The sequence below is a fragment of the Streptomyces sp. V3I7 genome, assembly GCF_030817495.1.
In the GTDB taxonomy this organism is placed as follows: Bacteria; Actinomycetota; Actinomycetes; order Streptomycetales; family Streptomycetaceae; genus Streptomyces.
On sequence record NZ_JAUSZK010000001.1, the window covers coordinates 6,412,321 to 6,469,991 of the forward strand.

Below are 57,671 nucleotides of genomic sequence, written 5' to 3' on the forward strand. Positions count from 1 at the left end.
GCGGAGCACTTACTGTCCTGCGTATGGGATCACAGGGCGGGCAGGAGCCGATGCGGGGGACAGGGGCGGCCGGGGCTGGGGCAGCGGCCGGTGGGGCGGGTGGCGGCGGAACCAGTGAGTCCATGGTCACCGTCATCGTCGCGGCGGCCGCCAACCTGGGCGTGGCGCTGGCGAAGGCCGTCGCGGGCGTCCTCAGCGGTTCGAGCGCGATGCTCGCCGAGGCCGGTCACTCGGTGGCGGACACCGTCACGGAGCTGCTCCTGCTGACCTCGCTGAAGCGCAGTGAGAAGCCCGCCGACGAGGACCACCCCTTCGGCTACGGCCCCGCGCGGTACGTCTGGGCGCTCCTCGCCTCCGTCGCCACCTTCGTGGGCGGCGGCGTGTTCGCCCTGTACGACGGCATCCACTCGCTGACCCACGGCGAGAAGCCCGGCAACCCGACGATCTCCTACATCGTGCTCGCCGTCGCCTTCGTGCTGGAGAGCATCTCCCTGCGCACCGGCCTCAAGCAGGCCGCCGGCCAGGCGCAGCGCCGCCGCCTGCCCATCCTGCGCCACCTGCGCCACACGCCCGACACCGCCGTCAAGGCCGTCGTGATGGAGGACTCGGCCGCCCTCGTCGGCCTGGTGCTCGCCGCGCTCGGCCTCTTCCTCACCCAGCTCTCCGGATCCGGCATCTGGGACGGCATCGCCTCGATCCTCATCGGCGTGCTGCTCGTCTTCGTCGCCTGGGAACTGGGCCGCTCCAACACCGAGTTCCTCATCGGCCGCGCCCTGGCGAAGCCGCTGCGGGACGCGGTACGGCATGAACTGCTGTCCGTGGGCCCCATCGAAGAGGTCCAGGAACTGACGACGCTCGTGCAGGGCCCGCACGAGGTTCTGGTCGCCGCGAAGGTCGGCTTCCGTGACGTCTCGACCGCCGAGCAGATCGAGTACGCCTGCGAGGACGCCGAGAACCGCCTGCGCGCCCTGCTCCCGTCCATCAAACGCGTCTACCTGGACCCCACGCCCGGGCGGGGAACCCGCCGCGAGCGTGGCACGACCAGCTGACGTCCGGCTCAGCCGGCGGGGCGTCGGCGGCCTCGGCCACCGGTGCCCGCGGCTCCGCCCTTGGCGCCGCCTGCTGCCGCCCGTCGGCCGGATCGGGCAGGAGCCGCGGCGTTGCCGGATGCGGATGCGGATGCGGCACCGGTCGTCGACCGGCGTTCCGAGCCGCGTCCGCCCGTGCCGACCGCACCGGCGCTGGTCCCGCCGGATCCCGACCTACGGGCAGTACCGCGCCCGCTCGTCGCGGAGGTGCCGCGTCCGCCGGTCGCGGAGGTGCCGCGTCCGCCGGTCGTGGCGGTGCCGCCAGAGGCGGTCGCCTTGGCCGTGCCCCGGCTCTGCTTGCCCGTGGCGGCGGTACCCGTCGCCGTTTGCGCCCCGCCGCCGCTTCGGCGCGGACGGCCGGACCGCCCGCCGGGCTTGGTCCCGGGCTTCCGCTCCGCGCGGGTGGCCGTCGGCGTCGCGGGCTGGGGGACCTCGATGGTGACGGGCACGCCGGACGGCTCGCGGGCCCCGGTGAGGGTGGCCAGTTCCGCGTCGGTGGACGTGACGCGGGCGGTCTTCGGGCGGATGCCCGCGTCCGACATCAGCCGGGTGATGTCCCGCTTCTGGTCGGGCAGCACGAGCGTGACCACGCTGCCGGAGCCGCCGGCACGGGCCGTGCGGCCGCCCCGGTGGAGGTAGTCCTTGTGGTCGGTAGGGGGATCGACGTTGACCACCAGGTCGAGGTCGTCGATGTGTATGCCCCGGGCCGCGACGTTCGTCGCCACCAGCGCGGTGACCTGACCGGTCTTGAACTGTTCCAGGGTGCGGGTCCGCTGGGGCTGGCTGCGGCCTCCGTGCAGTGCGCCCGCACGGACGCCGACGGCCAGGAGCCGCTTGGTGAGCCGGTCGGCGGACCGCTTGGTGTCGAGGAAGAGGATGACCCGGCCGTCGCGGGCCGCGATGCGCGTGGTGACGGCCTTCTTGTCGGTCTCGTCCAGGACGTGGAGCACGTGGTGCTCCATCGTGGTCACCGCTCCCGCGGACGGATCCACGGAGTGCACCACGGGATCGGTCAGGAACCGCTGGACCAGGCGGTCGATGTTGGCGTCCAGGGTGGCCGAGAAGAGCATGCGCTGACCGTCGGGCCGTACCCGCTGGATCAGCTTGGTGATCTGCGGCAGGAAGCCCATGTCGGTCATCTGGTCGGCCTCGTCCAGGACCGTGATGCGTACGTCGTCGAGGACGCAGTCACCGCGCTCCACGAGGTCGTTGAGCCGGCCCGGGCACGCCACGAGCACCTCGACGCCGCGCCGCAGCGTCGCCGCCTGCTTGGTGATGGACAGCCCGCCGACCACGGTGGCCAGCCGGAGGTTCACCGCCGTCGCGTAGGGAGTCAGCGCGTCCGTCACCTGCTGGGCGAGTTCGCGCGTGGGCACGAGCACGAGGGCCAGCGGCGCCCTGGACTCGGCGCGCAGTCCGGCCGTACGGGCCAGCAGCGCGAGTCCGAACGCGAGGGTCTTGCCGGAGCCGGTGCGCCCCCGCCCCAGCAGGTCGCGGCCCGCGAGCGAGTTGGGCAGCGTGGCGGCCTGGATGGGGAAGGGCGCGGTCACGCCCTGCGCGGTGAGGGTCTTCAGCAGTCCCGCGGGCATGTCCAGCGCGGCGAAGTCCTCGACGGCGGGCAGAGCGGGGGTCGTGCTTTCCGGCAGCCGGAACTCCCGGGGCGAGGATGCGGGGGACGGGGCCGACGACGTACGCCGGGGTGACTTCTGGGGCCTGCGGGGCATGCGGTGTTCTGCCTTCCTGGAAACCGCGCAGACCGGGGTCCGCACCATGACGGTGCGGACCCCGGTCTGCGGATACGCGTCCGGTGATCAGGCGGGGACGATGTTCTCCGCCTGCGGGCCCTTCTGGCCCGGCGTGACGTCGAAGGAGACCCGCTGGCCCTCCTGGAGCTCACGGAAGCCCTGGGTGGCGATGTTCGAGTAGTGGGCGAACACGTCCGGGCCGCCGCCGTCCTGCTGGATGAAGCCGAAACCCTTTTCGGCGTTGAACCACTTCACGGTTCCCTGAGCCATGATCTTCTCCTTCTGTAGGCAGAGGCCCCATCCGGAGATCCCGGAAAACAAATAATGCGCCTGAGGACATTCCCGTCAGGCGCACATAGGTTCATGGGTACCACAACTGCAACACCGAGACCGTAGCACAGTTCGGCGGTCACGGTGGACGGAACCCGGTCGGACGCGGTCGGCCGCGGCCGGTGCGGTCGGCATCGGCGGCGCGGATCCCGCCGTCCCGCCCGTCGCGACGTACGCGGCCCACACGGCCTCACACCCCGTCACCGCCGGCGCGAGCCGTCAACTCCCCTCTGTGGCCGCCGACTTCGACCGCGGGGGCGCGCAAGTCGCAGGGGCGGAACGTTGCGGCGTGCCATGCGCCGCGCGGTGTTCCGCTCCTCACGAGAGCGAATGGTCCGACCTGTGGCGGGCGTCCACGGGTGTGTGACGCCGGTGGTCCGCCGCGCGAGAGGTGCTCCGTGAACCCGCCGGCAGGCCGGGCGACTTCACCGTCCGGCCGGCTTCGGCGCGTTTGCGACCGGAATCAGGGCGACGAAAAAGATTGTCGCGACGCATGGATACTACCGCCGGTTACACCGCGGACCCGATCCCGCCGTTTATGGTCCTCTGTCCCCCGGGCCCGTCACCGGATTTTCGGCGCAACTCCTCCGTGGCGCCCGCCAAGCGGAGATCCATTCACGGTCGGAGGGGCCTTGGAAAGCGCCGCCGGCGAGGTGGCATTTCGACACGTTCAAACAGGGTCCAACCGGGCAGCGGCCATTGAAGTTGGCACGAACCGTTGACGGAGTCGTCACAGCGGCTACACAATCCTCCCCGGTGGACGCGGGTAGCGGTGCCCCACCGTCGATATGCGCACGATCCTGCGAGGGGACATATGCAAATGATCGACAGTGCACCACTGACCGGGATAAGACCCCGCTTGCGCAACGACGTGGTTTTCCTTCGCGTCGACACCGGCATATATCTGAGAAGCTCCGAGACATCGTGTGTCCTCAAAGGCGCCGGCGCATATGAGTGGATGTCCGTCCTCGGTCCGCGAATGACGGGTGAGCACACCGTCGCGGAATTATGCGAGGGCCTGGACGACAACCGCCGCAAAACCGCCGTCGGACTGATGCGCACCCTGCTCGCCCGCGGGTTCGCCCGCGCCGTCCCCCGCCCCGACACGGGGATGCTGCCGGCCGCCGTACTGGACCGGTACGCGCCGCAGATCAACTTCGTCGAACACTTCATGCACGCGGACGAGCGGACGCCGCAGGAGCTGTTCGCCCGGTTCCGCGCCTCCCGCGTTCTCCTCAGCGGCCCGCCCGGAGGCGTCGCCGAGGCGGCCGTCCGTGGCCTGCTGCGCAACGGGCTCGCCGAGATATCCCTGGACGACACCGCGTGGGGCGACGCGTTCGAGGCCGAGGCGGCCCGGCTCTCCGGCGCGGGCGTCCCGGCACGCGTCGTCGTGCTGCCCTCGCCCCCCGCCGAACTGGCCGACTTCGACGTCGTCGTGGCGGTCGCCGACGGCTCGGGCAGCGGCACGCTAGGCGAGTTGACCCACCGACTACGTCAACTCGCCGACGGTCCACGGCTGATCCCCGTCGTGGCCGACGCCCACCGCATGGTCGTGGGGCCGGTGTCCGGCCCCGCCGAGCAGCCGTGCTGGGTGTGCGCCCAACTGCGGCTGTCCGCCAACACCGACCCGGGGCTCATGGCCGACTTCTGGCGGGGACTTGCCGTCGGCCCGACCGGGTCCGAGGCGCCGAGCGGCAGCGCGGTGGCACAGTCCATGGTCGGCAACGCGCTCGCCTTCGAGGTCTTCCGGCTGCGCACCGGCCAGTTGCAGCCGGACGACGAACGCCACGCCGTCGTACAGGACTTGACGACCCTCGAATCCCGCCGCGAACGGGTCCTGCCCCACCCCGGATGCCCCATGCGGCACACACGAGCGCTCCCCGACACGTCCGTGCGCCCGCCCGCCGACGACAGCGACGCCTACGGCCGCGCGGCCGTCCTGGTCTCCCCGGAGTTCGGCGTGCTGTCCGGCTGGACCGACGACGCGATCCGGCAGATCCCGCTCAAGACGGGCCGCGTACGGCTCGGCCCGGCCGGCTCCCTGGCCGACGGACCGCGCGAGATCGCCGGGTTCGACATCGACACGGTCCTCGTCGCCCGTACGCGCTCGGTGCAGGCGGCGGTGAGCTGCTACGTCGGCCGGCTCGGCCCCGTCGGACCGCCGGACGGAACACCCGCGGACGACGCCGAGACCGTCGCCGCCGAGCGACTCGACCTCTTCAGCGGCCTGCCTGAAGAGCAGGCGGCCGAACGGCAGTTGACCGCCGTGTCCCTGCACGACGGAACCCGCTGGCGGGTCCCCGCGGCCGCCGTCCACCCGCTCTCCCCGGCCAACTCCCGCCTGGCGTACGAGCCGAGCCCCGCCGGCGCGGCGGCCGGGTGGACGACCGAGGACGTACAGGAACGCGGGCTGTGCTCGGCGCTCGCGTACCGCGGACTCCTCCGCGCGATCCGCGGCGAGGCCCCCGCCGTCCCGCTCGGCGAGGAATGGCTGGCCGGCGACGACGAGACCGCCTTCGCACTCGGCAGCCTCAGGCCCGTCGGACGGCGCGCCCGCGTCTACGCGCTGCCCGGCGCCGCACCGAGCTGCGCCGTCCTCGCCGTCGTCGAGGACGCCGACGGCACCGACGGCACCACGGTCGACTGGGCGACCGGCTCGGCCCTCTCGGTCCGCGCCGCCGTACGCCAGGCCGTGCGGGACGCCGTCGGCCTCGCGGTCGGCCGGCACTACGAAGGCGCGCCCCTGGACCCCGGGGATCCGCTGCTGGCGGACTTCGACCCCCGGGCCCTCGCCGAGGGCGACGCCAAGACCGAATGGTCCTTCGGCCAGCCGGACATGCCGATGTCCGAGGCGCTGGAGCGACTGGACGCGGAGGGCACGCGCGCGCTGTTCGTCGACACCACGACGATCGACCTGCACGCGGTCCACGGCATGGTCACAGGAACGATCCTGCTCGCTGGTAAGTAGCGGGGCAGCGAGCTGGTCCGCGCCCCCGAGGCGCGTCACGGTTCTCGGAACACCCGTTCCGGGTGCACATCCCACCACGATGGGAGGATCACCATGTCCGCTGAGCTCAAGGACGAACTGAGCGTTCTGGAGAGCGCGACGTTCGAGATCGAGGAGATGACGGACGAGTCCGTCGAGCTGGCCTGGTCCAGCTCGTCCTGCTCCTGCTCCAGCTGCTGCTCCTGCTCCACCAGCAGCTGCTGCTCCTGCTCCACCAGCACGAGCTGACAGCCGGCCAAGAGTGAGAGACCGGGTCGGTGGACTCCTGCCACCGGCCCGGTCGTCAGGCCGGCACGTGCGGTTGCCCGGCGGACCCGTCGCCCGCGAGACGGACGGTCCCGCCGTACGACGGGGAGCCGCACACCCCCCTCTTCGAAGCGACTGGGCGGACGGATGAATGTGGTGTCGAACGCGGTGACCACCGCGGCGGTCCTGGACGAGCCCCGGGAGACCGAGGCCGTCCGCGGCTATCTGGCCGGACGTGCCGGTACCGGCGTCACGGTCGACGTCGGCGAGCTCGGCCTGCCGGCGCCCGCCGCGCCGAGCGGGGCGGGAACGGCCGAGGGACTCGTCTACCCGGTACGCCTGTACGGCCAGGCCGTGCTGCTGGGCCCCCTGCACCGCGCCGACGGCACCAGCCGGCCCTGCGGCCGCTGCCTGGAACGCCGCTGGCTGGCGCTGCGCCCCGTCGAGGAGCGCAAGCCCATCGAGGAAGGCGCCGACAGATGGGCGGCCGCTGCCTCCTCACTCACCCCCTTCGCCCTGGAACAGATCGCCCAGCTCGTCTACGCCGAGACGACGGACGCCCAACTCGCCCCAGGTGCACGGGGGATCGGCCGGATCGTCGAACTGCGGACCGGCGACCTCACGGTCAGCCGCCACGACCTGATCGCCGACTCCGAGTGCGAGCACTGCGCCACTCCGGTCCCCGACACCGCCGAGGCGGCGGCGCTGCCGCTGAACCCCCGGCCCAAGCCGGACCCGACCACCTACCGCGGCGCGTCCGCCGCCGACCTGACGCTGCCCACCGGCGGACTGGTGGGCGAGGTCTGCGGGGCGCTCGCGAGTGCCGCCCGCCGCGTCTACCAGTGCAGCGCGACCCTCCCCGTCAGCGGCTACTTCCGGGTGCGCAGCAAGTACGACTACCACGAGATGTGGTGGAGCGGTCAGTCACAGAGCTCGGCGAGCAGCGAGCGCTACGGCATGCTGGAGGGCCTGGAGCGCTACGCGGGCCAGTTCCCGCGCGCCAAGGACCCGAAGACGTACGGCAGTTACCGCGAGCTCGCGCCGGACGCCCTCGACCCGGCGTCGATGGGCGCGTACCGCCCGGAGTTCTACGCCGGGCACCACGACTACTACCAGCCCTACCACCCGGACGCCCCGACCCACTGGGTGTGGGGCTACTCCTTCGGCGAGCAGCGGCCGTTGCTCGTGCCCGAGCAGTTCGTCTTCTACCTCGACCGGCGCCCGGACCGGAAGTTCGTCCAGGAGTGCTCCAACGGCTGTGCCAGCGGCAGCAGTACCGAGGAGGCGCTGCTGCACGGCATGCTCGAACTCATCGAGCGCGACGCCTTCCTGCTGTGCTGGTACGGCTCCGCGAAGCTCCCCGAGATCGACCAGGCGACCGTCGTCGACGAGGAGGTCCAGTTCGTCCTCGACCGGGTCGCCCGACTCGGTTACCGGATGCGGCTGTTCGACATGCGCGTCGACCTTCCCGTACCCGCCGTGATGGCGGTCGCCGAGCGGCTGGACGGCGGACTGGGCCGGCTGTGCTTCGCTGCCGGCGCGAGCCTCGACCCGGTGGAGGCGGTGCGCGCGGCCATCGCCGAGACCGCCTCGTACATCCCGGGCATGGACGAACGCGTGGAGGCGAAGCTCCCCGACCTGCGCGCGATGGTCACCGACTACGACCGCGTCCACGAACTCACCCACCACGCCCTGCTCTACGGTCTCCCGGAGATGGCGTCGGTCTGCGACTTCCTGCTGGACGCGGCCCCGCCCCGGTCGATGGACGAGCTGTACGGGCCGTGGCTCGCGCAGCGCCCCGAGACCCTCGACCTGGCGGACGACGCGCGCTTCGTGATGGAGCGCCTGCGCGAGGTGGGCAGCGACGTCGTCGCCGTGGACCAGACCTGCCCCGAGCAGGACGGCACCGGCATCCGCACGCTGAGCGTCCTGGCACCGGGACTGGTGCCGATCGACTTCGGCTGGGAGCGCCAACGTGCCCTGGAACACCCCCGGTTGAAGGCCTACCTCGACGGCGCGCTCGCCGAGATCCACTCCCGTGCGGCAGGGTTCGGACCCACCGGGCTCAACCGCCGCCCGCACCCGTTCCCGTGAGCCGCCCGCCGTCCCCGTCGATCCCGGCCGAAGGAGAAGACCCCGTGTCCGACAACCGCACGCAGGTCGTCAGCGACTATGTGGAGTCGGTGTTCCGGCGCGGCCGGGAGCCGATGGAGCCGATCGGATTCACCCCCGACTGGGCGGACCAGCCCTCCCGGCACAAGACCTACCTGGGCGTACGGCGCTTCCCCCTGCCCCCGGGGGCCGATCTGATGTCGGCGGGCGTGGCCGACGTCCTCTTCGGCGAACCCCCCGCCGGACACGGACCTCCGTGGACCCTCGACTCGCTCGCCGCGCTGCTGCGCCTGTCGTACGGCGTCCTCGACCGCCGACTGCGGGTGAGCTGGAACCAGGACAGCCACGTCCGGGTGCTCTACCCGGAGGCGCTGTGGGGGAGGGGCACCGCCTCCGGGGGCGGGATGTACCCGCTGGAGGTGTACTGGGTGGCGGGACCGGGCGGCCCGCTCACCCCCGGCGTCTACCACTACTCCACCGCCCACCACGGCTTCGAGCGGCTGCTCGCCGGTGACCTCACCGACGAGGTGCGCGCGGCGTGCGGAAGGGAAGCCGGTGACGCCGACGGCTACCTCGTCGTCACCGTCCGCTTCTGGAAGAACTCCTTCAAGTACAACAGCTTCTGCTACCACGTCGTCACCCAGGACTCCGGTGCCCTGCTGGGGAGTTGGGAGCTGATCGCGCGAGGGCTCGGCAGGCGGCTGACGCGCGTGCTGTGGTTCGACGACGAGCGGCTGAACGGCCTCCTCGGGCTCGACACCGCCGAGGAGTGCGCGCTGGCCGTGGTCCCGCTGCCGTGCGCCGCGCCCGCCGAGCCCAGCGCCGACCCAGACCCCGTTCACTGCGACGGCAGCACCACCGGCCTGATCGACCGGCCGAGCTTCGAGCGGTCCGCCCGCCCGCGCACCTTCGAGCAGATCGAGCAGGTGCACCAAGCCGTCCTCGCGGACCGGCGCGCCCGCCCGGACACCGAGGTCGCGGGGAGTCTCGTACCCGTGCCGCCCGCCACCGGCGAGGACATCGAACTGCCCGAGCCGCTCACCGACCGCCTGGCACCGGACCTCGCCGCCACGATCCGCTCCCGGCGGACCAGCTTCGGCTCGTTCACCCGCTCCCGCCCGCTCGGCCTCGACGAGCTCGGCACCGTCCTGGCCGGCACCGCCTCGGCGCACCGCTACGTCGCCGACGTGGTGCCGGGCGACGTCGGGCTGACGGGACTGTACGTCCTCGCCAACCGGGTCACCGGGCTGCCGAGCGGCACGTACCGCTACGACGGCACAGGCCACCGGCTGCGCGTGGTACGGGAGATGCCGCTCGCCGAGAAGCTCCAACGCGCCTACTACCTCAGCAACTACAACCTCGAGCAGGTCGGCGCCGTCCTGGCGATCTCGGGGCGCTGGCGCAGCACCCTCGACGCCTACGGCAGCCGCGGCTACCGGGTGCTCAACTCCGAGGTGGGCGCCGTGGCGCAGACGGCCTACACGGCCGCCGCCGCGCTCGGCGTCGGCTGCGGGGCCGTCCTCGGCTTCGACAACATCGCCATCGACGAGTGGGCCGGCCTCGACGACGGCGACGAGCGCACCTTCCTCTTCGTGCTGCTCGGGCACGAACGCGCGGACAGCGCGGACTTCGACTACCGGCTGGTCTGAGAGGGCTGATCCGTGAACTCCAGCGCGATGCCATCGACGATGCCGGTCACGGCGTCGGCCGCGACGACCCCCACCGAGCACGCGAGGTGGAACCTCGTACCCAGGTTCATGCTGCGCGTGGCCGGGCTCCCCTTCGAGACCGCCGCCGCGCTGGTCTCACCGGCGAGCGCCGCCTGGGCGGACGGCGTGCTCGACGCGCGGCTGCGGCTGCGCGCGCGGGGCGCGGCGCTGGCCGACGCCCTCCAGGAACGCGTGGCCCACCACCTCGACGACCCGGCCGCGAGCCGGACGCTGATCAATCTGCGCCGTGACGTCTTCAACGCCCGCGCACCTCGCGGCCTCGCGGCCGCTGAGCCGCTGCTGCCGCCCGCCGAACTCGCCGAACTGCGCGGCTGGTTCGCCCAGCGGCAGCAGCTCGACGCGCTGCTGCGCACCGGCTCCGGCATCCTGGCCGACGACATCGCCTCCGGGCGCCGGGAGTTGCGTGGCGCGGCGACGGAGACGGACCTGCGTCACGGCATCCAGCTCTCCTCCCCGTCGCTCGACGAGTACCTCGACGGCTATCTGCACCGCGCCGACGGCCCGCTCAGCAAGAAGGAGCGGCGGATCGAGCGGTCGCTGCTGGAGTACCTGCTGCGCACCGCCTGCAAGACCAGCCCGTTCAGCACCCTGACGGCCGTCTCCGCGGGCGAGTTCACCGAAGCCGGCGGCCTTCCGCTCACCGCGTCCGTCAAGGGCTGGGACAAGCGCGGCAGCACCCGGCTGAACATCGCGGTCCTCGCCCGGCTCTCCGAACTGCTGACCGCGGATCCCGAGGTCCGCCGCGATCTGCCGGTCCGGGCCACCAGCGGGATGCAGGTGCACGGCGACCGCGTCCGCTATCTGCGCAAGCTGCGTGGCGCCGACGGCAACGCGGACGCGGCGGTCACCCTGGACGCCGTCCACGAGAGCCTGTTCTACCTGCCCAGCGGCGTCGCCCTCGCCGACGTGCTCACCCTGTTCGGCGACGACGGCACGACGACCCTGCGCTTCGGCGACGCCGTACGGCGGCTGCGCGCGCTGGACGACAGGCGCCCCGAGCCCGAAGTGGAGCGCTATCTCGCCCAGTTGCTCCGGCTCGGCCTGCTCGTCGTCCCCGACCTGCACCTCGACATCCACGACCCCGACCCGGTCGCCACCTACCGCCGCGGACTGCGGCGCCTGGGCGCGGACTGGGCCGACGACCTCGCCGCGCTCGTGGACCGCATGGGCGCGGACGTCGCCCGCTTCGCCGGAGCCGGACTGCCCCGCCGGCGTGAACTGCTGTCGCGGATCAAGGAGTCGGTGGCCGACACCCACCGCCGCCTCGGCCGCGACGACATCCCCGTCCTACGCACCCTCGTCTACGAGGACACCACCCTGCCGGGCCTCAAGGCGACCGGCGACGCCGACACCTGGGACCGGCACATCACCCCCGGGCTGGAGCAACTCACCCGGATCCTCCCGGCGTTCGACGGAAACGCCGTCCGCAGACTCGTCACCAAGGGATTCTTCCGGGCGCGCTACGGCACCGGCGGCCGCTGCGACGACTTCCTCTCCTTCGCCCACCAGTTCAACCAGGACTTCTACGACAACTACAACCAGCGCCTGATGCGCCACCAGCGCTTCGACGGCACCGAGTTCCGCACCTACGACAACTGGTTCCGCCAGGACGAGATCGCCGGCATCGACCGCGCCCGGCGCACGGTGGCCCAGGAGATGCGGCTCCGGTACGAGAGCGCCGCCGAGAGAGGCGGCGACCTGGAACTGGACGAGGACTTCCTTACCGCCGTGGAACGGGAGTTGCCGCGAGCGGAGGACCTGCGCTCGCTGTCGTTCTTCCTCCAGGTCGCCGAGAACGGCACCGAGGACCCGCTCGTCGTCGTCAACCGGATCTACTCCGGACTCACCCTGCTCTTCTCCCGGTTCGCCCACTGCCTCGACGACGGACTCACCGCCTCCCTGCGCCGCTCGCTGGCCGACGCCGTCCCCGAGGGAGCCGTCTTCGCCGAGCTCAAGGGCGGCTACGACGCGACCAACCTCAACCTGCACCCGTTCGTCACCCCGTACGAGATCGTCTGCCCCGGCGAGACCAGCTTCCGCCCGGCCCGGGAACGGATCCCGGTGGAGGATCTGATCGTCGAGCACGACCCGGCGGGCGACCGGCTGCGCCTGCGCTCCCGGCGGCTCGGCGTCGAGGTGATCCCCGTCTACCTCGGCTTCCTGCTGCCGATGGCGCTGCCCGAGCTGCAGCAGGTGCTGCTGAACTTCTCCTGCACCACCATGGTCCAGCTCGACCTGTGGGAGGGCACCGGCGTCCAGGAGGCCGCCGGCGGCGCGCTGCCCCGCGTACGGCTCGGCAACGTCGTGCTCCAGCGCCGCTCCTGGAGGTTCACCCCCGACCAGCTCCCGCCGGCGGTGGCCCGGCAGAGCGACGAGGAGTGGTTCCTGGCCTGGCGGGAGTGGCAGCGGGCCGCCGGACTGCCGCGCCATGTGTTCGCAAGCCTCGGCGGCGAACACAAGCCGCAGTACGTCGACTTCGACTCGTACATGTGCGTCCGGCTGCTGGAGACCGCGGTCCGCAAGAGTGACGCGGCGGTAGTGCTCACCGAGATGCTGCCCGGCCCCGACGACCTGTGGCTGAGAGACGGTCCGCACCGGTACGTCACCGAACTCACGGTCCAGCTCGACGGCGTCAACGGAACGGATACGGAGCGGTGATGGACGGCATGAACGGCAAACGAGACACGCACGACGGTGGCTGCGTCGAGGCGGATCCGGGCGACGACGACCACTGGATCAGCCTGCACGTCTTCTACGCCGCGAACGCCAACCCGGTGCTCGTGCACTGCGTGCGGCCGCTCGTGGCCCACTTGAGCGAACAGGGCCTGCTGCGCTCCTGGTTCTTCATCCGCTACTGGCTGGATGGCCCGCACATCCGGGTGCGCCTGCTGCCCGCCGACGCCTCGGCGGCCGCCGAGGTCGAACGCACCGCCCGGCAGGCCCTTCAGGACTACCTGCGCGTGCGCCCCGCCCTCTACGAGGAGGACCGCAACGCCAGCGGCGACCTGTACAAGAACATGTTCCTCGCCGAGTACAGCGAGGAGCGGTGGGACGAACTCTACGGCGCCGAAGGGGAGATGCCCTTCAGGGACAACAACAGCGTCGCCGCCCTCGCCTACGAACGTGAACTGGACCGCTACGGAGGCCCCGCCGGCATGGAACTGGCCGAGTGGCACTTCCGGCACTCCAGCGAGACGGTGATCACGCTGCTGGAGACCACCAACGTCCACGTCCGCACCGTCCTGCTCGGCCAGGCCGCCCAGTTGACGGCCGGACTCTGCTTCACCCTGCTGCCCGACGAGGAGGCGGTGACCCGCTTCCTCCAGCGCTACCGCACCATGTGGGAGACGTCGTACCAGGAGCCCAGCGACGCCCAGCACGAGCGCTTCGACCGCAGCTACGCCCGCATGAAGGACCGCCTGGTCCCGCGCCTGAGGCACGTGCGCGACAGCGCCCGCGGCGATACGGCCGCCTCACCCACCCCGCTGGAGCGGTCCTGGCTCGCCCACTGCGCCGAACTGCGCGACCGCGTCCTGAAGTCGGCCGACGACGGACTCCTGTGCTTCCGCGACGGCGCCGTACCGGAGCCGCAGGACGCCCTCGCCATCGTGCTCAGCTCCTACGTCCACATGACCAACAACCGCCTCGGCGTGAGCATCCTCGACGAGATCTACCTCTCCTACGTCCTGTGCAAGGCGCTGACCGACCTGGCCCCACAAGAGGCGCTGCGGTGACCGGGACGGCCAACGGGGCCGACACGTCGTACGACCGGCCCCGCCTGCGGCCCGACGTCGTCCTCGGTCCCGCCCTGCGCTCCGGCCCGAAGACCGTGCACCACGTCAAGGACGCGCGCACCGGCTGCTACTACCGCGTCGGCCCCCGCGAGTACTTCGTCATGGGCCTGATGGACGGCAGCCACACCCTCGACGACATCGGCCGCAAGTACACCGACACCTACGAGCGCCGGCTCGGCCCCGCGCACTGGCAGCAGATGTTCACCATGCTCGGCCGCTACCAGCTCCTCGACGGCCACACCGACGACGCCGTCCTCGACAAGCTCCGGCAGGCGCACGAGTCCCAACAGGCCGCGCGGCAGGGCCTGTTGCGCCGCCGCTGGGTGATCCTGCGCCCCGACCGCCTGTGCGCCGCCCTCGCCGCACGACTCGCGTTCGCCTTCCACCCCGCCTTCCTCGTCCCGGCGTTCCTCCTGCTCGCCGCCGTCCAGGTCTTCGTCTGGACGCACCTCGGTACCCTCAGCCAGGAGGCGACGCACCAGCGGTCCTGGGCGATCACCCTGCCCCTGTCGATGACGCTGCTCTGGGGCATCACCGTGCTGCACGAACTCGCCCACGGCGTGACCTGCCGCCACTTCGGCGGCACCGTCACCGAGATCGGACTGAGCTGGCGCTTCCCGATGCTCACCCCCTACTGCCGCACCGACGACATCATGCTGTTCCACCGGCGCAGGGCCCGCGTGGGCACCGCCTTCGCCGGCGTCTTCGTCAGCCTGCTCGCCCTCGTCCCGGTGCTGGCCTGGTGGTATCTCGCCGGCGACGGCGGGATCGGCAGGCCGCCCGCGGCCGGACTCCTGCTGTTCGGCAGCGGCGCGGCCGTGATCAACCTGCTGCCGGTCCTGCGCTCGGACGGATACATGATGCTCACCCACGCGCTGGACATCGCCGACCTGCGCCGCGAGTCCTACCGCTTCTGGCGCCTGCGCCTGCGCCGCCGCGACCCCGCCGCCCGCGAACGGCTCGACGCCTACCCGCCCCGCGACGCCCGCGCCTACGCGCTCTACGGCGTCACCTCGCTGCTCCTGCTCCTGCTCGCCTACGGCGGACTGATGTGGGTCTGGTTCAGCACCCTGCGGCGCTGGGTAGGGCCGGTGTGGGCGGTGGTGATCCTCGCCGCGGAGACCGCCCTGGTGGCGGCCATCCTGTCCCTGGCCGCACGCGGCCGCGACGCAGAACGGCGGACCGCCGATGCCTGAACGCACCGACACGAGCGAACGCACCGACACGAGCAGCACCGACAACAGCGACGACTTGGTGATCCGCACCAGCGGACTCACCAAGAAGTACGCACCCGACACCGGCGTCTTCGACCTCGCCCTGCGGGTGCGCCGCGGCGAGGTCTACGGCTTCCTCGGCCCCAACGGCTCCGGCAAGAGCACCACCATGCGCATGCTGGTCGGACTCATCCGCCCCACCTCCGGCACCGCCACCGTCCTCGGCCACCCGGCCGGGACCCGCCCCAGCCTGCGCGGAGTCGGCGCCCTCATCGAGGCCCCGGCCCTCTACCCGCACCTCTCCGGGCGGGACAACCTGCGCGTCCTCGCCGGATACGCCTGCGTACCCGCCGCCCGCGTCGGCGAGACGCTGGCGGAGGTGGGCCTGACCGCCAAGGCCGACGTCGCCTTCCGCGCGTACTCCCTCGGCATGAAACAGCGCCTCGCCGTCGCCGCCGCCCTGCTCAAGGACCCCGAACTGCTCATCCTCGACGAGCCGACCAACGGCCTCGACCCCGAGGGCATGGCGAGCATGCGCGACCTCATCGACAGCCTGCGCCGCGCCCACCGCACCGTCCTGCTCTCCAGCCACCTCCTGTCCGAGGTGGAGCACCTCTGCGACCGCGTGGGGGTGATCCGCCGGGGCCGGCTGATCGCCGAGGGCACCGTCGCCGAGCTGCGCCGCAACGTCGGCGAGAGCGGACTGGCGCTGAGCGTGGACGCGCCCGAGCGCGCCGCCGAGCTCCTGCGGACGCTGCCGGAGGTCCGCTCGGCGACGGTCGTCGACGGACAGCTGCGCGTGGGCGCCGACCCGCGCGAGGCCGCCGCCGTCAACCGGTATCTCGTGGTGAACGGCGTCCAGGTCAGCGAACTGCGCAGGAACGTCCTCTCCCTGGAGGACGTGTTCCTCGACCTGGTCGAGGACGAACGGCCGGCCGGGACGGAACCCGTGGAGGTGATGGGCGGTTGAACGGCGTCCTTCAGGCAGAGCTGCTGGCGACCCGCAAGCGTCCCGGCGTGTGGATCGTCGGCGGGGCCTGGGCCGGGCTCGCGGTGGCGTTCGGCATGGTGGTGCCGTACATCGTCTGGCTGGCCGTCAGGAACCACCCGACCGGCTCCTCCGGCGACCCCGAGAAGCTGATCAGCGGCCTGCTCCCGGACAGGTTCCTGTCCGGCACCGTGGACCTGTACCCGATGTTCGGCAGCGCCCTGATGCTGATCCTCGGCGCGGTCCTCGTCGGCGGCGAGTACCGCTGGGAGACCTGGGGCACCCTGCTGGTCCAGGGCCCCGGCCGCGGCAGCGCCGTCCTCGGCAAGGCCGCCGCGACCGCGGTGGCTGTCCTGTGCATCACCGTGCTCGTGCTCGCCGCGAGCGCCGGGGCGAGCGCCCTCGTCGCCGCGGTCACCGGCCGGTCCGCGCCCTGGCCGGACGCGGCGACCCTGCTCGGCGGCGTCGGCGCCGTCTGGCTGATCAGCATGGCCGCGGCCAGTGTCGGCATCCTCCTGTCGATCCTGCTGCGCGGTACCGGACCCGCCATCGGCGTCGGCCTGCTGTGGCTGCTCGCCGTGGAGAACCTGGTCACCGGGCTCGCGGGCACCCTGCCCGCGCTGAAGGGCGTCCAGCGGCTGCTGATCGGCCCGAGCGCGGGCTCCCTCGCCACGGCCCTCGACCCGTCGGGCAAGCCCAACGCCTCGGTCCCCGGGGTCGTTTCGGTCTCCGGCCCGCTGACGGCGAGCCTGGTGCTCGCGGCGTACGTCGTGGTGTGCCTCGCGGTGTCCTCCGCGCTCGTCTCGCGCCGCGACGTGAGCTGAGGGTCCGGCCGGCAGGGCACGCGTAACACTCCTGGCGCGCGCCGCGATGTGCGCACCGTCGGTCCGGACCGGGCCGACGCCACACCACCAGGAGGTCACATGCCGGCCGCGACGCGGACCCTGCCGCCCCTCGGCGACCAAGCGGACCGACTGATCGAACTCGGCGTCCACGAGAGCGCCGGCCTACGCCCCACCGAACTGCGCTCCCTGGCCGCGGGCGCCGGAACCCGCGAGGGCCTCCTCGTGATCCACCCGGACCGGGCCCCGGCGTCGGCCCTCGCACCCCTGCTCCGACACCAGGACAAGCCCGGCTTCGTCGTGGAGGACATGACCGACGTCGACGACTTCGCGCCCCTCGACACCGTCAAGGTCCCCGAGGACCCGGCGTACGTGCTTCAGGACGTGGACCGCGGCGACGAGATGGCCGACTGGAGCCCCGACGAGGCCCTGCCCGCCCTCACCGGCGCGGGCCGGACCCCGCTGCTCCTGACGGAGGGCATCCACTGGCTCCTCCAGCGCCCCGACGTCCTCGAACGGGGCCACTGCTTCATGACCATCGGCTCGCGCGTACGCAAGCCCGACGGCACTCTCGACGCCCGTACCCCCGCGCTCTGGATCAGCAACGGCACCGGACGCGACGGCCGCGAGCGCCGCAACGCCCCCAAGGTCGGCTGGTGTTGGGCCGGCAACCGGCACACCTGGCTCGGCTTCGCCTCGGCGGCCGCGCGCTGCGCCCTGTGACCCGACGGCCGGGCCGCCGGGCCGGCCTGAGATCCTTGCACCCATGATCACACCACCGGACGGCCTGCCCGTCTATCGCGTCCTGACCGGCCCGGACGACGCCGCGTTCTGCCGCCGCGTGAGCGAAGCCCTCGCCCTCGGCTACGAACTGCACCAAGGCCCGTCCGTCACCTTCGACGGCGACCGGGTCATCGTCGCCCAGGCCGTGCTCTGGCCGTCGGCGGGGTAGTGGGCGCAGGTCAGGCGGCGGCCGCGATGCATGCACTCGATCGGGCCGCTTTCCGTCAACGGCGGCCAGTGGAAGGCCGACTACTGCTCGCCGTGCGGACCATCCGTCGGTGAAGGACCCGGGCACCCTGCCACGACTGGGCGCCCGGGCCGGCTCGCGTGCACGAGCGGGGTCAGCACGGGGAGCCGCTCCTGCTCCTGCACGCCGGGGCCCGCCGGCCTCCCCCAAGAGGTTGGGCCCCAAGACCCGCATGATCGGGTCACTCCTTCCAGCGTCGGCGGCGGCAGGAGTGTCACAGGGGAGATGAAAGGCCATATCAGGCCCGGTGGAGGCGTACTCCCGGCCTACAAACGCCCCAGGGCCCAACTCCCGGGAATCCGGGGGCTGGGCCCTGTCTCGAGCGCCGGGCAGGCCTTGCACCTGCATTTCCCCGCAGGAAGCGGGGCGTCTTTCCTTGGACCACCGACGCACTGCGCACCGTCCGCTCCTCGAGCGGCGGCGTGCTCAAGATCCACCGTAGCGCATTCCGGCGCTCCGATGAAGCCGGCAGGTCATCGGGCCGGTTCGCGGCCGCAAGTCCCGCGTGCGATCAGCGCGTTCGCCGTAAGGTGTCCGCGCGCCGCGCCGCTCGGCGTGTCGCATCGGGCGAGTCCTGGGGGAGTACGGATGCGGGTGGCACTCTTCGCGCTGGGCGGGACGATCTCGGTCACCGGCGGCGAACCCCGGCTGACCGGCGAGCAGATCGTGGCCGCGGTGCCGGGGCTGGAGCGCGTCGGGGCGCGCATCGACGTCCAGGACGCCGAGGCGGTGCCCAGTTCCGGGCTGACGTTCGTGAAGGTGCTGGAGGTCGTGGACGCGGCGTCGCGCGCGGTCGCCGACGGCGCCACGGGAGCCGTCGTCCTCCAGGGCACGGACACCCTCGAAGAGACGGCGTTCCTGGCCGACTTGGTCTGGCCGCACCCCCAACCCCTCGTCCTGACCGGCGCGATGCGCAACGCCTCGCTGGCCGGCGCCGACGGAGCCGCCAACGTCCTGGCGGCGGTGCGTGTCGCCTGCGCCCCCGAGGCCCGCGGGCTGGGCGCGCTGGTGGTCTTCAACGACCAGGTTCACGCCGCCCGTTGGGTCCGCAAGACCCACAGCACGAGCACCGCGACGTTCGTCTCGCCCAACACCGGCCCCCTCGGTCACGTCGTGGAGGACCGCGTACGGGTCCTGGCCGCACCCCCGCGCCTCGACCCGCTGCCCTACCGGCCCACCCCCGCTCAGCTCGCGGCCACCCGCGTGGGCGTCTACACGGCGGTACTGGACGAGGAGGACACGGTCGTCGACGACGCGGCGCGCGGCTGCCAGGGGCTGGTGGTCGCCGGGTTCGGCGCCGGCCACGTCGCCGGCGCCCTCGCACCGCGCCTCGGCGCCCTGACCGACCGCATCCCCGTCGTCCTGACCTCCCGCACCGGCAGCGGTTCCGTCCTGCGCGCCACGTACCGCTCACCCGGCTCGGAGAGCGACCTGCTCTCCCGCGGCCTCATCGACGCGGGGATGCTCGACCCGTGGAAGGCACGCGTCCTGCTGCGCCTGCTTCTCGCCGGAGGTGCCGGGCGGGACGAGATCGCCGCCGCCTTCTCCCGATGGGGCTGAGCCAAGCCGAGCCGAACGGAACTGTTCGCCGCCCGCTGACGTGATTGCTCTCCAGGACGCGACAACCGCGTTCCGGAGGGGGTGTCCGTATGCGCACGGATGCGAAGGCGGCATCGGGTACGGCTGACACGACCATTGAATTCGCCAAGTGGGTAAGGCATTTCGAGGAGGAGCGCGAGCGCGGAGAGGCCCAGGGCGACCCGGACTGGGCGCAGCGCGCCACGCTTCCCCCGACCGTCTGGGCCAGCATCCAGCGCTTCCAGGTCGGCGAGGACGGCGACGGCGCCAACCTCGTCGGCAAGGCGGACGAGGCCGGCGACGCCGCCTACGCGCAGGCCGTCCGCCTCTTCGTCGCCGAGGAGCAGAACCACGCCCGCCTGCTGGCACTCCTGCTGAGCGCGGGCGGCATGCCGACGCTGGGCGGCCACTGGAGCGACACCGTCTTCGTACGGCTGCGGCGCCTCATGGGCCTGCGCCTGGAGCTCCTGGTGCTGATGATCGCGGAAGTGGTGGCGCTGCGGTACTACCGCGCCCTGCGCGACGGCACCGGCGACGCGCTCACGAGCGAGGTCGCCGGACGGATCCTGGCCGACGAGCAGCGTCATGTCCCCTTCCACTGCGAGCGGTTGCACGCCTCCATGGCCGAGCTGCCCCGCATCACCCGCCGACCGGTGCTGGCTCTGTGGCGCGTCCTGCTGCTCGCGGCCTGTCTCGTGGTCACCGCGGACCACGGCTCCGCCCTGCGCCGGCTCGGTGTGGGCCGCCTGCGTTTCGCGGCCGACGTCATGGCCTCGTCCCGCGCGGTGGTCACGGCGATACGCACGCCCCGGCCGGACGCCTGGGGGAGCGTGGGCTGACGGTGTTGCGCCGAAAGGCGGTAGGAAGGAACAGGTGACAGTTCTGGAGCAGGAGACGGGGGACGAATGAGCCTGAAGAACGCCTACCTGGACGTAGCGGCCCGGGCGGTGAACCTGCTGGACACCTCCGAGGTGGCCGCGGCCTGGGATCGCCCGAGCGCCCTGCCCGAGTGGAACGTCAGCGGTCTGTCGGGCCACCTCGCGTACCAGATCCTCAGCGTGACCCCGGCCCTCCGACAACCCGCCTCCGATGAAGAGGCGAAGCCGGTCCCCGTCCTGGAGCACTACACACGCGCCGTCTGGATCGACGCGCCACTGGACGGCGAGGTCAACTCCGGAATCCGAGCCAAGGGCGAGGCACTCTCCGTGGAGGGAGTGGGCCCCCTCATCGACCAACTCCGCACCACCCTCGAAGCCCAACGCCCCCGCCTGGCCGAACTCCCCTCCAACCATGTGGTGTTCATGCCCCAGACAGGCTGGTCCCTGACCCTGGACGACTTCCTGCTCACACGCATGGTGGAACTGGCAGTCCACCTGGAAGACCTCGCGTCCAGCACCGCAATGACCCCACCGGAACTCCCCGAGGCCGCCTTCGCCCCAGTCCTGACGGTCCTGACGTCCCTCGCCGCCCGACGCCACGGCCAAGCAGCCCTGCTGAGAACACTGACCCGCACGGAGCGAGCACCGGGCGCGATCAACGTGTTCTGAGGACGGTGGCGTTGGTGACCAGCGAAGCCGCGTCGCTACAGCGACGTCTGCAACGTCACGGACCGGGGCGCGAAACCGTTCCGCTCGTAGAACCGCGTGTCCTCCGTCACGATCCTGCTCGTGCTGCTCCAGGCCGGCGCCGCCATGACCTCCACCTGGCTCGTGTGACCGGCCTCGGCCGCGGCCCTCGTGTCCTTCCTCACCGGTGGAAGCCCTGCCGTACGAACAACCAGCGACCGGCCCCGCCGAAGCTGTAGGCATGGTCAACTAGCCTGGGTACGTTGTCCGTTGCGTCATCCAGCGCACTGCATCGCACCGCACCGCACAGCCTCAGGAGCGTCCCATGACGACGAACGAACCGCTCAGCCGGACCGGACAGAGCTCCGGTCACTTGGTCGGGACCGGCGTTCCGCACTCGCCGCGGATCTGGAACTACTGGCTCGGCGGCAAGGACAACTACGTGGTCGACCGCGAGGTCGGTGACCAGTTCAGCGCCATCTACCCGGACATCGTGGCCGTGGCACGCCAGTCGCGGGCGTTCCTGCAGCGGGCGGTGACCCACCTGACGGGCACGGTCGGCGTCCGCCAGTTCCTCGACATCGGCACCGGCCTCCCCACCGCCGACAACACGCACCAGGTCGCCCAGCGGGTGGCGCCTGAGGCTCGCGTCGTCTACGTCGACAACGACCCGATCGTGCTGGCGCACGCGCGCGCCCTGCTCACCGGCAGCACCGAGGGCACCACCCAGTACATCGACGCGGACCTGCGGGAACCGGAGGCCATCATCGCCGCGGCCCGCGAACTGCTGGACTTCGACCAGCCGATCGCCCTGATGCTGCTGAACATCCTGGGCCACATCGAGGACACCTCCGAGGCCCGCTCGATCGTCAAGCGGCTGGTCGACGCCCTGCCTGCGGGCAGCTACCTCGTCACGGCCGACGGCACCAACGTCATCACCGGCGAAGTGTTCGAGCAGGCGATCGACCTGTGGAACCAGAACGGCAAGCCCACGTACCACCTGCGCGACACGGACGCCCTCGCGCAGTTCCACGAGGGTCTCGAACTCCTGGAGCCCGGCATCGTCTCGTGCCCGCGCTGGCGTCCCGAGGACGGCACTCCGGCCGCGCCCGACGTGGACGAGTTCTGCGCCGTCAGCCGCAAGCCGTAACCCCGGCCGGTGCGTCAGTCGGCCCGGGCGTCGGACGGTGAACTCCCCGGTGTCCGGGCCGCGTTGTCGGCGTCGAGCTGGTGGTCGGCCCAGACGTAGCTCTCGGGCAGCAAGTCCGCGATGAGGACGGTCAGGACGCGGCCCTCGTCCCCGACGATGACCTTGACGTCGGGGAAGTAGTCGAGCAGGACCTGACGGCACCGGCCGCACGGAGGGACGACCCCGCGGTCGCGGTCGCCCACCGCGACGATCGTGTCGATCGAGTAGACGCCCTGGGCGGCTGCCGCACCGATCAGGACCAGCTCGGCGCACGGCCCTCCCGTGAAGTGGTAGGCGTTCACCGCGGTGACGATCCGGCCGTCCTGGGCGCGGGCCGCGGCTGCCATGGTGTGGTTGTCGCCCCTGCAGCGCGTACGGGCGACGTGGGCCGCCGCCTCGATGAGTTCGTGGTCGACGGGATAGGGCTGCGTGGTCATCTTCTCCGCCTTCGTCAGATGTCGGGCGAGGCGACGTTGACCCGGGCGACGCCGATGCGCAAGCGAATATCGGCGGGCTGCCGACCCGGTCTTCCTCGCCCCGACGGCCGCGCTGGCGGCGGCGACCGCGGCCCTGTCGGCCGGAGTCGGCTTCCTCCCGGTCTCGGGCCGGGACGCCGGGCTCGGCACGGTCGCCACCGGTGCGGCGGTGTCGGTGCTCGCCGGCTGCGCCGCTGTCGTCCAGCCGACAGCCGGGCGCACGCTGGACGACGGACGGCTCACCACGCGCTCCGGCCTGGCCGCCGGGCTGCTGGTCACCGCCGCCGGGCTGGGCTTCGCGATGCTGCCCGGTCTGACCGGCATCCTCCTCGGCGCCGCCCTCATCGGCGTCGGCACCGGGCTGATCACCCCGCTCGGCTTCGCCGCCCTGGCCACCGGCACGCCCACGGAGCGCCTCGGCCAGACCATGGGCGCCGCCGAACTCGGCCGCGAACTCGGCGACGCGGGCGGCCCCCTCCTCGTCGCCACCATCGCCTCGCTCACCACACTCACGTACGGCTTCGGTGTGCTCGCCGCGCTGATCGGGGCGGGCGCGGTGGTCGCGTACGTCCATCGGCGCCCGGTGGTGGCGGTGCCGCCACCCGGGGCGGAGCAGTGAACCGGGACCCCCGTCCATCGATCAGCCGGGCAGATCGAGCGTGACCGCGGTGCCGTCGCCGGTGTTCTCGGCGCGCGCGGTGCCGCCGTGGGCGATGACGACGGCCCGGACGAAGGCCAGACCCAGGCCGGAGCCCTCGCTGGTGCGGCTCGCCTCGGCGCGGGCGAAGCGGTCGAACGCGCGAGGCCGGAACTCCGGCGGGAAACCGGGCCTGGCCAAGGTACTCACGGACTGGTGGACCGCCCGCCGAAGTGGCTGCTCCGAGGGCGTGTAGCGCCGCCGATGTTTCGCCAGGAGGAACAGGCGGCCGACTCGGCCGCGTTCGCCGACTGCGGGAACTGAAGACACGCTCACGTGATAGCCAATGACGGACGCGTCCGTGAGGTGCTCCGCATGCTGACGAGGCCGCCTGCTGCCAGGCCGACGAAAACCGGCACTGCCCCCGATCGACCAAGAAGCCGAACCGATGGCCCGTGCTTAAAGCAACCGCATTGGCGGCCTCAGGCCCCCGACGAGCCCCCGCCGGAACCGTCATCCCCCGCCGCGGAATCACCCCCAGTCACAGAACCATCCCCCGCCCCACGCCACTGCAACGAAATCTCCAGATGCACCCCGGCCTTCGTACTCGCGATGACCGCCCCCAACTTGCTGTCCAGTTGCACCCCGAACTTCACCTGAACCTCGTCGGGCCTCCGGGCTTGCGCCCGGATCGTGCTCATCACCTCCTGGGCGGTGGCGGCGATCGGCGCGAGTGCCTGCTGAAGGGAGCGCGCCGCGTCCTGCACATGGTCGCTCATCCCGACCAACTGGTCGCCGGCCCGGCCCGGCGGGGCGACGAGGACGGAGGTGCCGTCGGAAAGGGTGAACCGCACGATGTCTGCCATGGAATGAGGACCGTCCTTCGCCGGGGCGCCCGGCTCACGAGGGGATGGAGCACAACTTGGCCCGCGGAACGGGGGAGCCGTGCAGTTTCCCCTGGACCACGTCGAGGTTCTTCAGGAGCGTCCCGAGCAGGCCCGGGTCGGCCGAGTAGTCGAGCACGGCCCGGTAGAAGGCGGCGGACACGTCGGCCTCCATGGCGTCGGCGGCACTGAAGCACAGGGTGTAACCCGCCTCGGGGCGCAGCATCTTGGCGATCCCCTGCCGGGCGGCGTCCGTGTACTCGCCCGGTGACACCTGCCCGTTGGGGCTGAGCGCCGAACCGCCCTGCTGCTCCACCCAGAGCCGCTGCGCCGCCGCACCCGCGAGGTACCTGAGCAGCGCCATGGCGCTCTGGTCGTTGTCGTCGGTGAACTTGCCGATGAAGTCGGCGGACACCTCAAGGGCACGCGTGGGCGACGAGGGGACGAAGCGGTAGCGCGCGCCCTCCAGCCCGAGGGCCGAGCGTGCGCCATGGGCCAGGGCGCACTTCGGGGGAGACGCCGTCATGCCGTGCGCCGCCTCTGAAGGACCTTGCGTCGCCGCGGACTTGGTGCTGTCCCGGACCAGGTCGTGCCAGGCGGTCCAGGACTTCCTCACCGCGTCCGACGTCCAGGCGCGGTCCTTCGTCAGCCAGTCCTCGTACGCCCGCGTCCCCCCGGGCCGGGCGAGCAGGAGGTCGGCGATCCAGTCGGCGCCCGGCCAGCCGGACGTCGGTCCGGACTCAAGACCCAGGCACCAGGTCCGGCCCTTGTCGCCGAGGGCAAGGAGCAGGCCGGGGAGGGAGGCGTACGTACGGGGGGTACGGGGCGTCCGCTCGGAGTCGTACCAGACGAGGCTCTTGACGTCGGCCTTGACGGGCAGCGCGTAGACCCCGCCGTTCTCTCCGGTCGCCAGCCCGCGGAAGGGCTGGAGGAAGGCGCGCGTGCTCACGCCCTTGAGCGCCTTCGCGGCGCCCGTCTCGGCGTAGTGCGTGACGGCGGCCGGGCTGGGGAGCACGGCGAGGTCGGGCGGGGCGTCGGCCGACACCGCGGCATCGAGCTGCTGGGTCTGCGCCCGGGTGACCTGCACGTCGACGTCGATGCCGGAGCTGAGCTCGAACTGTCTGAGCACGGTGTAGAACGCCGCGAACTCCTGCCCCGACCACGGCACCATGATCGTCACCCGGCCGTGCCGCGGCCCGCCGCCGCAGCCCGCGACCGCGAGCAGGAGAGCGAGGACCAGCGCCGCGCGCAGCATCCGGATCATGCGCGGCCCCGCGCGTCCGGGAACGTGTACTCGGCGAGACGGGGACGGTAGCCGAGATGGACCAGCGCGCCCGCGGCGCTCAGCAGGATCAGCGCGCAGGCCATGGTCGCCGGGGAACTCGCGGCCGCGTCCCGGGGCAGGTGGTACGTGTCGCTGTGGACCAGCAGGCCGGTCCCGACGGCGACCCCGGTGGTGATCAGCAGCGCGGCGGCGAGACAGGGACTCGGGTAGCGGCGGAAGTGCCGGGCGACGACGTACCCCGTGGCGAGGACCAGACCCAGCAGGACGGCCACCGGGACGAGCAGCAGGGACCAGACGAGCACCGGGTCGAGCCAGCCCGACCCGCGCAGCCGGGTGAGCGCGCTCTGCTGGAGGTCCTCGAGATCGATCAGGGACTCTGTCAGACCGCCCGTGCCCCGGATCGGCCCCTCCTCACCCTCGAAGCCAACTCCACGGGCTCGCTTGGCAGTCAGGGCCGCACGGGCGATGCCCATGCCCGCCTCCTTCGTACGGTCGTAGTCCCGCACCGCCGTGTCCGCGAGCCGTACGCAGGTGGTCAACTGGCCCTGGACGAACTGGAACTCGATGAGCCCCTCCCTGCCCGCCGCGTTCCCCTCGGCCGCCTGGGTCACCCAACTGCTCACGCGAGCGGTCGCGTTGGTGAACCGGCTGCCCGTCCCGATCAACGGCACCTGCCGCGAGGCGACCGCCTCCGCGAGGGCCTGGTCCGCCCGCACCGCCTCCGCACGGGCCTGCTCGACGTCCTCGACGGCCTCGTGCGCACAGCGCGCGGCGGCCACCTGGCGGTCCGCCTCCACGGAGACCAGCAGGTACATGAGCGCCGTCACGAGCACCATCACCACCGTCCCCGCGCGCAGCGCCCGCAGCACCGCCACCGGATGCGCCCCGCGCAGCCGCCGCGCACGCCACCGGGCCGTCGTCGCCGCGGTCGTCCCCGTGGCCGCCGTCGCACGAGTCAGGGAGCCGGGACCGCTCACCGGGATCCCCCCGCGACGGAGCGCCCGCACTTCTCGCAGAACGCGTCGGCCGCGGCGACCGGTCTCCCGCAGTGCGGGCACGGCTGCCGGGCCTGCTCCGCCCCCTCCGGCCCGGGCGCCGTCGACGCGCCGGGGCGGTGCGGGCGCGTCGTACGGGCCGAGAGCACACCGAGGGCCTGCATCTCGCCGCGCGGCACGCCGTCCCGCAGCCGCCATCGCCCGTCGGCCCCCTGGTGTGCCACCGCCCGCAGCGCGCCCAGCCGGCCGGTGTCCCCGAGTTCCTCGGCCCTGCCCAGCGCCCGGCGCAGCGCTCGGTCGGCCCTGTCCCGGTCGTCCGCAGCCCAGGCATCGATGCAGTCGCTGATCGCCTCCCCCAGCTCACGCATGTTCTCCGCATGCGTGAGCCCCGCCGGCGGAGCGATGCCGACGCCGGGTGTGGGGAGGCGCTCCACGGCGATGTGCTGCTCGGGAACACAGGGGGAGTCCGGGGAGTCCCAGGAGTCCGGGACGTCGGGGGAGTCGGAGGAGCCCAGGGCGCCACCCGTCTCGGCGTGCAGCCCGAGGCGCAGCACCCGGGTCTTGGCACCGACGGTGAGCAGATCCGGCGCGTACGCCAGCGACACCTGGTAATGGCGCTCCTGCGCGGACCAGGAACCGAGCGGCACACGCACCCCGCCGCCGTCCTCCCGCTGCACGGCCAGGTCGGCCTCCACGGGATAGGTCTGCCGGACGAAGACCACCCTGAAGCCGGCCCTGGGCCTCAGCCGCAGGTACACGCGCGGCACCACGATGCCCTGCACCCGCCGCATGAGCTGGGTGAAGTCCTCGGTGAGACCGGTGAGTTCGACCACGGCCTCGGCCTCGCCGTGCAACGCCTGGGCGATGCGCAGCACTTCACGGTAGTTCCAGTCCTCGCCGAATCCGCGCGCGTCGCAGACGAAGTGGTCGGCGCACGCCGTCAGCGCGGCGGCGAGTTCCTCGGGCGTCTCGTGCTCGTCGATGCCGTCCGTGTAGAGCACGGCATGGCGTACGGTGCCGCGCGCCGAGGCCGCCTCCGAGGCGACGAAGAGCCGGTCGGCCCGCCGGAGCCAGGAGCCGATCCGTGTCCCGCCGGAGGGGACGACCGCGGCGATACGGGCCTTGGCCGCCTCGCGCACCGCGGCGTCGACCGGCGCCAGCCCGCCGCCCGGCGGATAGATCACCTCGGCCTCGTGGTGACCGGCGACGACACCCAGCAGGGTGCCGTCGCGCACCGCGTCGACCGCAGCCGCCAACGCGCTCTGCGCCGCGGCGAGTTTGCCGCGCGCGGCCATCGACAGGGAGCGGTCCATGATGAGGACCTCGGCGCTCGGCGCCGCGGCAGCCGGTGTCTCGCCGGCGTGTGCCCGGACGGTGACGAGTGCGTCGAGGCGCGTCTCGTCGTACGCCACTTCCCTGGGCGCCTCCGGGAGCAGGGTGAAGGCCAGGCCCAGGCTCTCCGCATCCCCCAACGGAAAACCCCCGGTCGCATCGTCGCGTGTGCCACGTGTATCCGCGCGTAACCTCACGAGGAGCTTAACTGCCGTCGGGACGAATCGGAACGGGACTGACGACTCCGGCCACTTCGCCCCCGCCAGCTCCAACTCAACGGCGGACGCAGCCGGTTGACGAGGTCGACGAGAGCGACGTACTCGCGTTCCCCGGGAGCGTGCGGGGCCAGCGCGCGGACCGTCTCCGACAGTTCGAGCCGGTCCTGGCCGCGCAGGAACGCGGCGTACTGGATCTCCGCCTCCAGCCCCGCACGCCCCGCGTCGTCGACATCGAGCCCGGCCAGGGCCGCTCGCGCCGCCGCCAGATCACCCTCCGCCGCCAGATCACCCTGCGTCGGCACCGCGCCGTGCGGTGGCCCGATGACGGCGGTGCGCAGTCGTACGGCGGCGATGCGGGCCTCGCGCTGGTAGCGGAACTCCTGCGCCAGCCGATCCACCACCTCGGCCGCCGCGTTCCGCCGCCCGGTGTGCAGATGGACACGGGCCATGCCGAAGCCGGCGGCGGCGAGCGCGGGGGCGGTCTCGAACACCGTGCGGTAGTACATCAGGGCGGCGGCGGCGTCACCGGGAGGCGCCGAGGCCGTTGATTCCCGTACAGCATCGGGGAGTTCGGCACACAGCCCGAGCGCGAGGAGCGGAAGCAGCTCGCCGGGCAGCGCTGCGCGGACCACGTTGAAGTGACCGGCGGCGGCCGGTACGCGACTGCCGAGCAGGGCGACCAGACCCGAGTACCAGGCATGCAGCCAATGCCACTGCGGCAGCCCCGTTCCCGCGAGGGCATGCCGAGCACCCTCCGCATCGCCGTCGCGTACGGCCTGCCGACAGGCGGCGAGGGCACCTTGGGTCGCGGCGGGGAGTCCGGGATCGTCGGGGTCGGTCACGGGCGTGGGCAGCGCGGACGCGATCTCCGGGGGCCGCGGGCAGGAGAACGGGGCGGCGAGGACGGGCGATCCGGCCGTGTCCGTACGGGCATCGGTCCAGTCGCTGAGCGGCCGCAGCGAGCCGAGCCCGCCGTGCAGCGGCTCGCGCATCGGCCCGAACAGAGCGGAGGGGCGGGTGACTTGACGCCCGGTGGGCGACACGGCCACCACCTGCCGTACGACACCACTGAGTTGCTCCGCGAACTGCCGCGCCGACACGAACCGCCGCCCGGGTACCTCACGGTCCGTGGCCCGCTCCAGCAGGAGCACGAGCGCGCGCACCCCGGGCGCCGACAGGTCCCGTACATGGGCGGCGCACACCTCCTGCAACGTCCTGCCGACGGTGAACAGGTCGAACCCGGGGGAGGGTTCACTCCGCTCCGGATCGTTCGGGGGCGGCGCGTAGAACTCCGTGTACGCCTGGAGCGGCCGCCTGTCCCGCAGCCTGCGCACGGCACCGAAGTCGATCACCCGCACCCGGTCCAGCGCGGTGCCGCCCCGCTCGTCCGCGAAACGGATGATGTTGAGCGGCTTGACGTCGCAGTGCAGCAGCTCGCGGTCGTGAAGGTACTCCAGCGCCTGGAGGATGCGGATGCCGTGCGCCAGCAGGGTCTCCAGACGGTCGTCACGATGCGCGGTGAAGGGGGCGCCCGGCACGTACTCCAGGGCGAGGTACCGCCCCTCCTTCGCGTAGTCGAGGATGCGCACGATCGCGTCGTGCCGGAGACTGACGAGCGCCTCCCGCTCCTCCTCGGCCGTCTCGGCCACGGAGGCCGCCAACTCCTTGATGACCACAGGGGCCTTGAGATTGCGGTCCCAGGCGAGGTACGCCGCCCCGTACGCCCCGGAGCCGAGCAGCAGCCGAAGCTCGTACCGATCGCCGACGACACGGCCCCACACATCGGTGAAGTCGAAGGCCGTACCGCATCTACCGCAGTAGCCGCGGGTGAGCCCCGGCTCCCCGTCACGCGCGCGCCCGACGGGTAGTTGGCAGGCCGGGTTGGGACAGTACCGGTGCTCCTCCGCGACGGGACCGGGGGACCGGGCGGCCGGGAGGGAGGGAAGCGGACGGTCAGGAACGAGCCCGAGTCCGTACCAGGGATCGGGCCGTACGGGCGCCACCCCGACGGCGCCCTGCGGCAGGGCCCGCGGGCCCTGCGCGGACGACGGGGAGCTGCCCCCGTCCGCCCCGTCCCGGGGGAGCGGCTCGCGGTCGCAGACGGAGCAGAAGCCCTCGTCGTCGACGTCGCCCTGACCGCAGTCGTCGCGATTGCACCGCATCACGCGTTCTCCTCCCACTGGTTCGGCTCCGGTGGCCGGTCGTGCGGGTCCTGCCGCTCCTCCTCCCGCGCGTCCTCAGCGATACGGCGGTCGACCTCCCGTACGTAGTCTTCGACGGCCCGCCGCGCCGCGGCGAGGTCGACGGGCTCGTGCCGCAGCGCCTCGGCGGCGGGGCCGTGCAGGGCGCCGAGCGAGGGGTCCTCGGCGCCGAATCGGTCGGCGGCGCGTACCCGGTGCAGCTCCAGCGTCCGCACCAGGTCGCGCCACGCCTCCGTCATGCGCAGCGACGTCCGTACGTACCCCTCGGCAGCCTTGCGTGCACGCTCGGCGAACGCGCACGCGGCGGCGAGCTCGGTGTTGGGCCCGGTCTGCCGGGCGAAGGCGAGGCGGACCCGTACCCGGGGCGCGGCGGGCGCGGGAAGCCGCGGCGCGGCGAAGAACTTCACCCCCCACTCCAGATGCTGCCGAAGCGCCTCGTCCTCCGCCGCGCAGAGGGCGTCCAGAGCTTGCAGCGCCTGCTCGGCGGAGGCGATGCCGGGTCCGGCGGTGGGTAGCGGTAGCGGTTCGGGGTCGAGGAACACGTCGTAGGGCAGCTGTTCGGGCGGCCGCCCCGCGAAGCCGAGCACGAGCCGCAGCCCGCGCGAGCGGGCCCGCCGGGCGAGAGGCCCGAGCAAGTCCTGTACCAGCACCGCGGAGTCCACGGCCCGGTCGACCCCGCCCACCACGATGCAGGGCGGCGGCCGCCGTCTGGCCAACTGCATGGCCAGGTCGCCGTCGGCGGCGAGCCCGAAGCGCTCGGTCAGATATGTACGTACGTCGGCGAGGGACTTCCCGGCCGCGTCGTAGGCGGCGTCGATGGTGCCCGGGGCGAGGGCGGTGTCCTCGCGTACGGTGGCGTGGGCGTGGGCGTGGGCGTGGGCGTCGGTGCCGGCGTCGTTCGAGGCCGTGGCGCGCGCGGTGGGATCGGCCGTGCGCACCAGCCGTACCAGCCACGAGGCACCCGCCGAGGTCCTGGTCCCGGTGCCGACCACGACGGTGCCCGTCCACCCGCTCTGCAGAAGCCGCGTGAGCTCTTGCGTCAGCGCGAGCCGCAGCGGGTCGCCCAGCACCTCACCATCGGCCGGACTGTCGGCGGGATCGAAGGCGTTGGTGCGCGACCCGGCGGCGTACGCCTCCAGCCGGGGCAGGTAGCCGGTGATCGTCTCGGTCGGCAGCATCCAGGCGCCCTCGACGTCGTCGTCCCTGTGGTTCGCCACGACGATCCCGATCAGGCACTCGGCGAACTCGTCGCCCTGCGCCACCACCCCGGCGCCCGAGTAACCCGGCACGATCCACTGCGCCCGTCCCAACGGCCGGATCAGCTGCCCGAGTTCGCCCCGGTAGCCTCCCGAACCGGTCAACTCGGCCAGCGCCCACATGCCGTCCCGCGCACTCCCCTTGAACCCGTATGCACGCACATGCCCACCGGACAGCGGCACCCGCCACAACGACACACGCTCAGCACACGCCACCGGCTCCTGCAGCTCCAGCAACGTCACATCACCCGGCGGCACCCGGTTCCGCGGCAGGACGCCCTCCTGAACGACCCAGGTCCCGGGAACGACCCGCGCCGTACGGCTCCACTCCGGCGTACAAGCCACACTCCGGATCCGCAACGGGACGTCACGGCCCCCGGCCCCGACGACGACATGCGCGCAGGTGAGCACATGCGCCTCGTCGAGCAGCACCCCGGCTCCGTGAGGCTCACCGCGCGTGTCGTCCACTCTTACGCGCCACGGGTGCTCTCTGTGTCTGTGATCCCCCATGTACCCACGGTAGTACTGGAGTTGTGCGAGGGCGTGGGGTGTGCCGGAAGGTGTGCACTGGAGTTGTGCGACAGCGTCCAGTGAGCCGCAAGGTCTGCGGGGCGAGTTGGCACAGCCGCCGGGGTGCAGCCGCCGGTGTCGCACGGCTTCCCGCCGCAGGCGCCGCGTGTTCCGCGGCGGTCGGGGGCGGGTCGGCTCTGCCACACGACCTACAGGGCGAGCAGAGTGGCCGGCTTTGAGCTGGCGCGGACGGAGGGGACCAAACCCCCGGCCCAGGTGATGACCCCGTCCGCTCCCGTCCGTCCGGCGTTCTCCGTCGTCATCCTCAACTGACTTCCGGTGATGCGGCGCACGAGAAGTCGTACGCCGCCCAGTCGGTGAGCGTGCGATAGCCGAGGCGCTGGTAGAGGGCGTTGCTGGTGGGGTTGGACAGGTCCGCGAACAGGACGACGTCCCTCGCGCCCGCGGCCAGCGCCGCCCGGCTGACCTCCGCCGCCACGGCGCCCGCGTAGCCACGCCCGCGCAGGTGAGCGGGGGTGTAGACGATGTCCACCTGGATCTGGCCGCCGATCAGCGGGTTCATACCCGCGATGGAGACGGGCACTCCGTCCGGGGTCTCCCAGAGCGTGTAGCGCTTGTCGGCGTAGCGGGTGCCGACCCACGTGTCGGCGTCGATGGTTACGTCCTCCTCGACGGCCTTGGCGAACTCGCCGCACCAGAACATGACTTGTTCAAGGTCCTGCTCGCCCAGGACACGGCCGCGGCCAGCCGGCATCGGGTCCGGCGGGGTGAGGGTGCCGAGGCGATATAGACGCAGCCGCGTGTCGCGGGGTTCCGGCGTCACGCCGGTGTGCCGCTGCCAGGCTTCGGCGAAGGCGGTGGCCGAGTCGTGGTCCGCGCTGACGGAGGGAACGGGGTGCCCGAGGGCGGCCAGGCGGGCGGCGAGGGAGTCGGCCTGCTCGGGCGTGAGCGGGGAGAGGCCGACACCACGGCGCGGGAGGCGGTAGAAGGTGGCGTGGACCTCGCCTGCCCGCTCCAGCACGCCGAAGAGGGGGGCTTCGGTGCCGAACGCCCCCGCCTCACGCACCCGCACTCTCTCGGCCCAGGTCAGCTGCATGACGTGCGGCCCGGGCCGCGAGCGCAGGAAGTCGCCGGCCCGGGCGAGAAAGTCGTCGACGTCTTCGGTGAGGTGCCAGTCATCTGATCGCATGCTTCATGCTTCCCTGTGCTGGAAAGTGCCCAACGGTTTTCCGCCAGGGGGAGGAGACAGACGGAGCAGGGATGGGCCTCAGAACAGGTCGGACTCGGTGCAACCGCGGGATTCGCCGAGGCAGAAGGCAGGAGCTTGCCGATCGACGCGGTTGAGCGCGCCAGGCCACCGGCCGAACGTCGCGACCGGGAGGGTGGCCGAGAAAGGAAGGAGCGCGCCGTGCAAGGAAGTTGGTCGAAACACATAGGCTGGAACTGATCCTGGCCCTTGACCGGCTGCCCCTGCCAACTCGACCGCCCCGAAGACGGCGCAACCTCCCTCACTCTCACCGCCGTACGGTCATTCTTCTCGGGCTGCGCCCAGGTCAGCGGCAACGGCAGCCTGCCCCACTTTCTCCACCGGGTGATCGGAATGCCTCGGAAGGCAGGACGCGGGTGTTGAGGACTTGACCAAGGGTGGGACCGGCACCCCGTGATGGTGCTCTTCTTTCGCGGCCAGCGCCTCAGCAGCGGGCGGCAGCGTGAATTCTCCCGTGTCTGGGGTGAGTTGGAGACGAACCCCTCCTGGAGCCTGGTGGCGGGATGGGTGGTGGGGTTCGGTAGGAGGGTCGTGTCGGTGTCCGGTTTCGAGATTGTGTGGCATGTGGTTGTTGCTTTCCGTGAGCGGCGGCCCGGGATGGGTGTCGTGCTTCGGCTGGGTGTGGTTCCGTCGTTCGGCGGGGATACTCTGTGGGCTGACATGGCCGCTGCCTGCGACAACCTGCCGGACGGGGTGAGAGCGCGCGTCGACGGGGTTGTGGTGGAGCACGTTTTCGTGCCTGGCTTCCGGTGCTTGTTCGGGGTGCGGCGGCTTGCCCGTCGGCAGGACGTGTTCCCCGCTGGTGGCTCATCCTGTCGTACGGCGGTATCCGGAGACCGGACGGCGGGTGTTGTTTGTGGACACGTCGTTCACTACTTGGATCCTCGGGTTCGAACGGGCCGGGAGTGACCGGTGGTTGTGCCTGTTGTTCCAGCGGGCGTATGTGCCGGAGTTCGAGGTGCGGTTTTGCTGGCAGGCCGGGGACATCGCGTTCTGGGACAACCGGGCCACGCAGGCCTACGTGGTGGCCGACTACGGTGACGCGCGCGGGGTCGTCGAGCGTGTCGCGATCGCGGGGGGCCGGCCGTACTGATCCGCCCCCTGGCCCGTTAGGTCGGCCGGCGTTGTCGACGAGGACGAGATGCCAGGCTGCTGCCGTATGTGCCGCGACGTGTTTTGGATGCCAGCGTCCTGTGTGCGGTCAACGCGTTCACGGTGACGTCGGCCGGTGACGCAGGGGCTCGGGGGCGTGCCCCGTATTCCGCCGGGCCTGCGCATTCGCCTGCTGGTCAGGCCACCGGTGCGATTGGGCGTCCTGCCCACTGCGGTGCCGGTTCCACCAGGGGGGTGAACCGGTCACGGACGTCACCAGGGAACTCCGTTGCCCGGCCGGCCTGTCGGTCGACGCACCCTTCCCTCTGGCGTTCGAGGAGCGGGGGCGGGGTCGGATCTCCGTGCCTTTCGCACCGTGGGGGCGAGTCGCTTGTTCGTGGGTTCGGGTTCGTCGTAACCGGTCGCGATGACAAGGCGGAGCCGCTCCTGGGTCCGGCAGGGGACCCGGGCCCCCTGCCGGACCTCTACGGGGTCACCAGGAGCGCGGACCTGATGTGTGCCTCCAGTGCCGCGTGCATGGCATCCGCGCCATCGGCGCCGGTGGCGCCTGACGCCAGCACCTGTGTGGCCAGGCCGTCGATCAGGGCGGTCGGCGTCAGCGCCGCCGCCTCGGGATCGATCGTCGCGCGGAACACACCCTCTGCGACGCCTCTTTTGATGACGTCGGCGACGGTCTCGCGCCACTGCCGGTAGTACTCGGTGTGCAGCCGGCCCACCGCGGTGGAGCGTGCGGCCTCGGCCCACACCTCGAGCCGGACCGCCCACTGGCGGCGCTGCTGCTCGGTGCGCGGTGTCTGCAGGGCGATGAGCTGACGCAGCTCCGCGGCCGCGTCGTCCGCCTCGGCGAGCCGGGCGGCGCGGTGCGCGGTGTCCTCGTCCATGCACCAGCGCACCGCCGCCTCCAGGAGGTCGGCGCGGCCGGGGAAGTGGTGGTGGATCGCGGCGGTGCTGGTGGCGCAGGCGCGCGCGATGTCCGCGACCGGCACCGGGTGGAAACCGTGCTCGGCGACAAGCCGGACCGTCTCGCGGACGATCTGCAGCGGCCGCCTGCCCTCGACCGGCGCGGCGGGGGTCGCCCGCCGGGCGCCCAGCGCCCGCGGCGCGCGTACCGCGCTGCAGGCGTGTGTGATTCCCGAGGTGGTCATGACGGTGTGAGTTCCCGGCTTTGTGCTGTGTCTGAGGGGGTGTTGAGCTGGGGAGTCGGGGCAGATCTGGATTCTCATGAGGTGTTGGTGTGCTGATCTGACCAGCTTGAACTGCGGAGTGTTGACCTCTGGTTAGAGGTGCATGAGTCTGTGACCTGCTGATACGTGGTAGATCTGGAATGTCGCGGATACCTCGGGAACTCCTGTGAATGTGGCGGCGTTTGCGCAGGTCAGGGAGCTGATGGAGTGCAGGGGTGGTTTGCTACTTCGTGGGCGGCCGTCCTGAGAGGCGGCAGGCGTCTCGCACTGTCGGGGCGTTTTCGATCATGGCTCGCGACCGGGCCGTGAGTCCCCGTCCGGTCAGTGGTGCGGTCCCGAAGAGCGCTGAGCACGGCCCCGGTGGTGGCAGAGCTCATCCTCGTGCCGCCGCACGATCCGGTGGACCCCACAGGACCAACCGGCCCCCCGTCCGTGACTCGTGGACGGGGCCCTTCGCGTGCGCGGCGGGGCTCATGGCCGGTTGGAAAAGCGGCGGTGGCGGGACGTCCAGCCCGGCAGAATCGGGTGATCGACACGTCCCTTTGGGGGAGCTATGCAGGAACTTCGCTTCGACGACGACATCCGGTTCACCGCAACGGTCAGCAGCGATCAGACGTGGCTGAAGCGTGCGCTGGGAGCCCACGAGCTGAGCGTCCAACTCGCCCTTGGAGTGTCGCCCTTCACCGAGGCTGGGAAGATCCTCGCCCTGGAGACGGACCTGTTCGGCTTCGACACGACAGGGCAGCGCCACCGGCTCGCCCGGACCACGGCGAACCTGGCGTACACTCCGAAGATCACCGTCCACCGTGTGAACCTGTCCTTCCCGCTGACGTCACTGCAGGTCCATGCGATCGAGGAAGGCCGCACCGGCGACGTACGGTTTGAGATCGACCTCAACGCGACGCTGCCGCAGGCGCCCGGCTACCCGGGGAGCGCCCAGGACACGGCGCACATCACCATCGCCAAGAGCCGGTGGGAACAGCAGCTCGCGCAGCTGGGGCCGTCCGCGGCGTTCGAGATGGCCGTGCCGTATCCGCTCGGCGACCCGGAGAGGGACGAGGTCGGCCGGACCCTGCGAGAAGCGCAGCGTCTGCTGACCATGGGTGAGATCCCCGCGTCCATCCTGCAGATCAGGCGGGCACTTGAGTGGGTCCGGGAGAACGCGGGATGGGACAACCCCGGCAGGAAGGTCCCCAGCCAGTGCAGCCAGACCGAGCGGTGGTGGCGGATCCTGGACGCCCTGTACGGCCAGACGTGCGGCGCTCTGCACAATGACGCGGTCACCAGGGACTTCGCATACGACCGGGCCGAGGCCGAGACGCTCTTGGCGATGACCGCCGCACTACTGCGGAACGTACGCACCGCTGCGTGATGTGAAGGCGTCATTCCCGGCGGTGGAGCCCGTTGTCGTGATGCCGGCACGTTACGCTCGCCGTCTGGCGCGACGGGCCGCACGGCGGCGCCACGCTTCTGGGCCCGAACGGCGTCAGCCGCCGCATCCACGCCCGTATCGGTGGTCGTCTGGGGGCGCTGGATCACTCACCCGGCGCCGGACGCCCAGCGCTCAAGCTCTGGGAAGGCGGTCTCCCACGCGTCGCGGACGTGCCTGCTGATCATGGTCCTCATCGTGGGCCATAGCGCGAGCAGGAGATCGCGGTTCAGGAAGCAGGTGATGTCCTCGCGCTGCCCTTCGGCGAGCACGGAGCGGTAGAGGCTCATGCGCTGGCGGGGCCGGTCGAGGTCGTAGGTGCGCAGCCCTGACCAGGCGATGTGGAGCGGCAGATCGACGAGGCCGTGCTCTGGTCCGGCGAGGGCCTCCAACGTGTCGGGAAGGCGTCCCGCATACCGCTCGTACAGCACCGCGGCGACGGGCGGCCTGGCACCAGGGCGCGGCTGCTGAACCATGGTCCCAGTATTCCGCGTGGGCCAGCAGAGAAGTGAGTCAGGACCGTCGGGAGCTGCTGCTGGGGCCGCATGACGTGTCATCGCCCTGTTCCTGACTGCAGCATGCGCAGCAGGAGAGCGGGGACGGAGATGTCTGTGGCGGTGACGAAGTCGTGCACGGCATCGGGCAGCTGAAGGCCTTGCCGGTGGAGCCGCTGGCGCAGGTTGTCCGCGACGTCCGGGGACAGGGTGGTGGCCGCGCTCCGGAGAGAGGCGAGCTGCGCGGCCTGGGCATCGGAGGTGTCCGCACTGGTGATGGCGGCGTCGGCCTGAGCGCGAGCTTCGGGATCACGTTCCAGGCGGCGGATGACGGCCTGGGCGAACGGCGGGTCGACGTCCTTGGTGAAGTGACTGCAGATCCATGCGCTGTCGTGGGCTACCTGGTCCACGAAGCCGGCAGTCTCGACGGCTGCGTAGGCCAGCGGGTAATACACCGACACGTCCACCTCGACGTGTCCGTGCAGGTCGCGCTCGCGTTGGAGGGCCTCCCAGGCGCCGGCGACGGCTGTGTCGTCGGGGAACCCGGCGGCCAGGGCGAGGAACGCACCCGAGGCGGGGAGCGGGTAACCGCCGCGTCCTGGGCCCAGTTCGGTGTGCAGTGCGCGTTGCACGCTCGCCGGGTCGAGGCCGAGGACCAGGGGGTCGGCCAGGAGCAGGGGTGCGACGTCCCGGCTTCCGGTGTCGCTCGGCCGGAGGTTGTCGATCAGGGTTCGCAGCAGGTGCGGCTCGCCGCGGTGAGTGTGGGCGTACCAGGCGAGCACGGTGTCGTGGGTGAGGAGGTCGGGTTGCTGGTCGACGGCCGCGGTGAGTTCTTGCGCGAGCTGGGGGTGGCGGTCGGCGACCAGCGCAAGATACTCCCAGGCCGTGTCCGTGGCGGGGGAGAGCATGTCGCCGGTGAGGCGTGTGAGGAGGGTGTCGCCGAAGTGGGCGCATAGAGCGGGCCAGTGGTCGGCGATCTCGCCGAGCACGAGCAGGTCGAGGTCGGTGCTGATGAATTCACCCAGGGGCAGCCGGATGGGGCGGCCGTCGTGTTCGACGAGGTCGTCCAGCAGGCCGAGTTGGCCGGTCAGCAGGATGCCCACCCATGCGGCACGCCGCCGTGCCCAGTTGTTGTGGCCGAGGCCTGAGGCGGTGTCGCGGAGTACGGACTGGGCCTGCTGCCATTCCAGTTCGGGAAGCGCGCCGCGGTCGTGGTCGCGCAGCAGGTGGGTGTGGAACACGGCGGAGGCGGCGGGGCGGATGAGGTCGTGGGGCTCGTTTGGCCACTGAGCGGTCAGCTGCCGGATGAGGCTGCTGTCGCCGGGATGGTCGCGTAGCAGGGTGCACAGGTGCAGGCGGGCGGCGGTGGGCAGGACCGGGTGGGCGGCTCGCACCCGGTCGAGGACGGGCTCGAGGGCGGAGGGCTCGCTGCCGTAGCCGGCCAGAAGCGATCCAAGTGGGGCCTGCGGTCTGCGCAGCATGCTGGCCGCGCGGTCGCGGGCCGAAGCGGTTGCGGGCAGGGCGGCGATGACCGCGGCTTCGGCAGTGAACTCGTATTCGTTGGCGGGTTCTTGCACCGCCTCCAGGCACACTCGGGCGATCTGCTCGGCCACCGGCCCCGAGGTCAGGGACTGGTGCTGGCAGCTCTCCAGCAGCGCATGGATGACGATTTCCTTGCGGAAGCGGCTGTCTTGTGCCGGTGCTGGTATGGCAAGGAGGGCGAGCAGCCGCTCCCGGGCCTGCTCGGCGCCCAGGACTCGCACGGCCGCGTTGGCCACCCGTGATGCCCGGCCTGCCTCGCCGTTCAGCACCGCGCACAGCGCCTGCTGCACCTCGGCGTCGTGGGCCCAGTGCTCGGCCAGGGCATCGGCGGCCCAGTGCGGGACCTCGCTGTCGTGCAACTCCTTCAGCAGCACGGACCGCAGCACCGGGCCCTGGTCCAGGGCAACGAGGGAGGGGAGCTCGAAGTCGAGGAAGGCCCGTGGATCCTGTTGCAGGAGTTCCTCGGCCGCGGCGGCCACGACCGTATGGCCAGGGTAGGCGCGGGCCAGCGCCCCGATGCCAAGGAACCGGATCTGGTGCGGGTCGTTCACCAGCGTGGTGCAGATGTAGTCGATGACGGTCGCATCCTGGGACCAGGCCAGCAGCAGCACACTCCAGGCCACAGCTCGGTCGCCCTGTTCGGGGCGCTGGCCGGACACGATGGACAGGCAGGTGTCGCGCACCTGTTCGGCCTCGCCGGGAGCTTCACGCAGGGCGGCCGCGATCGTGTCGGCGAGCACAGGCTTCCACACGTCGTCGGTGAAATCCTCGGTGTCGAGTCGGCTGACCAGCCAGGCGCGCTCTTCGGCCGTCACGGCCTTCGGCTGCGGGCCGCCGGCCTTGCGGCCGGTGGTGTGCTGCCCAGGCAGTACGCCCAGGACGGCGGCCAGGGCCGTCAGCCGCAGCCCCAGCACCTGCTGCTGCCGGGCAGCTGCAGCCGCGGCCGTGACCCGGTCATCATCGGGCCAGCCCAGCAGCAGACCGTGCAGGGTCACGGCTGCGTGATCGGCACTGGCTGCGTGGCGCAGCGCCGTCAGCATCGCCTCAACTACGTGCTCCTGCCCGTCCCCCGTCCCGTAGCGGGCGGCGAGCGCGCGGGCGGCCGCCCAGGCCACGTGCACGTCCTCTGACCTCAACGCGGCCACCAGCAGTGGCCAGACGGGCTTGGCCAGCTGCCGGTCGTCGGCCACCTGCCCGAGCCGGTAAAACACCTGCCACGGCAGCGGCTGACCGGCCGCAACCCAGCGTGACAGGTACGGCACCAGATCACCGCTCACTGATGGATCGTCCAGCCCGGCCACACACGCCGACAGCAGCCGCTGTCGGTGCCCGACGAGGGGGTGGCTGTCGACCGCTTCCAGGATCGTGGCGGCGTGACGCCGAGCCTGGGGGAGAGGCAGCCGGATCCCGCCGAACACGACCTGTGCCACCAGCTCGCGCACTGCCAGTGCTTCCGGTTCCGGCCCGTCGGCCTGCTCGGCGAGTTCCTTAAGCAGCAGGCTGGTCTCCTCGGCGCGCTGCAGCTGCCACAGGATGGCCAACAGCACCTCATGCCAGCGTGGGTCCTGGGCGTGCTGGGCGAACAGGCGGCGCAGTTCGTCGAAGGACAGCTGCTGTGCGGCCTGTTCGGCGGCCAGCTGTTCCAGCAGGACCCGGTGCAGGAAGCCGATCTCGCGCGGGCCTTGGCGGACCAGCACGCCGAGCTGCCCCTCGGCGATGTCGACAAACCCTCGCGCCTGCGCGGCGGCTCCCGAGGCATCCAGCGCGAGGTGTCGTGGATCGCGAAGCGCGTCGATGATGTCCGCGCGGACTGTCTGTTCGGGCACGGCCTGGACATCGCCGCGCTGCTGGTGGGCCAGCGCAACGTGGGCCAGGACCTGACGGATGTCGTCCGGGTGCAGTGCGGTGTGCTCCGCGGTAATGCCGGCCGCCGTCTCACGCCGGGCGGGATGTTCCCCCAGCAGATGATCAATGGCGCCCGCGTACACCTCGAACCGCCTGTGCGGCAGGGCAGTCCCGGCCAGGCGCATGCCGGTGAGCAGGAGCAGGAAGAGCGGAATCCGGGCCAGCTGGCGAAGGTCCCGGACGCCGGACAGTTCCTTCACGAACGCCTCGGCCTGCGGGCCGCCGTCCGTCTCAGCGGCGCCGAGCCAGTGAGCCACCAACTCCCGCTGCTGGCGCGACGTGAGCGGGGCCAGCGAGGCGTACTGCCACACTCCCGTCGGCTGCAGCCGCGACAGGCCGTAGGGGCGGGTGGCGGCCACCGCGGGCAGCTGGCGTTGGTCCAGGAAAGTCTCCAGTGCGGTGAGAGCCCTGCGCGCAGCACTCTCGCTCACCCATTCGTCCAGGCCGTCGATGACCAGCAGCAGCCGGTCATCGGCCAGTGCCTTCTCCACCAGCGGCCACAGATGCCCGACGTCGTACTGCTCCAGCCAGGCCCACAGCGTCGCCGCCAGCGAGGCCTCGGCGCCGTCGTAGCGGGCCAGCCGGCGGGTGAAGAACGGGAAGGGAACCCACAGGGGCAGCCGGCCGCCGAACCGTTCGGTCCAGCGCGGCAGGGCAGGGGAGTCGGCGAACAGGTCCAACAGCGCGAAACGCAGAAGACTGCTCTTGCCCGAGCCTGCTTCCCCGATCAGGACATGGCGTCGGGCCCCGGCCAGCCAGGCGTCCGCGCTGGTGCGGATCCCGGTGGCCTCCCCGGTCACTGCCGGGGACGCGGTGCTGACGGCCACTATCTGCTCCCCGACCTCGGAGCCATGCACGCTGAGCGCCTTCCCCAGCTCGTCGGGATGGTGGCCGAAGGCGGACGCTCGCGCCTTGCGGTACCAGGCCGTGGGGGACATGCCGGGGGAGAGCGCGTCTGGTGGTGACAGATGGGCAGGCCAGCGGCCCAGTCGGTGCAGCGGGAGCACGTCGGGAAGGACGAATCGCTGCCGCAGATCCGGCTGGGCCTGGGCGTGCTGCAGGGCGATTGCGCCGGAGTCGGTGTGGGCGAAGAAGGTGGCGTAGAAGGAACCGAGCTGTGCACGCAGATCGGCGACCTGCACGGCATCGAGCCGGGTCGCCAAAGCGGTCACCTGCTCGGGCCCGAACAGTTCCTCCACCCATGCGCGGCCGAAGAAGTCGTGGACGACTTGCGGGCGTTGCTTCAGCCAGGCCGACAGATACTCCGCATCCCACACCTCGAAGGTGATGCCCGCACGCGCCAGCCGTTTACGCTGCGTCACCACCTCGTCGGCGGTCTTTTGCGGGACGGCCGACAGACTGGTGGCGTAGACGAAGACCCGGCTGACCGCAGCCCACGTGCCGTCCAGGAAGTCAGTGACGGCCTCCTTGAGCTGCCTGGCGGTCAGCGACTTCACCCGCCGCGACTGCAGACTCAGGTAGACGCGCTCGGGATCAGAGCCGTTCTCCGCGGAGGCGTCAGGCAGACGGACATACAGATCGATGCCCTGCTGCTCCTGGCCCCGAGTGCCGTACAGGCTTCCCTGCGCCTGGGCGTCGTAGGCGCTCAAGCGCCCGGTGACACTGTCGCCCCCGGCGTGATCGGCGGAGTCCTCGACCGTCCCGCGCTCCACCGCCCGCTTCAGGCACAGCCGCTCGAAGTTCTCCCACGCCAGATGCTCCAGCGGCAGGAGCTGCTCGCTCGTATGGACGGGCAGCGGAACCGTCTGCGGCGATACCAGCGTGTGCAGCCGGGCCGGCGCCTTGGTGTACTGGGACGGGCTCATCGAGAGTGTGTGCCGCATGCACCCCATCATCAATCACAACTTGCGAGCTCACCGCTGGTCGCTGGGCGCCGGGCAGCACGAGGTCGGCGATACGGGGTTTGCGGTGCATGGTCTGCCCAGGGGCCGCCGAAGAACCGGGCTGTCGTCTTATCGGCCGTCTGAGGACAGGGCTGCACCGGGCGGGTTTATGGCCCGCGCAGTGCTTCGCTCTACTGCGCGGCGAGTCTTTCGACGATGCGCCGTTGGTGCTGGATGTCGTAGGCCTGGTCAGGGGTGACTTCGTAGTGATCGAGGCTGTCGAGTTCGGCACGGGCGGCGGCGATGTCTCCGAGGTAGGCGAGTACGACGGCGCGCTGGGAACGCAGCCCGATCATGTCCTCAGGCAGGTTGTAGTCCTCAGCCACGGGGATGAGCTGACGGTTTATCAGGTCCAGGGCTGCTCGGGTTTCGTCGGCTCGCATCAGGGACTCGACGACGTCCTGGCCCAGGTCGATGGCGGAGCGCCAGGCGGCGGTGAACAGATACAGCTTCATCGCGGGGAAGGCCATCGGGCCGTAGTCGAGGCCGAGTTGGCGGCAGGACTTGACGAACAGGGCGAAGCAGTCGGCCAGGCGCTTGTAGTCGTCGGGGTTTTCGCTGGTCTCGCAGGCCTCTTGCAACGCCTCGGTGTTGCCGAGGATGTGGGTGATCTCCAGGCCGAGGTGGCGGCGGTAGATATCGGCGAGCTCCATCGCGGCGTTGCCCGCGTCCTGGTAGGCGTCGGCGAGAAACAGGCTCTGCGCGTAGGCGTAGCGCAGAGCTCGTTCGTGGGGCGAGGGAACAGGGATCCCGGCGAGCGCGGTGTGGAAGGCCGAGTCGAGTGCGTCGACGTCGCATGCCTGCCCGTACAGGATGAATTGCCGGGTGGCCAGCAGGACTTTCTCCCGAGGGCCGATCTGGTTGCTGGTCTCGGCGAGGGTCTCCATGGCGTGCACGTGCTGTGCGCAGGTGTCCCAGTCGTCGTCCCCGTATGCCCAGGTGGCCAGTGCGTTGTGGGCTTCCAGGCGGCTGATGGCGTCGCGGTTGGTGTCCTGGGCCACCTCTGCGATCACGGCGCGCAGTTCACGAGGGTAGCCGCCCTGGAAGAAGCCTTCCTGGCCGGTGAGCTCGAGCAGGATGTCGATCCGTCCGGTCTCGGCCAGCAGGCGCATCCACCGGGCCAGCCGTGCGAGTCCCCGGTGTCCCTCCAGTAGGCCAACCAGGGCTTGCCTGACGGCGTCGGTGGCCTTCGCGGGCAGGTCTTCGGCTGCCTGGGCGGCCAGGGGGCGGATTGCGTCGTGGAGTTGACAGTGGCCGTCGGCGAAGGCCTGTGTTAGGCCGCGGCCAGCGAGTTCACGTACGGCCCGAGCCGCGGCCGGTCCTGTGCTCCCGGCGGCCGCGGCCAGCTGCTGGAGCTCGGCGGCGGTCAGGGGGACCTCGGCGATCGACAGCAGCCCGGCGGTGATGCGTGCCGGTGCGGAAAGCTGCTCGAAGATCTGCGCCAGGATGACTTCCTGGGTGGTGGGGGTGAGATGGGTCTGTGCCTGAACGGCGTCGCAGAAGGCGGCTCCGTCGCCCGCGTGCACGGTGCGGGCCAGGTGCACGGAGTTGAGCACGTACAGGGGCAGGCCGGCCGTCAAGGCCAGGATGCGCTGGGCGGTGGGGTAGTCCAGGATGCAGCCTTCGGTGGCGAAGACGGCGGCCACGGTGTCGGTGTCCCAGCCGGGCAGGGACTCGGCGGAGATCCCCAGATGCGCGGCGAGCGGGTTCTGCTCCGGGTGGGGGTGGCCCAGCAGTGTGATCCGGGCCGTCGGCAGCGCCTGAACAAGCAGCCGCACGTCGTCGGATGGGAGGTCGTGCACGTTGTCGATGACGACCGCGATGGCTGTGCCGTCGTGGGCCAGTCGGCCGTGCACGGCCCGCAGGACGTCGATGCCGGCCCCGCTCGGCAGGCTGACGGCATCGGGCCCGCTCAGGTGCCGGGCAGCGACCTCCCGGGCCAGCGCGCCGGGCACCACCGCGGGCGGCATCTTCCCGGCATCGAAGTAGGTGACCGGGAGCGGGCACCGGGCGGCGGCGTGCGCCGCCCAGGTCGTCTTGCCGGCCCCGGAGAAGCCCGTCACCAGCCGCACGCGCTGCTCGCCCGTCAGCTCCGGTTCGCTGCCATGCGGCCAGTAGACGTCGGGAATCTGCGGAAAGGCCTGCAACTCCTCGACGAACTGCTCATACAGGGCGGGCAGTTCACCAGCATGAAAGGCTCGTCCATGGGCTCCGGCACTCGCGTACTGCACGCGGGCAGCCAGCTTCCACACCAGCGTCTGCGCTTCCAGGGACCCAAACGGGACCTGAGCGGCCTGCTCGGTGCACCACTGCAGGACACCGGTGAGATCCGCAGCAGCGGGCGGCAGCCACGTCTCCTGCGGATCGGGATGACCCGGCCACAGCAGCGACACGTCCGCCGGCCAGCCCGGCTGCTGGGTCCGTTGCAGCAGATCCGGACCCGGTGCGGTATTGCTGACCACGACCAGCCTGGGTGTGCCGGGGCGCCGCCCTGCCGTGTGCTCCGCGCTGGTCCGGGCGGTTGTGTCGGGTGGCTTCGGGTGGCGAAGGGTGGCGAACAATTGAGCGACAAACGTGACGTCCATCACAGCACAATGCGTGCGCGCAGGTCACACCGTGAGTCACAAGCGGATCGTTGCGCTCCGTCGAAAACGTGTGCCGCAGAGTTAACCCTGGGGGTGCTGCGCAGCGGTGAAGGGGTGAGGCCGCAAGGCTTCCCCTCGCTCAGCAATGACGCGGTGCGGGGGCCAAGTTGAGCAAAAGGAGGGTCCGTGGGGCTTCACTGGGCCTGGCACGTGCTGGCTGTGGCCGGCGTGTGCCGGATGACCGCAGTTGCCTTCGACGCCGTCGTCCGACGCGTCGTCCGCATCGCCTCGCTGGCTCGCGACGAGCACTGCTCCCGCGCACGCGTATTCGCACCACCCCCTGTCTTGCCCGCCGGACTGCGCCCCACTGGGGGGACCGCCGTTCCGCCGCCCGCCGTGGAGGAACAGTGACCAGTGCCGACGAGCACGACTTCGACGTGATCGAACCCGCTGAACTCCCGACCGACTTCGAGGCGTTCTTCAGCCAGCACATGGGCGAATTCATCAGGGTCGCGGGCGCTCGCACGCGCAACCCGCACGACGCGGACGAGGTGCTCATGGACGCGGCTGTGGTGATGTACCGCAAATGGGAGCGGATCCTGGCGCATCCCAACCCGATTGCGCTCGCCCACCGCATACTCGAAGGCGCCATCGTCGACTTCTACCGCCGACGTGCCCGCACCGCCGACCGGGAGGTCAGCTACGGCGAACTCACCTACGCCGACGTGCCCACCGCAGACGATCTGCTGCTGCTACGCGGCCACGACCGCCTGGACCGCGCCCTGGCCGAACTCGAGCAGCGCGCTCCGCTTCAGGCGAGCTGTGTCCGCCTGCGCTACCTCGCCGAACTCGGCTTCGCTGAGATCGCTGCCCGCCTGGACATCACGTCCAACGCTGCCAAGGCCAACGTTCACCTGGGCCTGAAAAACCTCAATCGCCTCATCGACCTCCCGGATTCGGGGAAAGGGAAGTCCTGATGCTGGAAGATCTCCTGCGCGCCGAAGCGCAGGCTCTGCACCGTACGTACGACAACCACGACACCGACGACTTCATGCGACGCCTCGCTGTGCGCATTGCCCAGAATGCCGCGCGACCGCCCCGAGTCACACGTGCCCTCATCGCACCCACCTTCCAGTCTTCCCGGGTGCCGCCGCCTGCGGCGGCGCCCGCGCCCAGCCACCCGGGCGGCACACGGCCACGCACGCGCCGTGGCATGCGTCGGCGTCCCACGCCGATCCTCAGCCCAGACCCGGCCGCCAGCCCGATGGCAGTGGTCGATCACGTGCGGCGGCTGTGCGATTTGGTGCTGCGGTCCAACGACATCGACTCCCTAGCCGACTTCGCCGCCGACTACGACCCCAGGGGCGCGCGCACCTTCGCCTGCCTCCTCTACACGCTCGACCGACGCGAAAGTGCCCTGTACTGGTGGCGCTTCGCCGCCGGCGGAGAGGACCCCCTCGCCGCTCACCTGCTCGCCGCCCACCACGCAGCTATCGGAATCAGTCCCGACGCGCGCCTGTGGCGAGCACAGGCTCGCATGCTGGGTTTCACCCGCGACCGCCACCTACCCCAGCCCGTACGCTCCAGCACCCATCTCGCCGAGGGGTTCGCTCGCGCCGTCCCCTGGGGAACCGAGCTCAGTACCTTCATCAAGACCGCGCGACTGCCCAGCGAACTGGCAACCCGCTGAACCGGGAACGACCTGCTGGTGAGAGAGGGAACCGCAGCTCTGCTCGGTGGCAGGGAAAGTACGGCCACCGAGCAGATTACAGATCGTGACGGCGGTCGGTGACGAGGGCCGCCATTGGTCGCGAACGGCGTCCTCGCTGCCGTGACATCGAGCAGCGTGTACGCCCCACGAACGTCTCGCCGATCTGGACACGCCGGCCGCCCTCCGACCCGGGCGGGTAGATCACGACAGGCGGTGCGGTACTCATGGCACCAGCGTGCGATCTGCGCCGACAGCGCGCATGCGAGCCGCCTGTGGCGCTCATACGCTGGTGCTGCTCGGGGACTGCCGCGGAGGTACTCCCATGACCCGAGCCATCTGGTCCGGAGCCATCTCGTTCGGCCTGGTCACCGTGCCGGTCCAGGTGGCCACCGCAACCGCCGACCACAGCGTCCGCTTTCACCAGTACCACTTGTCTGATCAGGGCCGGATCCGCTACCGCAAGGTGTGCGAGCTGGAGGATCGCGAGATCCCTGAAGGCGAGATCGGCAAGGGGTACGAGCTGACGAAGGCGCGAATCATCCCGATCAGCGACGAAGAGCTGCACGATCTGCCGCTGCCGACGGCCAGGGCGATCGAGATCGTCACCTTCGTCTCGTGGGCGTCCATCGATCCGATACGGATCGGGGAGGGCTACTACCTGGCGGCACGCGAGCAGTTGGCCGCCAAGCCGTACCGGCTGCTGGTCGAGGCGCTGCGCCGCTCCTCACGGGTGGCGGTCGTGAAGTGGGCGTGGCACGGCCGCGAGCGCCTCGGCTTGCTCCGGGTCCGCGAGGACGCGCTCGTCATGCACGTCATGCACTGGCCCGACGAGATCCGCGACCCGTCCGAGCTGGTGCCGCCGCCGGTCGAGGTGAGCGACGCAGAGATCGACGGGGCCCTCACCCTCATGGACGCGATGGCCGTCGACAGCCTCGAAGGGCCTGAGTTCGGCGACCGGTACACCGAGGCGCTGGAACAGGTCATCGACGCGAAGCGCGAGGACCGTCCGCCGCCCGAAGCACCCGAGCCGGCTGCCGGACCGGGCACGGTGCTGGATCTCATGGCGGCGCTCCAGGAGAGCGTGGCCAAGGCGCAGGCCGCGCGCGGCGAAGCACCCGAGCAGAAGAGAACGGCCGCGCGGAAGCGGCCGGCCAAGAAGACGGCGCCGACTCGGAGAGGCAGCTAGGTGTATTGACCCGCAGCGTTGTTCACGCGGCTGATGGGTGGTTGGCCGCCGAGTGCGGTGTGGCAGCGGTGGTGGTTGTAGGTGTGGAGGAAGTCTGGCAGGGCTTCGGCGCGTTCGGTGTTGCTGATGTAGGGCCGCAGGTAGGCCCATTCGTCGAGCAGTGTGCGGTTGAAGCGTTCGACCTTGCCGTTGGTCTGCGGCCGGTAGATGCGGGTGAGCTTGCCGGCCGCACCGAGGTCGGCCAGGGCTTGCCGCCAGGCGAAGCTTTTGCGGTAGGGCCAGGCGTTGTCGGTCAGAACGCGTTCGATGTGCTCGATGCCGCAGGTGGCGAAGAAGGCTGCGGCCCGGCGGAGGAAGCCTGCGCAGGTGTCGGCCTTCTCGTCCGGGTGGATCTCGCTGTAGGCGAGACGGCTGTGGTCGTCGACGGCGGAGTGGACGTAGTCGAAGCCCATGCTGCTGCGTCGGACACGGCCTGCCTGGCGGCCCAGGACCTTGTGACCGCCGCCGTCCGGGATCCGGCCGAGTTTCTTGACGTCGACGTGGACGAGCTCGCCGGGGCGGTCGCGTTCGTAGCGGCGGATGACCTCACTCGTGGGCCGGTCAAGATGGGCCAGGCGATTCAGGCCATGGCGGACCAGGATGCGGTGCACGGTCGAGGCGGGCATGCCCAGGACGGGGCCGATGCGGGCCGGGCCGAGCTTGCGGGCCTGACGCAGTTGGCACACGTGGGCCTCCACCATCGCGGGCGTGCGGTGGGGTGTCGTCCGCGGCCTGCTGGAACGGTCGTGCAGGCCCGACTCGCCCTCTGCCCGCCAGCGGCGGACCCACTTGTGAGCCGTGGCCCGCGAGATGCCCATCTCCGCCGCGACATGCGCAACGGGGCGACCTGCGCAGACACGTTCAACGAGAAGCCGCCTGCCGTGAACGGTCAGCCGGGCATTACGGTGGGACACGAAGACCTCCGTGCGGTGCAGTCCTAGACAGCTCCACCACACCGGAGGTCTTCGCCATGATCAAGCCCAGCGAGTGTCAACAACGCTCGTGATCAATACAGCTAGGTCCTGTCTGGAGTCCAGATCATGAATGCGGTGCGATGCTGCGAAGCCAGGTCGTGTGAGACCGGCCGGCGGGCGTAGGGCGCGGCCACGCGAGGACCGTTGCATAGGCTGGCCGTCTCATCCGACGCACCGCGACGAGGATCAGCCCATGCACAGCAGCACCAGGATCCGCCTGATCGAGCCCACCGACGCCGCCCCGATCGCAGCGCATCGGGTGCGGGACGTCGAGGCCTTTCGGCCATGGGAACCGGTCCAGCCGGACGACTTCTTCACCCCGGAGGGCCAGGCGGAGCGGATCGACAGGCTACTGGCCGGATACCGGGCCGGCACGGTCTGGCCAGGCGTGGTACTTGCCGACGACCAGGTGATCGGGCAGGTCACCGTCGGAGGCATCCTGCCACAGCCGCACCTGCGCCGCGGCTCCGTCGGATACTGGATCGCCAGTGTCGCCCAGAATCAAGGCCACGCCGGGCGCGCTGTCGGGCTCGTACTCCAAGTGATGACCGACAAACTCGGGTTACACCGCGCCGAGGCGTCCACCAATCTGGAGAATCTGCCGTCGCAGCGGGTGCTGCGTCGCAACGGGTTCAGCCCGTACGGCGTCGCGCACTCCTCGATCTTTCTCGACGGGCGCTGGCGGGACGGGCTGCTGTGGGAGCGGCTCCTCGGCAACTAGGGCCGGTGGATCCCCTGCGCGCGGAGGTTCGTTTTTGATAAGCCGTCAGTCATGGCGCGAGGCGATCTCACCGACGAGCAGTGGACCCTGATCGAGCCCCATCTCCCGATCGCCGCGATCGGTCCTTTCCCTGACCTGCGGAAACACTTCAACGCGGTGATGTGGCGCTTCCGCGTCGGCAGCCCCTGGCGCGACCTGCCTGCCGAGTTCGGGCCCTGGTAGAGCGCGTACGACCGGTTCCGAATCTGGGCGAAGCAGGGCGTCTTCCAGCAGCTGATGGAAGCGGTGATCGCCGAGGCCGCGGCCCGTGGCGAGACCGACCTGGGCCTGGTCAGCGTGGACTCGGCGACCGCACGGGCCACCACCACGCCGCCGGGATGGCCTTGGACTCCGAGCAGTTGGCAGCCCTGGAGGCTGCCGTCGAGTCCGAAAAGGGGGCGATACGAAGGCACAACAGTCGCAAGACGGACCGGCCGAGGACGACTCGCGCGTCGACCGGCGACGGGGCCGCGGACGGCACCGAGCCCGCTTGAAAGGCGCTGAGCTGGGGCGTTCCCGGGGCGGGTTGACCAGCAAGATTCATCTGGCGGCCGACCGGCGCTGCCGCCCCCTGGCGTTCGTTCTCACGCCGGGACAGACCGGCGACAGCCCGCAGTTCGTTCCGGTCCTGGAGCGCGTCAAGGTGCGTGGACCGGTCGGACGCCCGCGGACCGGACGCGGTGGCCGCAGATAAGGCGTACTCGTCTCGGCGTAACCGTAGCTACCTGCGGCGACGCGGGATCAAGGTAGTGATCCCGGAGAAGGCCGACCAGGCCGCGAACCGCAAGAAGCGCGGCAGCGTCGGCGGCTGGCCGATCTCGCACGACGCGACGCTGTACAGGGAGCGCATGAGTATGGCGATGATGGGCAGCAACGCCTGTCGGTGAGTTCCAGCAACGACTGGATGAGGTCGGCGTCTGGAATGTCGGTGAGTTCCAGCAACACCGCCGGGGCCGCCGGAGCACCGACGAAAGTTCTGCTGACGCGCCGACGGAACGGGCGGCATCATGACCTCGTGCCGCCCGTTCTGTCTCGTCAATCGTCGCGGCGGCCGGGCAGCTCCGGGCGGTGGTCCGCAGGTGGAAGACAGCCCAGGCACAAGCGGCCCGCGCCTCTACACCTGCTTCGATCCCGAGACACGCGGCGGCGAGCCCTCCGCCCTGTCGTGGGGAGAGCCGGTACTGTCCATCTGCCTCCAGACCGGGAAGATCAACGGGCACAGCGTGGCGAGCAGATACACACCGCCAACCGCCAACATCGTGGAAGGCAGACCGACCGAATCCACGAGGAAGCCCGCAGCCAGTCCGCCCATCGGAGTGACCAGCTGGACCGAGGCCGTTGTCGCACTCAACACGCGGCTGCGCAGTTCCTCCGGCACCATCTCGTACGTCACTGTGGCCATGATGGGGTTGAGTACACCGAAGGCGAGACCCTCAACCGCCATGATCACGGCCAGCGGCGCGAATGTGTCGGTGAAGGCGGCGACCACGAAGCGCGGCAGGCCTCCGATGAGAAAGGCGATCGTGAACACTGGCCACCGCCGAAAGCGGCTGCCGACCGCCCCATAGACCAGCGCCCCCGTGAGTGCACACACCCCGAACGCTGCGTTCAGCAGACCGAGATCGATGGAACCATCAAGCTCCACACGGGCATCCACGGGGAGGAGCACGGCGCTCCATCCCTGGTCGAGGCCCCTGGTGACTAGCGTCATCAGGCACAGGCCCAGCAGCAACGGAGTGGCTGCCAGGAAGCGATAGCCTTCCGCGAGTTCACGACGGTAGGCACGCAACGATGTCGGCTCGACCTGCCGCTGGGCTTGTGCCTCGGGCAGGCCGCGCACCCCGAACGCGAACAGCGGCGCGGACACAGCGAAGGTCGCGGCATCCACCCACAGGACGTTCTCGGCTCCGAGTACGGCGATCAGCACACCTCCGAGAGCGGATGCCGTCAGCGCCGCGCAGCGTGCCGCACCGTCGTACAACCCGGCAGCCCTGGTCAGCGGCATTCCGGCGCGTTCGGCGAGCGTGGGCAGCAGCACGCTGCGAGCGGTTTCACCCGGCGCACGGAACAGCCCTGTCACCGCCATGAGCACGCACAGCATCCAGAAACGCAGGACGCCGGCGAACTGCAGCAGCGGGATCGCCGCAACTGCGACTCCGCAGGCGAGATCCGAGGCGACACTCACCCGCCGTCGCCCGATCCGGTCGATGACCGGACCACCGACGAGCGCAACGAGTACCGCGGGCAGCAGTGTGCAGAACGCGACGATCCCGGCCTTGGCGGCACTGCCCGTGCTCTGCAGCACGAACCACGGCACGCCCATATATGTCAGGCAATTCCCAGTGATCGAAAGGAGGTTGGCGGCAAGAACCGTTGTCAGAGGACGGCGATCAACCGTCCCGAAGTCTTCGGGCACTACGGTGGTCTCCCATGAAGGGAAGCGCCCACCGCGGACGAAGCAGGTCAGCCGGTGGGCGAAGCGAAGTGGTCAGCGTCTGGCGCGCACAGCGAGGCGCACCGCGATGCGGTGTTCACAAGCAGCGCCTCCAACACTTCGCCGGGATGACCACCCGGCACCTCCACGCATTGTCACCTCGGACAGCCGTACTCCGCAACGATGATCCGTTCGCAACGGGCAGCTCGCACAGGGAGTCGTCCGAGATGCGCAGATGAAGGCCGTCGGTGCCCCCTGCGGTCAGGTATCGGCTGACCGCCCGGCCTTGCTCCGGGTGTGGGCGAGTCGGTAGGAGTCGGTGCCGGTCTCGATGATCGTGCCGTTGAAGGTGAGTCGATCGACGATCGCGGTGCAGAGCCTGGGATCGGTGAAGGTCTTCGTCCAGCCGCCGAAGGACTCGTTGGAGGCGATGGCGATGGCCTTGTTCTCCTCCCGTTCGGTCAGTACCTGGAACATCAACTCGGCGCCATGACGGTCGAGTTCCATGTAGCCCAGCTCATCAATGCACAAAAGATCGACGCGTCCGTAGCGGGCGATGGTCTTGCTCAGCTGCTTCTCGTCCGCTGCCTCGACAAGCTCGTTCACGAGCTCGGTCGCCAGGGTGTACTTCACCCGGAAACCGGCCATCGCGGCCTCGGTTCCCAACGCGATCAGCAGGTGCGACTTGCCGGTGCCGGAATCGCCGATCAGGCAGAGGGGCTGCGCCTTCTTCACCCACTCGGAGGTGGCCAGGGTGTGGATCACGGCGGGGTCGATGTTGGGGTTGGCGTCGAAGTCGAACTCCCTGACCGACTTCTGCCTCGGGAACGCGGCGGCCTTGATCCGGCGCTCGGAGCGACGCCGGGCCCTGTCGTCGCACTCGGCCAGCAACAGCTCGGCGAGGAAGGTGAGGTAGGACATCTGCTCGCGGGACGCCTGCTCGGCCAGGTCGGGGAACTTCGCGCGGATGGTGGGCAGCCGCAGCATGCGGCAGGCGCCGACCACGGCGGTCTCCGCCGCCTGTTCGCTCATCCGGTGACGGTTGGGAGTACTCACGGCAGCGACTCCTTCGGTGCGGCGGGACGACGGTGCAGCAGCTGGTCATAGACGGCCGGCGAGGGCAACGGCCGAAGGTCGGGCGGAAGGTGCGCGAGACGGCGCTGCGTCAACGAGGCCACGGAAGAGAGCTCTTGGGGCTGGACCGGGGTGGAGTCATCGTCGGCTTCGGCGGCCTTGCGGGCCTCCAGGGCGACGGCATCCGCGGTGAGGGCGCCCACCCGTAAGGATGCGGCGAGCCCTGCTACCAGGTGCTCGTGCGGGATGCGACGGTGCAACAGCAGCACTTCGATCAGGGCCTTCGTGCCGTCCTTGTCGCCGCGGGCCTTGCGGGCAGCGGACCACCACGCGTCGTGGATCGGGGTGAACCTGCCCGCTTGGCGGGCCTGTTCCAGCGCGGTCGCCCCGGGCAGGGCGCCCGGCTTGCGCAGCAACGTCTCCAGCTAGTGGTCGAGTTCGAGACGCTCGCCAGCCTTGGCGACCAGCCGCTCGTGGCGGGCGATCTCGGTGGCGCCGTCGTAGACGGCCAGCTCGTTGGCGTGCAGCACGATGCGGACCCGGCGCTCGATATAGCGGGCCGGCACCGAGTAGAAACCGGCGCGGGCCCAGACGCGGCTGTGCCGGTCCACCCGGGTCTCGATGACTTGTCCGGCGTCGAACGGCTCGGTGGGCAGCGGCGCCAGCAGCGGCTGTTCGACAGCGAAAGACTCACCGACCGTGCGCGGTCGCATCCGGATCCGGCGGGCCTCGTCCTCCTCGTCCTACCGCTCGACCAGCGTGTTCAGCTCAGCCAGCGAGCCGACCTCCGGGACGGGGACGAAGTGGTTGCGCCGGAAGCGGCCGATGTCACCCTCGACCCCACCCTTCTCGTGGGCGCCGACCAGGCCGGGGCGGCAGTAGAAACTGTCAACGCCGTAGTGCTCACGGAAGGCGAGCCACCGTGCACTCTCCTTGCGTTCCCGGGCGAACCCGATCACCTTGGCGACCGCCGCCTTCAAGTTGTCGTAGCGGACCTTGCCCCGGGGCACCCCGCCGAGCACGCTGAAGGCGTGGACGTGCCCCTCCAAGAACGCCTCCTGCCCGCTGGTGGCGAAGACGCGGTGCACCGCCTTGCCGGAGTACGACAATCGCAGGCTGAACAGGCTGCAGACCAGAGTCTGCCCGGCCAGGTGAACAGTAACGTCCCCGAAGTCGACCTCGGCTTCCTGCCCCGGATGGTGGGACTGCGGCACGAACACCTCCGCGCTGCCGCGTCCGGCCTCGGCCCGGATCTCGCCCCGGCGTACCGCAACATAGGCCCGGACGATGCCGTAGGAGATCCCGTCCGCATGATGCTCATCGACCAGACGATCAAAGACACGCTTGGCGGTGTGCTGCTGCTTGCGCGGGGCGTCCAGGTCCGCCCGCAGCATCTCGTCCACCAGCGACTTGAACGGATCGAGCCGGGTCGCCCGGGGCGGGAGCTTCTTCCGCGGCTGCGGCCACGCGGATTCCAACGCCTTCTGGACCGTGGGGTGTCCCACCCCGTACTTGCGCATCAGAGCGCGCTTGCCCAGCCCGGCACGATGGTCACGGCGGATCGCCGCGTACAGATCAGACCTCGACTTCGACGCCATCGGCGGCCCCCAGCGGTATGGAGCAACCTCATGCTCCCACCGCAAGCCCCCGACTGTTGCTGGAACTCATCAACACCGTTCCCCACGAACTCCCGGTGTTGCCCGCGCTGAACGACAACCGTTGCTGGAACTCGCCCACATACTCAGAGCGCAACACCGTGGAACGGTGCATCAACCGACTGCGGAACTGGCGCGGCATCGCGTTCCGCTTCGACAAGACCCGGAGAGCTACGAGGCCGGAGAACAGGTTTTGAGAACGAATCCGGGATCGGCGAGGTTCAGCGGCTCGTGATTGATCTTGCTCGTGCAAAGGGCCGTTTGTGAGACCGCTCGAAGACACCTCGATCGGAGTCCTATCGGTTGGCTAGACGCGGAGTGAGAACCTGACCTTCGGGGATGCCTGGGCTCCTGCTCGGTTGTAGAAGCGGATGGCGTCGGCGTTCCAGTCGGGCGTCTGCCATTGCACCTGTGCCGCGCCGAAGGCTTCTGCTGTGCGCTTCACGGCGTCGAGCAGTAAGCGCCCCCAGCCTTCCCCGCGGTGTGGCTCGGTAATGAACAGGCAGTCCAAGTGAAGGTAGTCAGCTGCCTGCCAGGTGGAGAATTCAAGTGAGCATGTTGCGTAACCGATGAGCTCTTCCCTGAGATCGGCCACGAAACACCAGGCCCTCGGATGGGTCGAGAACAAGGCGGACTCCAGGCGGGCCGCGAGGTCGGCAGGGACAGGCGCGGCGCGCTCGAACGCGGCATGGGCAGCGCACAGTCTCGCCACCGTAGGCAGGTCGGCCAGGATGGCTGGGCGGACCGTGCCGCCCAGCCGTGCGGTGTCCGTCAGCACGCGCAGGTGATGGAGCCGATCGGAGCGGTCAATGGGTCCGCCTCGCGCTGCTCGGTACCGGTCAGCGATTCGACCGGGAAGCCCTCGCGGATCCAGTATTCGATACCACCGATCATCTCCTTGACCCGGTAGCCGAGCTGGGCAAGGGCGAGTGCTGCGCGGGTGGCGCCGTCGCAGCCAGGCCCCCAGCAGTAGGTAATGACCGGGATCCGCGGGTCGAGCAGGCTTGCGGCTCGAGTCGGGATGTCGGCGGTGGGCAGGTGGACCGCGCCCGGCACATGACCTTGCTGCCAGCCGGCGCTCCCGCGCGAATCGACCAGAACGAACCCCGGGTCGCCGGAGTCGAGTGAGGCGCGGACGTCCGAGACGTCCGCCTGGAAGGCGAGGCGTGCGGCGAAGAAGGTAGCGGCTTCGGCGGGGGCCGCGGGCGGTACGTACAGCGCAGGGCTTGCAGCAGTGTTCGTCATGGATGAAACATTACGAAGCGTAGCCACACGCTGGAACGGGTGATCACCGGCATTCCATGGCCATGACCGGGGATACCGTGGTATGTCTCGTCTATGGCCGCTGATTCCGTTGACGAGACTGATATGCGCATCCTGGAAGCCCTGCAACAGGATGGGCGGGCCAGCTACGCCGAGTTGGCACGCACCGTGTCCATGTCGGCCAGTGCTGTCACCGAACGGGTACGGCGGCTGGAAGAAAGCGGTGTGATCCGCGGCTACTCAGTCGTCGTGGACCCGGAACGACTCGGACTCGGCATCCTGGCCTTCGTCCGCCTCCGCTACCCCACGGGCAACTACAAACCGTTCCACGATCTGATTGCGACCACGCCCGAGATCCTGGAAGCCCACCACGTCACCGGTGAGGACTGCTTCGTGCTCAAGGTCCTCGCTCGTTCCATGCGCCACCTGGAAACAACGACGGGCCGAATCGCCGGACTCGGCTCCGTCACGACCAGCGTCGTCTACTCCAGCCCACTCTCCGACCGCGCGATCACGACGATGACCTCATCGCCAGAGCGGCAAGATCGGGCGCATCGGCCTGCATGACGATCTTGTGGCCCATCGAGGCTGACGAGCTGACCCATGCCTGTGCTCGTCCGCGAACCGCACCACTACGGCGGGCATCACCGCCAGGCCCTCGGTGGGAAACACCCCGCGCATCGCCTCCTACAACACCGCGAACCCGAGCCGGTACCTCGGTCAACGATCGAGCCGGCCGCCGGCGACGCCGGGGCACCGGTTCTTCAGGATGCCGACCCGGCCGCACCCTCCGCCGCCGGTTCAGGAGTCCGCGTGTCGGGTGCGGTGCGAGGGCCGGGCACCATGGCCGCCGCGGCGAGGGCGAGGTGGGAGTTCATG

46 protein-coding genes and 3 pseudogenes (1 of these 49 running past the window's edge) are annotated in these 57,671 nt (G+C 70.8%); 26 read left to right on the forward strand and 23 right to left on the reverse strand.

Going from position 1 to position 57,671, the window contains the following annotated elements; all coding sequences use genetic code 11:
• Window positions 1–122 precede the first annotated feature (122 nt).
• Window positions 123–1,049, forward strand: coding sequence for a cation diffusion facilitator family transporter (locus QFZ74_RS29650; protein ID WP_307623923.1), 927 nt, complete (start codon window positions 123–125; stop codon window positions 1,047–1,049).
• An 8-nt stretch (window positions 1,050–1,057) separates the two neighbouring features.
• Here the strand turns inward: QFZ74_RS29650 and QFZ74_RS29655 are convergent, their stop codons facing one another.
• Window positions 1,058–2,812 (reverse strand): DEAD/DEAH box helicase, encoded by a 1,755-nt coding sequence (locus QFZ74_RS29655; protein WP_307623924.1) that lies wholly within the window; start codon window positions 2,810–2,812, stop codon window positions 1,058–1,060.
• A gap of 87 nt (window positions 2,813–2,899) precedes the next feature.
• Complete coding sequence (locus QFZ74_RS29660) at window positions 2,900–3,103, reverse strand: cold-shock protein (protein WP_307623925.1); 204 nt, start codon at window positions 3,101–3,103, stop codon at window positions 2,900–2,902.
• A 1,039-nt stretch (window positions 3,104–4,142) separates the two neighbouring features.
• Between QFZ74_RS29660 and QFZ74_RS29665 the strand changes: the two genes are divergently transcribed.
• The 14 genes from QFZ74_RS29665 (at window position 4,143) to QFZ74_RS29730 (ending at window position 21,251) form a co-directional block, all read left to right on the forward strand.
• Window positions 4,143–6,131 (forward strand): TOMM precursor leader peptide-binding protein, encoded by a 1,989-nt coding sequence (locus tag QFZ74_RS29665; RefSeq protein WP_307623926.1) that lies wholly within the window; start codon window positions 4,143–4,145, stop codon window positions 6,129–6,131.
• A gap of 93 nt (window positions 6,132–6,224) precedes the next feature.
• Complete coding sequence (locus QFZ74_RS29670) at window positions 6,225–6,398, forward strand: hypothetical protein (RefSeq protein WP_307623927.1); 174 nt, start codon at window positions 6,225–6,227, stop codon at window positions 6,396–6,398.
• A 174-nt stretch (window positions 6,399–6,572) separates the two neighbouring features.
• Window positions 6,573–8,510 carry a TOMM precursor leader peptide-binding protein gene (locus QFZ74_RS29675; protein WP_307623928.1) on the forward strand — a complete coding sequence of 646 codons (1,938 nt, stop codon included), beginning with the start codon at window positions 6,573–6,575 and terminating at the stop codon, window positions 8,508–8,510.
• A gap of 44 nt (window positions 8,511–8,554) precedes the next feature.
• Entirely contained in the window at window positions 8,555–10,177 is a 1,623-nt protein-coding gene (locus QFZ74_RS29680) for a SagB family peptide dehydrogenase (protein WP_307623929.1), read from the forward strand.
• A 27-nt stretch (window positions 10,178–10,204) separates the two neighbouring features.
• Complete coding sequence (locus tag QFZ74_RS29685) at window positions 10,205–12,916, forward strand: lantibiotic dehydratase (RefSeq protein WP_307623930.1); 2,712 nt, start codon at window positions 10,205–10,207, stop codon at window positions 12,914–12,916.
• Window positions 12,916–13,992, forward strand: a complete 1,077-nt coding sequence (locus tag QFZ74_RS29690; protein WP_307623931.1) for a thiopeptide-type bacteriocin biosynthesis protein — start codon at window positions 12,916–12,918, stop codon at window positions 13,990–13,992. Before QFZ74_RS29685 ends, QFZ74_RS29690 begins: the two co-directional genes overlap by 1 nt.
• The gene (locus QFZ74_RS29695) at window positions 13,989–15,248 is read left to right on the forward strand and encodes a M50 family metallopeptidase (protein WP_307623932.1); all 1,260 of its coding nucleotides are present in this window, start codon (window positions 13,989–13,991) and stop codon (window positions 15,246–15,248) included. Before QFZ74_RS29690 ends, QFZ74_RS29695 begins: the two co-directional genes overlap by 4 nt.
• Window positions 15,241–16,236, forward strand: a complete 996-nt coding sequence (locus QFZ74_RS29700; protein WP_307623933.1) for an ABC transporter ATP-binding protein — start codon at window positions 15,241–15,243, stop codon at window positions 16,234–16,236. The genes QFZ74_RS29695 and QFZ74_RS29700 overlap by 8 nt, the downstream gene beginning before the upstream one ends.
• Window positions 16,233–17,078, forward strand: a complete 846-nt coding sequence (locus tag QFZ74_RS29705) for an ABC transporter permease (RefSeq protein ID WP_307623934.1) — start codon at window positions 16,233–16,235, stop codon at window positions 17,076–17,078. The genes QFZ74_RS29700 and QFZ74_RS29705 overlap by 4 nt, the downstream gene beginning before the upstream one ends.
• A gap of 99 nt (window positions 17,079–17,177) precedes the next feature.
• On the forward strand, window positions 17,178–17,819 hold the full coding sequence (locus tag QFZ74_RS29710) for a DUF5701 family protein (protein ID WP_307623935.1): 642 nt from the start codon (window positions 17,178–17,180) through the stop codon (window positions 17,817–17,819).
• 43 nt (window positions 17,820–17,862) lie between these two features.
• Window positions 17,863–18,048, forward strand: coding sequence for a DUF1737 domain-containing protein (locus tag QFZ74_RS29715; protein ID WP_307623936.1), 186 nt, complete (start codon window positions 17,863–17,865; stop codon window positions 18,046–18,048).
• Window positions 18,049–18,714: 666 nt separating this feature from the next.
• Window positions 18,715–19,686: an asparaginase gene (locus QFZ74_RS29720; RefSeq protein WP_307623937.1), complete on the forward strand. Its 972-nt coding sequence runs from the start codon at window positions 18,715–18,717 to the stop codon at window positions 19,684–19,686.
• An 89-nt stretch (window positions 19,687–19,775) separates the two neighbouring features.
• Window positions 19,776–20,543 carry a ferritin-like domain-containing protein gene (locus tag QFZ74_RS29725; RefSeq protein WP_307623938.1) on the forward strand — a complete coding sequence of 256 codons (768 nt, stop codon included), beginning with the start codon at window positions 19,776–19,778 and terminating at the stop codon, window positions 20,541–20,543.
• A gap of 66 nt (window positions 20,544–20,609) precedes the next feature.
• Window positions 20,610–21,251 (forward strand): maleylpyruvate isomerase N-terminal domain-containing protein, encoded by a 642-nt coding sequence (locus QFZ74_RS29730; RefSeq protein WP_307623939.1) that lies wholly within the window; start codon window positions 20,610–20,612, stop codon window positions 21,249–21,251.
• A gap of 35 nt (window positions 21,252–21,286) precedes the next feature.
• On the opposite strand, the gene QFZ74_RS29735 is transcribed toward QFZ74_RS29730, so the two are convergent.
• Window positions 21,287–21,454, reverse strand: coding sequence for a hypothetical protein (locus tag QFZ74_RS29735; RefSeq protein WP_307623940.1), 168 nt, complete (start codon window positions 21,452–21,454; stop codon window positions 21,287–21,289).
• Window positions 21,455–21,594: 140 nt separating this feature from the next.
• On the opposite strand from QFZ74_RS29735, the gene QFZ74_RS29740 reads away from it, so the two are divergent.
• Entirely contained in the window at window positions 21,595–22,419 is an 825-nt protein-coding gene (locus QFZ74_RS29740; RefSeq protein ID WP_307623941.1) for an SAM-dependent methyltransferase, read from the forward strand.
• A 14-nt stretch (window positions 22,420–22,433) separates the two neighbouring features.
• On the opposite strand, the gene QFZ74_RS29745 is transcribed toward QFZ74_RS29740, so the two are convergent.
• The gene (locus QFZ74_RS29745; protein ID WP_307623942.1) at window positions 22,434–22,895 is read right to left on the reverse strand and encodes a cytidine deaminase; all 462 of its coding nucleotides are present in this window, start codon (window positions 22,893–22,895) and stop codon (window positions 22,434–22,436) included.
• A 70-nt stretch (window positions 22,896–22,965) separates the two neighbouring features.
• Here QFZ74_RS29745 and QFZ74_RS29750 point away from each other — a divergent pair.
• A pseudogene (locus QFZ74_RS29750) lies at window positions 22,966–23,553 on the forward strand (MFS transporter); the annotation flags it as partial.
• A gap of 21 nt (window positions 23,554–23,574) precedes the next feature.
• Here the strand turns inward: QFZ74_RS29750 and QFZ74_RS29755 are convergent.
• From QFZ74_RS29755 to QFZ74_RS29790, 8 genes are all read right to left on the reverse strand, one after another.
• Complete coding sequence (locus tag QFZ74_RS29755; protein ID WP_307623943.1) at window positions 23,575–23,781, reverse strand: sensor histidine kinase KdpD; 207 nt, start codon at window positions 23,779–23,781, stop codon at window positions 23,575–23,577.
• Window positions 23,782–24,053: 272 nt separating this feature from the next.
• Window positions 24,054–24,437 carry a CU044_2847 family protein gene (locus QFZ74_RS29760; RefSeq protein WP_307623944.1) on the reverse strand — a complete coding sequence of 128 codons (384 nt, stop codon included), beginning with the start codon at window positions 24,435–24,437 and terminating at the stop codon, window positions 24,054–24,056.
• A 34-nt stretch (window positions 24,438–24,471) separates the two neighbouring features.
• Complete coding sequence (locus tag QFZ74_RS29765) at window positions 24,472–25,719, reverse strand: extracellular solute-binding protein (protein ID WP_307623945.1); 1,248 nt, start codon at window positions 25,717–25,719, stop codon at window positions 24,472–24,474.
• A complete protein-coding gene (locus QFZ74_RS29770; RefSeq protein ID WP_307623946.1) occupies window positions 25,716–26,717 on the reverse strand; it encodes a hypothetical protein in 1,002 nt (333 codons plus the stop codon). Before QFZ74_RS29770 ends, QFZ74_RS29765 begins: the two co-directional genes overlap by 4 nt.
• Window positions 26,714–28,207, reverse strand: coding sequence for a VWA domain-containing protein (locus tag QFZ74_RS29775; RefSeq protein ID WP_307623947.1), 1,494 nt, complete (start codon window positions 28,205–28,207; stop codon window positions 26,714–26,716). The genes QFZ74_RS29770 and QFZ74_RS29775 overlap by 4 nt, the downstream gene beginning before the upstream one ends.
• 53 nt (window positions 28,208–28,260) lie before the next feature.
• Window positions 28,261–30,447 carry a tetratricopeptide repeat protein gene (locus QFZ74_RS29780; protein WP_307623948.1) on the reverse strand — a complete coding sequence of 729 codons (2,187 nt, stop codon included), beginning with the start codon at window positions 30,445–30,447 and terminating at the stop codon, window positions 28,261–28,263.
• The gene (locus QFZ74_RS29785) at window positions 30,447–32,252 is read right to left on the reverse strand and encodes a trypsin-like peptidase domain-containing protein (RefSeq protein ID WP_307623949.1); all 1,806 of its coding nucleotides are present in this window, start codon (window positions 32,250–32,252) and stop codon (window positions 30,447–30,449) included. The genes QFZ74_RS29780 and QFZ74_RS29785 overlap by 1 nt, the downstream gene beginning before the upstream one ends.
• 325 nt (window positions 32,253–32,577) lie before the next feature.
• A complete protein-coding gene (locus QFZ74_RS29790; RefSeq protein ID WP_307623950.1) occupies window positions 32,578–33,462 on the reverse strand; it encodes a GNAT family N-acetyltransferase in 885 nt (294 codons plus the stop codon).
• Window positions 33,463–33,936: 474 nt separating this feature from the next.
• Between QFZ74_RS29790 and QFZ74_RS29795 the strand changes: the two genes are divergently transcribed.
• Together QFZ74_RS29795 and QFZ74_RS30520 are read left to right on the forward strand one after the other, a co-directional pair.
• Window positions 33,937–34,449 carry a TauD/TfdA dioxygenase family protein gene (locus QFZ74_RS29795; RefSeq protein ID WP_373462507.1) on the forward strand — a complete coding sequence of 171 codons (513 nt, stop codon included), beginning with the start codon at window positions 33,937–33,939 and terminating at the stop codon, window positions 34,447–34,449.
• Window positions 34,343–34,633 (forward strand): TauD/TfdA family dioxygenase, encoded by a 291-nt coding sequence (locus tag QFZ74_RS30520; protein WP_373462454.1) that lies wholly within the window; start codon window positions 34,343–34,345, stop codon window positions 34,631–34,633. Before QFZ74_RS29795 ends, QFZ74_RS30520 begins: the two co-directional genes overlap by 107 nt.
• A gap of 484 nt (window positions 34,634–35,117) precedes the next feature.
• Here the strand turns inward: QFZ74_RS30520 and QFZ74_RS29805 are convergent, their stop codons facing one another.
• Entirely contained in the window at window positions 35,118–35,798 is a 681-nt protein-coding gene (locus QFZ74_RS29805) for a TetR/AcrR family transcriptional regulator (RefSeq protein WP_307623951.1), read from the reverse strand.
• Window positions 35,799–36,390: 592 nt separating this feature from the next.
• Here QFZ74_RS29805 and QFZ74_RS29810 point away from each other — a divergent pair.
• Window positions 36,391–37,209, forward strand: coding sequence for a hypothetical protein (locus QFZ74_RS29810; RefSeq protein WP_307623952.1), 819 nt, complete (start codon window positions 36,391–36,393; stop codon window positions 37,207–37,209).
• Window positions 37,210–37,376: 167 nt separating this feature from the next.
• On the opposite strand, the gene QFZ74_RS29815 is transcribed toward QFZ74_RS29810, so the two are convergent.
• The 3 genes from QFZ74_RS29815 to QFZ74_RS29825 form a co-directional block, all read right to left on the reverse strand.
• Window positions 37,377–37,742, reverse strand: a complete 366-nt coding sequence (locus QFZ74_RS29815) for a hypothetical protein (protein WP_307623953.1) — start codon at window positions 37,740–37,742, stop codon at window positions 37,377–37,379.
• A 77-nt stretch (window positions 37,743–37,819) separates the two neighbouring features.
• The gene (locus tag QFZ74_RS29820) at window positions 37,820–43,051 is read right to left on the reverse strand and encodes an NACHT domain-containing protein (protein WP_307623954.1); all 5,232 of its coding nucleotides are present in this window, start codon (window positions 43,049–43,051) and stop codon (window positions 37,820–37,822) included.
• Between the two features lie 191 nt (window positions 43,052–43,242).
• On the reverse strand, window positions 43,243–45,696 hold the full coding sequence (locus tag QFZ74_RS29825) for a hypothetical protein (protein WP_307623955.1): 2,454 nt from the start codon (window positions 45,694–45,696) through the stop codon (window positions 43,243–43,245).
• Between the two features lie 407 nt (window positions 45,697–46,103).
• On the opposite strand from QFZ74_RS29825, the gene QFZ74_RS29830 reads away from it, so the two are divergent.
• From QFZ74_RS29830 to QFZ74_RS29840, 3 genes are all read left to right on the forward strand, one after another.
• The gene (locus QFZ74_RS29830; RefSeq protein WP_307623956.1) at window positions 46,104–46,673 is read left to right on the forward strand and encodes an RNA polymerase sigma factor; all 570 of its coding nucleotides are present in this window, start codon (window positions 46,104–46,106) and stop codon (window positions 46,671–46,673) included.
• Window positions 46,673–47,386: a hypothetical protein gene (locus QFZ74_RS29835; RefSeq protein WP_307623957.1), complete on the forward strand. Its 714-nt coding sequence runs from the start codon at window positions 46,673–46,675 to the stop codon at window positions 47,384–47,386. The genes QFZ74_RS29830 and QFZ74_RS29835 overlap by 1 nt, the downstream gene beginning before the upstream one ends.
• Before the next feature lie 343 nt (window positions 47,387–47,729).
• Entirely contained in the window at window positions 47,730–48,593 is an 864-nt protein-coding gene (locus tag QFZ74_RS29840) for a Ku protein (protein ID WP_307623958.1), read from the forward strand.
• Here the strand turns inward: QFZ74_RS29840 and QFZ74_RS29845 are convergent.
• The gene (locus tag QFZ74_RS29845) at window positions 48,590–49,546 is read right to left on the reverse strand and encodes an IS481 family transposase (RefSeq protein WP_307623959.1); all 957 of its coding nucleotides are present in this window, start codon (window positions 49,544–49,546) and stop codon (window positions 48,590–48,592) included. The two genes, QFZ74_RS29840 and QFZ74_RS29845, sit on opposite strands and share 4 nt — an antisense overlap.
• A gap of 253 nt (window positions 49,547–49,799) precedes the next feature.
• Here QFZ74_RS29845 and QFZ74_RS29850 point away from each other — a divergent pair, with 253 nt between their 5' ends.
• A complete protein-coding gene (locus tag QFZ74_RS29850; RefSeq protein WP_307623960.1) occupies window positions 49,800–50,327 on the forward strand; it encodes a GNAT family N-acetyltransferase in 528 nt (175 codons plus the stop codon).
• Window positions 50,328–50,378: 51 nt separating this feature from the next.
• Window positions 50,379–51,214, forward strand: a pseudogene (locus QFZ74_RS29855) (transposase); the annotation flags it as partial.
• Window positions 51,215–51,480: 266 nt separating this feature from the next.
• Here the strand turns inward: QFZ74_RS29855 and QFZ74_RS29865 are convergent.
• The 5 genes and pseudogenes from QFZ74_RS29865 to QFZ74_RS29885 form a co-directional block, all read right to left on the reverse strand.
• Entirely contained in the window at window positions 51,481–52,782 is a 1,302-nt protein-coding gene (locus tag QFZ74_RS29865) for an MFS transporter (protein WP_307623962.1), read from the reverse strand.
• 279 nt (window positions 52,783–53,061) lie between these two features.
• Complete coding sequence (gene istB, locus QFZ74_RS29870; RefSeq protein ID WP_373462508.1) at window positions 53,062–53,832, reverse strand: IS21-like element helper ATPase IstB; 771 nt, start codon at window positions 53,830–53,832, stop codon at window positions 53,062–53,064.
• Window positions 53,833–53,852: 20 nt separating this feature from the next.
• Window positions 53,853–55,472: pseudogene (gene istA, locus QFZ74_RS29875) on the reverse strand (IS21 family transposase).
• Between the two features lie 364 nt (window positions 55,473–55,836).
• Window positions 55,837–56,307: a GNAT family N-acetyltransferase gene (locus QFZ74_RS29880; protein ID WP_307623964.1), complete on the reverse strand. Its 471-nt coding sequence runs from the start codon at window positions 56,305–56,307 to the stop codon at window positions 55,837–55,839.
• Window positions 56,301–56,774 carry a rhodanese-like domain-containing protein gene (locus QFZ74_RS29885; RefSeq protein WP_307623965.1) on the reverse strand — a complete coding sequence of 158 codons (474 nt, stop codon included), beginning with the start codon at window positions 56,772–56,774 and terminating at the stop codon, window positions 56,301–56,303. The genes QFZ74_RS29880 and QFZ74_RS29885 overlap by 7 nt, the downstream gene beginning before the upstream one ends.
• Before the next feature lie 93 nt (window positions 56,775–56,867).
• Between QFZ74_RS29885 and QFZ74_RS29890 the strand changes: the two genes are divergently transcribed.
• On the forward strand, window positions 56,868–57,359 hold the full coding sequence (locus QFZ74_RS29890) for an Lrp/AsnC family transcriptional regulator (protein WP_307623966.1): 492 nt from the start codon (window positions 56,868–56,870) through the stop codon (window positions 57,357–57,359).
• 197 nt (window positions 57,360–57,556) lie between these two features.
• Here the strand turns inward: QFZ74_RS29890 and QFZ74_RS29895 are convergent, their stop codons facing one another.
• Window positions 57,557–57,671: the 3' portion of a hypothetical protein gene (locus tag QFZ74_RS29895; protein WP_307624335.1), read on the reverse strand. It continues 83 nt past the right edge of the window; only the last 115 of its 198 coding nucleotides appear in the window; its start codon lies beyond the right edge, outside the window; the stop codon is at window positions 57,557–57,559.

Bases quoted from the DNA above. Each gene is read 5' to 3' on its own strand.
- QFZ74_RS29685 (WP_307623930.1), top strand. From the start codon at position 10,205: ATGCCATCGACGATGCCGGTCACGGCGTCGGCCGCGACGACCCCCACC.
- QFZ74_RS29815 (WP_307623953.1), bottom strand. From the start codon at position 37,742: ATGGTTCAGCAGCCGCGCCCTGGTGCCAGGCCGCCCGTCGCCGCGGTG.
- QFZ74_RS29655 (WP_307623924.1), bottom strand. From the start codon at position 2,812: ATGCCCCGCAGGCCCCAGAAGTCACCCCGGCGTACGTCGTCGGCCCCG.
- QFZ74_RS29805 (WP_307623951.1), bottom strand. From the start codon at position 35,798: ATGACCACCTCGGGAATCACACACGCCTGCAGCGCGGTACGCGCGCCG.
- QFZ74_RS29885 (WP_307623965.1), bottom strand. From the start codon at position 56,774: ATGACGAACACTGCTGCAAGCCCTGCGCTGTACGTACCGCCCGCGGCC.
- QFZ74_RS29710 (WP_307623935.1), top strand. From the start codon at position 17,178: ATGCCGGCCGCGACGCGGACCCTGCCGCCCCTCGGCGACCAAGCGGAC.
- QFZ74_RS29740 (WP_307623941.1), top strand. From the start codon at position 21,595: ATGACGACGAACGAACCGCTCAGCCGGACCGGACAGAGCTCCGGTCAC.
- QFZ74_RS29715 (WP_307623936.1), top strand. From the start codon at position 17,863: ATGATCACACCACCGGACGGCCTGCCCGTCTATCGCGTCCTGACCGGC.
- QFZ74_RS29820 (WP_307623954.1), bottom strand. From the start codon at position 43,051: ATGCGGCACACACTCTCGATGAGCCCGTCCCAGTACACCAAGGCGCCG.
- QFZ74_RS29810 (WP_307623952.1), top strand. From the start codon at position 36,391: ATGCAGGAACTTCGCTTCGACGACGACATCCGGTTCACCGCAACGGTC.
- QFZ74_RS29730 (WP_307623939.1), top strand. From the start codon at position 20,610: ATGAGCCTGAAGAACGCCTACCTGGACGTAGCGGCCCGGGCGGTGAAC.
- QFZ74_RS29790 (WP_307623950.1), bottom strand. From the start codon at position 33,462: ATGCGATCAGATGACTGGCACCTCACCGAAGACGTCGACGACTTTCTC.
- QFZ74_RS29660 (WP_307623925.1), bottom strand. From the start codon at position 3,103: ATGGCTCAGGGAACCGTGAAGTGGTTCAACGCCGAAAAGGGTTTCGGC.
- QFZ74_RS29670 (WP_307623927.1), top strand. From the start codon at position 6,225: ATGTCCGCTGAGCTCAAGGACGAACTGAGCGTTCTGGAGAGCGCGACG.
- QFZ74_RS29720 (WP_307623937.1), top strand. From the start codon at position 18,715: ATGCGGGTGGCACTCTTCGCGCTGGGCGGGACGATCTCGGTCACCGGC.
- QFZ74_RS29760 (WP_307623944.1), bottom strand. From the start codon at position 24,437: ATGGCAGACATCGTGCGGTTCACCCTTTCCGACGGCACCTCCGTCCTC.
- QFZ74_RS29850 (WP_307623960.1), top strand. From the start codon at position 49,800: ATGCACAGCAGCACCAGGATCCGCCTGATCGAGCCCACCGACGCCGCC.
- QFZ74_RS29650 (WP_307623923.1), top strand. From the start codon at position 123: ATGGTCACCGTCATCGTCGCGGCGGCCGCCAACCTGGGCGTGGCGCTG.
- QFZ74_RS29725 (WP_307623938.1), top strand. From the start codon at position 19,776: ATGCGCACGGATGCGAAGGCGGCATCGGGTACGGCTGACACGACCATT.
- QFZ74_RS29700 (WP_307623933.1), top strand. From the start codon at position 15,241: ATGCCTGAACGCACCGACACGAGCGAACGCACCGACACGAGCAGCACC.
- QFZ74_RS29780 (WP_307623948.1), bottom strand. From the start codon at position 30,447: ATGCGGTGCAATCGCGACGACTGCGGTCAGGGCGACGTCGACGACGAG.
- QFZ74_RS29840 (WP_307623958.1), top strand. From the start codon at position 47,730: ATGACCCGAGCCATCTGGTCCGGAGCCATCTCGTTCGGCCTGGTCACC.
- QFZ74_RS29890 (WP_307623966.1), top strand. From the start codon at position 56,868: ATGGCCGCTGATTCCGTTGACGAGACTGATATGCGCATCCTGGAAGCC.
- QFZ74_RS29665 (WP_307623926.1), top strand. From the start codon at position 4,143: ATGACGGGTGAGCACACCGTCGCGGAATTATGCGAGGGCCTGGACGAC.
- QFZ74_RS29825 (WP_307623955.1), bottom strand. From the start codon at position 45,696: ATGGACGTCACGTTTGTCGCTCAATTGTTCGCCACCCTTCGCCACCCG.
- QFZ74_RS29795 (WP_373462507.1), top strand. From the start codon at position 33,937: ATGGTGCTCTTCTTTCGCGGCCAGCGCCTCAGCAGCGGGCGGCAGCGT.
- QFZ74_RS29745 (WP_307623942.1), bottom strand. From the start codon at position 22,895: ATGACCACGCAGCCCTATCCCGTCGACCACGAACTCATCGAGGCGGCG.
- QFZ74_RS29835 (WP_307623957.1), top strand. From the start codon at position 46,673: ATGCTGGAAGATCTCCTGCGCGCCGAAGCGCAGGCTCTGCACCGTACG.
- QFZ74_RS29785 (WP_307623949.1), bottom strand. From the start codon at position 32,252: ATGGGGGATCACAGACACAGAGAGCACCCGTGGCGCGTAAGAGTGGAC.
- istB (WP_373462508.1), bottom strand. From the start codon at position 53,832: ATGAGCGAACAGGCGGCGGAGACCGCCGTGGTCGGCGCCTGCCGCATG.
- QFZ74_RS29765 (WP_307623945.1), bottom strand. From the start codon at position 25,719: ATGATCCGGATGCTGCGCGCGGCGCTGGTCCTCGCTCTCCTGCTCGCG.
- QFZ74_RS29690 (WP_307623931.1), top strand. From the start codon at position 12,916: ATGGACGGCATGAACGGCAAACGAGACACGCACGACGGTGGCTGCGTC.